This window comes from Curtobacterium flaccumfaciens (genome assembly GCF_018598405.1).
GTDB classification, from domain to species: Bacteria; Actinomycetota; Actinomycetes; order Actinomycetales; family Microbacteriaceae; genus Curtobacterium; species Curtobacterium aurantiacum.
The window spans coordinates 54,979-112,649 of record NZ_JAHEWS010000006.1; the positions used below are offsets into that span (position 1 = coordinate 54,979).

The window sequence follows — 57,671 nt, forward strand, 5'->3', positions numbered from 1 at the left end:
GCCCACCGTTCGCTTCGGCGATCGCGCGGTCCCGCGCACGCGGGACGGCGTCGGGCGACCGACCCGCGCGGCGATCTGCACTCCGTCGCCGGCTGCGCAGGACCAACCAGACCGCGGCGCCGATGACGACGGCCGCTCCGATCGCGATCCACTCGACGAGGTGGAAGAACCCGAAGACGAGCACCAGCACGAAGCCGACCGCGATGCCCACGAACATGTCCGTGGTCATCCGGTCGGTCCGGCCGTCGCCACTCGTGACGTAATCGGGGCGGCGTTCGTACGGATCGTGCTCGTCCACGGCCGGTCCGTCGGCCCGTTCGGTTCCCATGCTCCGAACGTACCGACGGCGCTCGTGACCCGTCCGGGTCAGCCGACCCGTTCCACCGGGGGCTCGGCCCGGACGCCGCGTGCCGGACGATGCTGCCGTACGATCGCCATCGCCTGGCGCAGCGACAACCCCGGCAGGTAGGTGCGGACGATCGCGACGCCGATCGTGGGCAGCGCCACCGGGTCCGGGTACGCCATCACGAGGGGGTGCAGGTCGGGGCCGAACTTCGCCTTGAAGCGCAGCAGGGAACGGAACCCGTAGACGGGTTCGAGCGCACCGCCGACGACGTCGAGGACCGATTCGACACCGCTCCGGCCGGCGCCCTGCGGTTCCGCCGAAGACGCGAGCGGGGCAGCGGACAGGCTGAGCCGTTCGGCACCGTCGGTGCGCATCCGGTCGACCGCACTCGCGACCAGGAACTCCATCACACCGTTCGGGGCGTCCGGCGCACGGCGCATCACGTCGAGCGTCCACCCGACCACCTGCCCGGCACGGTACGCGGGCAGCCAGCTGGTGACGGCGAGGACGGTGCCGTCCTCGCCCAGGGCCACGAGCGTCCGGACGGCGGGGTCGCGCATCTCGTCGATGCCGCCGAGGGTGAACCCCATCTCGGGCAGTTCGCGCTCGGCGACCCACTCCTCCGAGATCGCCTCGATCTGGCGGGTGACCGGTCCGGGCAGCGAGGCCCAGTCCGACCAGAGCGCGGTGGTGCCCGATCGTGCAGCCTTGTTGACTGCCGTGCGGACGTCCTGCTTGCGCTTGCCCGTCGTGGTCCAGGTACGCGGGTCGAGGTCGGCGTCCTCGGCCACGGGGAGCGTCGTCCATCCCAGTCGAGCGAGTGCAGCGCCGAGGGTGGCGTCGACGCCGTAGAAGACAGGCGTCCAGCCGTGGTCGTCCGCGGCCCGTGCGAAGCCCTCGAGTGCAGCGAGCCGTGCGTCCTCGTGCCCGAAGGGTCCGCCGGTCGTCACGGCGACGCTGCCGGTCCGGTGGTAGGCGACCCCGGCACGGCCGTCCTCGGTGAACCAGTACTCGTTGCCGGGCCAGGTCGTCATCCAGCCGAAGGTGTCACCGCCACCGGCGATCAGGAGTGCCCGAGCCGTTGCCCGGGCTGTGTCCTGGCCGTCGAGGTCGGTGTCCGAGCGTCCCGCCCCGGTCGGGCGGACCGCGGCGATCGCCACCGCGAGCCACAGGAGCGGGCCCGAGATGCCCACGACGAACCGCAACGCTGGCTCGGCTTGCGCCAGGTGCGTGGGCAGGGTCACGGGGGCGATCGGACCGAGCACGGCGAGCGCCAGGTGGAGGGGTTCGCGCACGCTGTCGCCCGAAGCCACGGCGACACCGACGACGACGACCGCGAGCGCCACGGCCGAGCCCGCGACCGTGACGGCGAAGCTCAGCAGACGGCGCCGGTCGGTCCGGACGGGGAAGTCCGCGCGGCGCAGGACGAGCACGACGGCGGTCGCGATCGGCACCAGCACCGAGGCGGCGATCGAGAGCGACACCGCGAGGTGGTCCGACGCCAGACGCTGCACGACGGCGTGGTGCCGCTCGGGCAGGACACCGAAGGAGACAGCGGTGGCGACACCGGTGACCAGGTCGACCGTCACGACGAGCCACAGCGCGAACCGGCTGCCGCGTCGGAGTCCCACCGCGCCGACGGCCAGGACCACGAGCGGCATCACCGCCAGCAGCGACTGGAGCGGGCCGTGCGGGTGCACCGCGGCGAGGGCCCGGACGCAACTGGCGGTCACCCCGGTCACCGAGCAGTGCGGCATCCGCCCGGTCGGGCCGGTGCCGAGCACGACGGCGAGCGGGGCGAGCAGCCCGAACCGTGCGCCGGTCAGCAGCGCCAGGACGGGGCCGACCGCCGACACCGTCACCGCGGCGACCAGCAGGACCCGGGTCTCGCGTGAGGAGCTCCGGGTCCAGCCGCTCCGCACCGGCGACCGCCGCAGCATGCGTCCGAGCACCAGGCCGACGAGCAGGGCGAGCGCCGCGTGCAGGTCGGACGCGTGCCCGGAGTAGAGCAGCAGCGCCGCGACGACCGCGATCGACACGACCCGGATCCGGCGTCGCCACAGGGCGCCGGCGAAGGCGCTCGCGGTCACGATGGTGCCGACGATCCAGGTCCACGGGCCGAGGTGCCCGAGGTGCACGAGGAAGCCGCGGCTCGCGGGGGCACCGTCGAACAGCTGCAGCACGGCGCCGAGACCGGTCCCCACGACGGTCGTGACGACCATCGCGAGCAGGGTGCGCCGCCAGCCGAGCAGCCGCTCGGACGCCCCGGTGCAGACCACGACGGCGACGGAGGTGACGAGGAACCCGATGACGCTGCTCGTCACCGCGACCACGCCGAGCGGCCCCATCGTCCCGCCCAGGGTGTCGGGTGTCCGGCCGTCGTGCGCGCCGATGCAGCGGAGCACCATGGCGGCGATGCCGGCGACGATCGTCAGGGCCGAGACGACGCTCGTCAGCGGGTATCGACGGGCTGCCGGCACGAGCCGTCTCGGGTGCGCCCACGCGAGGGCCGCGACCACCGCACTCACCGGAGGCCCAGGTGCGCGACGACGCCGGGCATCCCGACGCGCAGGGCGTACCGGACGGTGTTCCAGTCGTGGGCGGAGCCCTCGGACACGAACAGCTGTGTGCGCATGCCCGCCGCGTCAGCAGCCGTGCGGAGCATCGTGGTCGAGGCGACGTAGGGCCTGTCCTCGCTGCCGTACGCGAACACCGTGAGGTGCCCGGGGTAGCGCCCGTGCGCCCGCATGATCGCCCGTGGTGCGGCCGCGGCGTACCGGGAGGCCGAGCCGCCGAACCCGTACTGGATGCTGTGCTGCGCGTCGCCGTTCAGGGGTGCGAGTTCGCTCGAGATGGCGAAGGTCGTGCCGAACACGTCGGGGTGCGCGGCGGAGAACTGCATGGCGCACGTCGCCCCCTGCGAGAACCCGAGGATGCCCCACGCCGAGGGTGCCGGTCCGACGCGGAGGTGCTGCCGGATCCAGTTCGTGGTGTCGGTCATGACGTAGGTCGCGGAGTGCCCGAGGGGCGAGTCGACGCACATCGGGTTCCGGTCCGGTGCCCCGAGCTGGTCGGGCGCGACGACGATCGGGGCGAGTCCGTGGTGGGCCGCGGCGAACGCGTCCATCACCGCGCCGAGCCGACCGGCCTGGAACATGTCGCTCGGCTGCCCGGGTTGCCCGGCCAGGCTGATCAGGACGGGCAGGGTCGGCGGTCGCTCGGTCAGGGCGGCGGGCGGCAGGTACACGACCCCCGACCGTGCGTGGAAGTGGGAGACGGTCGACGGGATGGCGACGGAGAGCACCTTCCCGCGTCGCAGCATGTCGGCGGGGGCCCGCCAGGTGGCCGGGTCGACCACCGGACTGGAGGCGCGCCCCACCCCCGTCTCGTGTGCCAGCGGACCCGACGGGTACGGATCCCTCGTGACGGCCTGCGCGATCGTGCGGTACGCCCCGAAGTCGACGTTGACGCCGAGCACGGCGGCCAGGGCCACCGCCACCGCCGCCAGCACACCGAGCACGCGGCGGAGCCAGCCGCCCTGGACGACCGTGACGACGAGGAGCCCGGCGCCACCGAAGGCCACGGCCATCCACATCCGGGTGATCGGGGTGAACGACATCCCGTACAGGTCCTGCACGTCCCCGAACCACCACACCGCGACCAGGCCGACCACGACGGCGAGGGCCACGGCGGCGAGACGCCAGACGAGACCCCGGACCGGGTGCCGGGAGCGACGACCGAACGCCGGCAGCAGTGCGGCGACGGCGAGGAGCGCGGCGGCCACGTCGACGGGGACGAGCACGGCCGGTGCGACGACGACGACGTGGAGCAGCGGACGGAGCAGATCGTGGAACATGGGGCCTCCCGGCGGACGGTGCAATCGTGACGGCGGCCCGCTGCGAACGAGGCACCGGGGCGCTTCCGGTTCCCACAGTTCCCACCTGTGCGGCGCTCAGGTCGCACTCGAACAACACCAAGCAAGGCATCCGGTGCGACGGCGCCGCCGGACCGCTCGTGGGCGCGCACCTAGGGTGAACGGGTGACGCACGACGGATCGGTACGGGCTGCACTCGCGGCGGTCGCAGCGGACGGCTGGGGTGACGGTGGGCCGCTCGTCGAACCCGGCAGCACGGCCTCACCCCGACGGGCAGCGGTCCTGATGCTCTTCGGCGCGCTCGACCACACCCCGAGCGACCGACCGGCGGCAGCGCCCGGCGTCCCGCGGGACCTCGACGTCCTGCTCCTCGCCCGGGCCACGACCCTGCGCGCGCACGCCGGCGAGGTCGCGTTCCCCGGTGGACGCATCGACCCCGGTGACGCGGACGCCGTCGCCGCCGCACTCCGCGAGGCGCAGGAGGAGACCGGTCTCGACCCCGCCGGCGTCGAGGTGCTCGGCGCGCTGCCCGCCGTGCCCCTGGCGTTCTCGAACCACCTGGTCCGGCCCGTCATCGGCTGGTGGCGCGACCCCTCACCGATCCGTGTCGTCGACGAGCACGAGTCGGCGGCGGTGTTCCGGGTGCCCGTGGCCGACCTGCTCGACCCGGAGAACCGCGGCGTGACCGTGATCCGGCGCAGTGGTCAGGAGTGGCGCGGGCCGGCGTTCACCGTCGAGGCCGACGGCGACGAGCACCTGGTGTGGGGCTTCACCGCGATGCTGCTGGATGCATTGTTCGACCGGCTCGGCTGGACGGAACCGTGGGACCGGAGCCTCGAGGTGCCGCTGCCCGACTGAGCACCGGGAACGACAGCGGGTCGGCCCGCACCGCGTCGACCGCGTGGGCCACGGCCCCGATGACGACGACGTCGGCCCCGAGCGACGACGCGACGAGTTCGGGCACCGGGTCGAAGTGCCCCTTGGCGAGCAGGTCGCGCGCGCGGTCGATCACGGCGACCGCGGGCTGGGCGATCGCGCCGGCGACCACCACGCGGTCGATGTCGAGCAGGCTCGCGAGCAGGACGCAGACCCGGGCCAGGCGGTCCCCCAGACGGTCGACGATGGTGCGCGCGACCGGATCACCGCTCCGTGCGGCCGCGAACACCAGGGCGGCGTCCGCGGCGAGCGCGGCGTCCGTGGGGATGTGCCCCGCGACGACGGCGTCGGCCACGAAGGTGCGGGCGACCGCGCCGATGCCGTCGGAGGAGCCGACACCCTCGACGAGTTCGAGCACCCGCATCTCCCCGGCACCACCGTGGGCACCGCGCAGCAGGACCCCGTCGACGACGAGGCCCGCGCCGAAGCGTTCGCCGGACAGCAGCGCCGCGAACGAGGCGTCACCCGAGGACGGCCGCTCGGCGAGCGCGGCGAGGTTCGCGTCGTTCTCGACCAGCACACGCCCGTCCGGCACGGCGTCGGCGAACCCCGGGTTCATCCGGACCCAGAAGCCGCCGTCGTCGGGCGAGGCCCCGGCGGCGTCGACCGGCGCCGGGATGCCCACCACCGTGACCAGGACCCGGGTGCGGTCGACATCGGCCGAGGCGAGTGCGGCGGCCACGGTGTCGGCGAGGACCCCGAGCCGCACGGGCACGTCGAGGCCCGATTCTCCGAGCGCCCCTTCGGCGCGACCGAGCACCGTGCCACGCAGGTCGGCGACGAAGGCCGTGACCCGGTGCTGGCCGGCGTCCACACCGACGACGACCCCGGCGACCGTGTCGAGCTCGTAGCGGCGGGCCGGGCGTCCCATCCGGTACTCCCCCGCAGCCCGGGCGTCGTCGAGCTCGCGGAGCCAGCCGAGCCGCACGAGTTCCTCGGCCGCCCCCAGCACGGTCGACCGGGTCAGCCCGGTGGCGTCGATCGCCTCGGTCGCGGTGAACGCCGACGAGTCGAAGGCGTACGCGAGCAGCGTCTCTGCGCTCGTTCCACGGGGTGGCGGCATGTCGTGACCCTATCGCGCGACGAGTTCCTTGCGGAATTAGATTTTCTCGCTACATTTAGTTGCGCGGGTGGCATCGGAGCCACGCGCGGGACGGAACGGCAGGGACGCCGGGTCCGGACGGACGGAGACGACGTGCAAGCACACGCCACCGCCAGGAACACAGCTTCGGTCAGCCGACGCGGGTTCCTGCTCGGAGCGGGCGGTATCGGAGCGGGCCTCGCGCTCGCCGGGTGCGCCCCGATCGGGTCCTCGAGCGCCAAGCCGGAGACCATCACGTTCTACGTGTCGAAGCCCGAGGTCATCGGCTACTTCGACGACGTCATCGCGCAGTTCCACCAGACCCAGTCAAAGGTCCGGGTCGTCCGCGACTCGACCTCGAGCATGTCCGCGAACTTCGTGCGGAACCGGCCGCCGGACCTCGGCTGCTGGAACTACAACTTCTCGGTCGTGCCGTTCGTCGAGCACGGTTCGCTGACCGACCTGTCCGACCTGCCGCAGGCCGACACCATCAACCCCGACCTGTGGCCGCTCATGGAGCAGACCGCGGACTACCCCGGCCGGAAGAGCGCCCTGCCGTACTCGGTGACCGCCGCCTCGGTGATCTACAACCGGGCGCTCTTCGCGGAGCAGGGGCTCGAGATCCCGACGACGTGGAGCGAGTTCGCGGATGTGTGCGAGCGCCTGACCAAGGCCGGCATCGCGCCGATCTACGGCACGTTCAAGGACAACTGGACGATCGCGCAGGGCATGTTCGACTACTCGATCGGCGGCATGATCGACACCCCGGCGACCTTCGAGGCCCTGCGGCGCGAGGGCACGAACGTGGGCAAGGGATCGGCCGTGTCGTTCGAGCGCGACCTGCGGAAGCCGATGGAGCGCATGGTGCAGCTCCGGGCCTGGCACCAGGAAGGTGCCGCGAGCCGCGGGTACGGCGACGGCAACCTCGCCTTCGCCCAGGGCAAGGCCGGCATGTACCTGCAGGGACCGTGGGCGCTCGGCGAGATCGCCAAGACCACGAAGGACATGGACCTCGGCACCTTCCCGCTGCCCGTCACCGACGACCCGGCCGACCGCAAGGTGCGCGTGAACGTCGACCTGGCCCTCTGGATCCCGGAGGCGTCGCGCAAGCAGGAGGCCGCCCGCGAGTTCCTGTCGTTCCTGATGTCGAAGCGGGTCAACGACGAGTACAACGCGGACAACAACGGCTTCGGCGTCCGGAAGGACGCTCCCCCGGCGTCGAACCCCGCCCTCCGTGGCATGCAGTCGTACTACGACGACGCAGCCTTCTACCTCGGCGCCTCGCAGCTCATCCCCGCCGAGATCCCGGTCGCGAACTACGCGCAGTCGATCGCCTTCGGCGGCGACCCGCAGCGCCAGCTCCGCACCCTCGACGCCGACTGGGCGCGTCTCGCGCTCCGCACGGCCGCGTAAGGAGACGTCCGAATGGCAACCACGACCACCGAATCCATCACGACGGCGGACCGCTGCCGCCGTGGCGGAACCGCCCCGGGCCTCCAGGCCGGACGACGGAAGGGACTGCCGGGCGGACGCCGCAAGCCCCGCGTCGACCCGCTCTTCCTGGCGTTCCTGCTGCCCACCCTGGTGCTCTTCACGCTCGCCATCACGCTGCCGGCGGTGATGGGCATCGTGCTGAGCTTCACGAACTCCGTCGGCTTCGGCGAGTTCCGCTTCACCGGGCTCACCAACTACATCGCGGTGTTCTCCGACCCCGCGATCCTGCAGGCGTACCTGTTCACCCTCGGGTTCTCGCTCGTCACCGTGATCGTCGTGAACGCGATCGCGTTCCTGCTGGCCATCGCGCTCACGTCGAAGATCCGCGGCAAGATCGCGCTGCGTGCGGTGTTCGTGCTGCCGATGGTGATCTCGGGGATCGTCATCGCCTACGTGTTCTCGTTCCTGTTCGCGAACAGCCTGCCGGCCTTCGCCACCGCGATCGGCTTCGGGCCGCTCGAGCAGAGCATCCTGGCGAACCCCGACCTGGCCTGGCTGGCGATCGTGGTCGTCACCGCCTGGCAGGCGATCCCGTCGACGCTCCTCATCTACATCGCCGGCGTCCTCTCGATCCCCGGCGAGGTGTACGAGGCAGCCGCCCTCGACGGTGCCAGCGCCTGGCGGCAGCTCGTCTCGATCACCGCACCGCTGACGGCGGGCTACATCCTGATCAACCTGGTCATCGGGTTCAAGAACTTCCTGAACTCGTACGACATCATCGTCGGCCTGACCGACGGCGGCCCCGGCACCTCGACCACCAGTGTCGCGATGTCGATCTTCAAGGGCTTCAACGGCGGCGACTACGCCTACCAGATGGCGAACGCCACGATCTTCTTCGTCATCGCGGTCGTCATCGCCGTGATCCAGCTGCGGGCGACCCGCGGGAAGGCAGCGCTCTGATGTCCCTGCAAGCACCCCTGCGACCGGGGACCACCGCGACCGGCAGCATCCGTTCCGTCGACGCCGACCGGTCCTCCGGCTCGGGCAAGGCCGGCCGCGGTCGTTCGAACTGGCCCGTCACCGTCGTCCTCGTGCTCTGCGCACTGTCCGTCCTCGTGCCGCTGTACGTCACCCTGACGATGGCGTTCAAGACCACCGGGCAGGCGGTCGACGGCAACGCGTTCTCGTTGCCGGCACCGTTCAGCGTCGACGGGTTCGTGCAGGCATGGCAGCTGACCGACTTCCCGCGTGCCTTCGCGGTCTCGGTGTTCGTCGCGGCGATCACCGTCGTGGGCACGATCCTGCTCGCCTCGTTCACGGCCTACGCGATCGCCCGGAACTGGGACCGCCGACTGTTCCGCTGGTCGTTCTTCTACCTGCTCGCCGCGATGTTCCTGCCGTTCCCGGTGCTCGCGCTGTCGCAGGTGAAGCTCACCGGGCTCGCACACCTGGACAACCCGCTCGGCGTCGCGATCCTGCACGTCATGTTCCAGCTGTCCTTCAGCGTGCTGCTCTTCACGGCCTTCCTGCGCTCGATCCCGGCGGAGCTGGAGGAGAGTGCACGCATCGACGGTGCGAGCACGGGGCAGGTGTTCTGGCGACTCGTGTTCCCGCTGCTGGCACCGATGAGCGCCACCGTCGGCATCTTCGCGTTCCTCGCGTCCTGGAACGACTTCGTGATGCCGTCGCTGATCACCTCCGACCCGGCGCTGCAGACCCTGCCGGTGCTGCAGCAGATGTTCCAGACGCAGTTCAGCAACAACTACAACGTGTCGTTCGCCTCGTACCTGATGGCGATGGCCCCGGCGATCGTCGTCTACCTCGTCACCCAGCGGTGGGTGATGGCCGGCGTGACCCAGGGCGCCATCAAGTGACCGACACCGCCGGTGCAGGCCCGACCGAGATCGCCGGTGCAGGCCCGACCGACACCGGCGGTGCGGGCCGACCGACACACACCCCACGAACCCGACGAACCCCCCGACCCACGAAAGGCCCGACGTGACCGACACCCTCGCCCAGTCAGCCACCACCACGAACGACGAGACCTGGTGGCGCCAGGCCAGCGTCTACCAGATCTACCCCCGCTCGTTCGCCGACGCGAACGGCGACGGCATCGGCGACCTGCCCGGCATCACCGAGCGGGTGCCGTACCTGGCATCGCTCGGCATCGAGGCCGTCTGGCTCAGCCCCTTCTACCCGTCCGCCCTGGCCGACGGCGGCTACGACGTCGACGACTACCGCGACGTGGACCCGCGCCTCGGCACCCTCGACGACTTCGACCGGATGGTCGAGGCACTGCACGCCGCCGGCATCCGGGTGATCGTCGACGTCGTCCCGAACCACACGAGCGACCGGCACGAGTGGTTCCGCGAGGCGCTCGCAGCACCCAAGGGCTCCCCCGCCCGCGACCGCTACGTGTTCCGCGACGGCACGGGGCCGTCCGGCGAGGAAGCCCCCGCCGACTGGATCTCGATCTTCGGCGGCCCGGCCTGGACCGCCGTCGGCGACGGCCAGTGGTACCTGCACAGCTTCGCGAAGGAGCAGCCCGACCTGAACTGGGCGAACCGCGAGGTCCGCGACGACTTCCTGCACACCCTGCGTTTCTGGTCCGACCGCGGCGTCGACGGGTTCCGCATCGACGTCGCCCACGGCTTGGCGAAGGACCTGGGCGAGACCCTGCCCACCTGGGCCGAGCTCGCCGAGCTGCCGAAGGACGGCACGCACCCGCTCTGGGACCGCGACGACGTGCACGAGATCTACGCCGAGTGGCGGACGGTCTTCAACGAGTACACCCCGGCCCGCACCGCGGTCGCCGAGGCCTGGGTCCCCGCCCACCGCCGCGCCCGCTACGCCAGCGCCGAGGGGCTCGGTCAGGCGTTCAACTTCGACCTGCTCGAGGCCGACTTCGACGCCGCCCAGTTCCGCACGATCATCGAGTTCAACCTCGGGCTCGCCGAGCAGTCCGGCTCGTCGACCACGTGGGTGTTCTCGAACCACGACGTCGTCCGGCACGCGACCCGCTACGCCCTGCCGCCCCGCGCCGGCGGGACCGACAAGCAGGGCAGCGCCTGGCTGCTCGCCGGCGGTTCGCAGGACGCGCTCGACCGGTCGCTCGGCCTGCGTCGCGCGCAGGCCGCCACGCTGCTCGAGCTCGCCCTGCCCGGCTCCGCGTACCTGTACCAGGGCGAGGAGCTCGGCCTGCACGAGGTCGGCGACATCCCGGACGCCGACCGCCAGGACCCGGCGTTCTTCCGCAACCCGGGCGTCGACGTCGGTCGTGACGGCTGCCGCGTGCCGATCCCGTGGACCCGCTCCGGCCCGTCGTTCGGGTTCGGTCCGGACGGCTCGCACCTGCCGCAGCCTGCGTGGTTCGCGGACTCCAGCGTCGAGGCCGAGGACACCGACCCCGACTCCACCCTGAACCTGTACCGGAAGGCGCTCGGCCTGCGCGGCCAGTTGCAGTCGGAGGAGCAGCTCGAGTGGATCGAGACCGGCCGCGACGACGTGCTCGCGTTCCGTAGGCCGAACGGCTGGACGAGCGTGACCGTGTTCGGCGACGAGCCCCTCGCGCTGCCGGCCGGCGAGCTGCTGCTCGCCTCGGCCCCCGTGGTCGACGGCGCCCTGTCGGGCGTGGGGACGGCCTGGTTGCGTTCCTGACGCGACCCGCGCCCTCGGCGCGACCGGATGACGGTCTGGAGGCGCGGTGCCAGCTGGCACCGCGCCTCCAGACCGTCTGTCGGGGCGTACCTGGGCGAAACGGGCATACCCGGCGGAAGCGGGCGTACCTGCCGGAAGCGGGCGTACCGGGTCGAGAGTTCCGACCAGGTACGCCCGTTTCCGCAACCCATCGCGGCCGTTCTGGGAAGAAACCACCGGTAGGGTCGCCGCATGAGCGGGGCGAGCATCGGCGTGCAGGACTTCGTGATGCGGTTCGGGGACCGCAACGTGGTCGACGGACTGTCGTTCGACGTCGCTCCCGGTGAGACGTTCGGGCTGCTCGGCAGCAACGGCTCCGGCAAGACCACGACCATCCGGGCCCTGCTCGGCATCACCACGCCGACGTCGGGGACCCTGACGATCGACGGCCGCCCCTACCGGCCGGCCACCGGCGGCATCGGCTACCTGCCCGAAGAGCGCGGGCTGTACCGCAAGGAGTCGGTCATCGACGTGATGACCTACTTCGGGCGCCTGCGCGGGCTCCGCGGCGCCGAGGCGACCGCGTGGAGCATGGACTACCTGGCGCGCGTGGGCCTTGCCGACCGTGCGAAGCTGCGCGTCGACAAGCTCTCCGGCGGGCAGCAGCAGAAGGTGCAGCTCGGCATCACGATCATGGACCGGCCCCGGCTGCTCATCCTCGACGAACCGACGAAGGGGCTCGACCCGGTCAACCGGCGGCTCCTGCTCGACCTGGTCGACGAGCGGAAGACCGACGGCGCCACCGTGGTCCTCGTGACGCACCACATGGACGAGGTCGAGCGGCTCTGCGACCGCATCCTGCTGCTCAAGGACGGCCGGGCCGCCGCGTACGGCTCGGTGCCCGACGTGCAGGACGCCTTCGGCGGTGCCGTCGCCCGCGTGGGGCTCGACGGCCCCGTGCCGCGGTCACAGCTGTACCGGCTCGCCCGGCACGAGGGGCACGTCGCGTACCTCGTGCCGACCCAGGCCGCCGCTCCGGACGGCGCCGACATCCTGGCAGGACTCATCGCGGCCGGGGTGCACGTCACCGCGTTCGAGATGCGCCGGATCCCGCTCGACGAGATCTTCGTGCAGGTGTACGGGCACGACGCCCTGGCCGCTGCGTCCGCCGACGGAGCCGCCGCGTGAGCAACCTCGGCACCGTCGTGCGCTTCGAGTTCGTCCGGGCGGTGAAGAAGCCCGCGTTCTGGATCGGCACCCTCGCGCTGCCGGTGGTCATCGTGGTCGTGTCGCTGCTCGTCGGCATGGGTCAGGCGGCCGGCACGAACTCCGTGGTGTCCGGTTCGTCGGCCACGAAGACCCCGTTCCACTACGTCGACGAGTCCGGCCTGGTGTCCGAGTCCGTCGCCGCGAAGTGGGGCGGGACTCCGTCGACCGACGCCGCGGCCGACCGGGCCGCGGTGCGCTCCGGTGACCTCGACGCCTTCATCGTGTTCCCGTCGTCGCCGTCCACCACCGCGATCCGCGTCGACGCCGCGGACCGGGGGCTGTTCGCCAACGGGGTGTACCCGTCGCTCGCCGAGCGGGTGCTCGAGCAGAGCGTCGCCGCGTCGGTGGACGACCGCGAGACCGTCGAGCTGCTGCGCAGTCCGCCCGCCACCGACGTCACCACCTACGCGGACGGCCGGGTCGCGCCCGGCTGGTTGTCCGTCGTGCCGCCGTTCCTGTTCGTGGCGGCGTTCTTCGGGCTCGTGATCCTGCTCGCCGCGCGGATGGTCACCGTCGTGGTCGAGGAGAAGGAGAACCGGATCTCCGAGATGATCCTGACCACGGTCACCGCGGGCGACCTGATCCGCGGCAAGGTGATCGCGATGCTGCTCGTCGGCTTCGTGCAGGTCAGCGTGTTCGTCGTGCCCGGGTTGATCGGGCTGCTCGTCGCGCTGCCGCTGGTGTCGTCGCGGCTCGGCGGCCTGACCGTCGACCCGTGGCGGATGGTCACCGGGGCGCTGCTGCTCGTGGGCGGCGTACTGCTCGCTTCCGGGCTGTTCGTCGCCGTCGGGGCCGCTGTCCCGTCGATCAAGGACGCCTCGGCGCTGCAGTCGGCCGCGATCTTCGCGCTCATCATCCCGCTGTACGCGGCGTTCTTCGTGATGACGACACCGACCTCGCCCGTCGCGCAGTTCTTCACGTACTTCCCGACCTTCACGCCGATCACCGCGATGGTGCGGAACGCGGTCGGTGCCCTCACCGTGACGGAGTCGGTGGTCTGCATCGTCGAGGTGTTCGTCGTCGCCGGGCTGCTGCTGTGGTTCGCCGAGTACCTGTTCCGGCACTCGGTCGCGCAGTACGGGTCGAAGGTGACGGTGCGGCAGGTGCTGTCGTGGCGGCGGGGGCGGCGGGGCTGACGTCGGTCCGTCGCCGCCCAGGCGGGTCAGACGCGGACAGGTGCCTCGTCGAGGTCCCACGAGGGGACGGCGTGCCGCTTCCAGCCCTGGCGCAGGGTGTTCGCCGCCCGGTCGAACTCGACCAGGACGTCGATGTGCGGGCGGACGAGCATCTGGATCTGCAGCCCCTCGTACATCGCCAGCAGCTGGGTGGCGGCCTGGTAGGCCGGGATGCCCGCTTCTTCCGCGCCCTGGTCGAAGTCGCGCTGCAGGCCGACGGTCAGCTGCTCGGCGTACTCCTCGAAGCGCTTGCGGAACAGTTCGGCGAACCCGGAGTCCGAGCTCGCCACGGTGATGAGTCCCGCGAGCACCCGGACGAGGCCGGGATCGGCGACGTCCTCGGCGAGGGTCAGGCGGACGTGCGCGATCGTGCACGTCGGGGGGTTCCTGCGCCGCGTCCCCCGCAGCTGCGACCACCGGTCGTACGTAACGAGCAGCAGACCGTCCCAGGTCGGGAACAGCCGCTCGACGGTCTCGAGCGGGATGCCCGCGACCTCGGCGATGACCGCGGCGTCGACGGCGTCGAACGGGTGCAGTCGGTAGGCCCGGATGGCCGCGCGCACCGTGCGTTCGGCGAGGGACTCGTCGTCCTCGGCGCGTTCGGCATGCAGCGGTTCCATCAGACCATCACAGCGCATCGCGGCGGGTTTGTCTCGTCCCAGACCGGGGGCCGTGCTCCTGCTCGGGTCAGCCCGTGGCGCGATCGGTCGGCCCGGGCTGCGCCGGCCGGTCAGCCGACGGTGATCGGCGCCGCCGGCGGACGGACCCGCTGGCGCATCCACACGAAGAACCCGGTCAGGGTGAACACCCCGTAGAAGACGTACATCAGGCCAGACGCGTAGTACCCGGCCGAGAACAGCAGCGGGACACCGACCAGGTCGACCGCCACCCAGACGAGCCAGAACTCGACCCACCCCTTCGCCATGCCGTAGGTGGCGAGGAGTGAGCCGACGAAGATCCACGCGTCGCTCCACACCGGCTCGTAGGACCCGAGGGCTCGGAAGACGGGGGTCAGCAGGGCGGTGCCGCCGACCAGGCCGACGACGAGCAGCAGACGGGTCCGCCAGGAGGCCCAGTGCGGGTCGATCACGGTCGTCGCGTCCTCGGGGCGGTGCGTCCACCGGTACCAGCCGTAGATGCTCACGATGATGAACATCACCTGACGGCCGGCCTGTCCGAGCAGGTTGACCGGGTTCGGGGTGTCGAACAGCGCCCCCATGAAGACGGTGAACAGCAGCGCGTTGCCGATCAGTCCGACCGGCCAGGCCCACACCTTGCGGCGCATGCCACCGAGGGCGCTGAGCAGCCCGAAGACGTTGCCGATCACCTCGCGCCAGAGCACCGTCTGGTCGCCGATGACGATCTGCGCGTCGAACAACCAGCGCACGATGTCCATGGGCCCTCCTCGTTTCCGGACGGTGCAACGGCGAGCGGCGTACTCACATTCCTTGCGATTGCGCCATGTTTTCGTACAGTGCGCACCCAGAAACTGGGGTACAAAACGTGTCCTCCTTCTCGGGGACTCAAATACCCCCCGTTCTGGGGTCTTGGTGAACGATCGTTCTCGCTTGTCCGCACTTTGGGGGACGAGTACCGTCGTCACCAGAGCGAGTCCAGCCCGCCCGAGCAGCAGCACATGCGCTCCGAGGCCCGGCGACCGTTCTCGGCACCGGTCAGCCGCGACCCCCTCCAACCACTGGGTCGATGACAACCTCCCCACCGGAACGACGCCCGAATGTCACCGGTGGGCTTCAGCGTGCCCGGGCACGCAGGAACGGATCCACCCCTCATGCACAAGATCGTCACCGGGGCCATCGCCGGCGCAGCAGGCGTCGCCCTCCTCCTCGGCGGTGCCGGCACGTTCGCCCTCTGGAACGCCAGCGCCTCGAGCGCCGCGTCCTCCGTGAACGCCGGCACGCTGACGCTGAGCGCCAACAACGACGGTGCCTGGACGGACATCACGAACGGTCGTTCCACCGCGATCGACCCGACGAAGGCCCTGATGGTCCCGGGCAACACGTTCCAGTTCACGCAGACGCTGAACATCGGCGCGACCGGCCAGGACCTCAAGGCGAACCTGACCTACGCCAACCAGAGCATCACCGGCGACGCCGCGCTGCTCGCCGCCACGACGAAGACGCTGGCCGTGACCTCGTCGAGCGCCTCGGTCGTGCAGTCCTCGTCGAACGCGAACACCTTCGTGGTCTCGCCGTCCGCGTCGACCTCGACGGTCAAGGTCGTCTTCACCGTGACGCTCCCCGCCTCGGCGACCACCGGCCAGGGCGGCTCGATCAACCTGAGCGCGCTCGCCTTCACGCTCACCCAGACCGCGATCGGTTCCTGATCCCCCGATCGCACCCCACCGACCACGACGACCAGGAGCAGCCACATGACCGCCACACCACGGACGACGGGACGCCACCGCGCAGCCCGACGGCACCGCTGGGTGTGGCCGGTCGCGCTCGCCCTGGTCGTCGCGGTCGGCACGGCGCTCCTCGGCACCGGCGGCACGTACGCGCTGTGGAACGGGACCGCCAGCACCTCGGGCACCGCCGTGCACTCGGCCACGGCGACCATCACCGTCGGCAGCACGACGGCGATGAACACCGCGGTCCTCGGGCCCGGCACGAGCACCACCGGCACCTTCACGGTACGGAACACCGGATCGATCCCCCTGTCGATGCGCGTCGCGACGACGTCCGCGAAGTCGTCCGTCGCGGCGGCGACCGGTGAGCTGACGCTGCACCTCGCGATGGTGTCGTCGACCGCGAAGTGCGTCCCCGGGCTCACCGGCACGAGCGGTCGGCTCGCCGCCTTCGACACCGGCACCGGTTCGTTCACCCTGCCGGCGGGAACCAGCGGGATCGGGTGCCTCGAGATGGCACTCGACGCCGACGCCCCGCAGTCCGTCGCCGGCGCCACCACCGACCTCACCCTCACCGTCACCGGAACGCAGGTCTCCGCTTGAACCGCCGCCTCCGACTCCTCGTCGCCGCGCTCCTCACCGCCGTGCTCGTCGGTGGCACCTCGAGTGCCGCGTGGGCGGTGTGGAGCTCGGCCAGCACCACCGCCGCGAGCACCACGATCGGGAAGGTCGCCGCGTCGATCAGCGGCACGAGCGCACTCACCACGGCGTTCTCGGCGAGCGTCACCTCGACGACGAAGCCGATCACGCTGACCGACTCCGGCACCCTCGGCGGCAGCGCCACAACCACGGTCTCCGTCGTCTCCGGCAGCTCGGCCGCACTCGCGAAGGCCGTCACCGTCGTCGCCTGGCCGGTCACCTCGGCCGCTGCCTGCACCACGAGCACGGCCGTCGGCAGCGGGTCGGTCACCGGCAGCTGGGCGTCGTTGCCGAGCATGACCGCGAAGCTCGCCGCTGGCGCCTCCGCCGTCTGGTGCACCCGCAGCACCCTGCAGTCGTCCGCCCCGGCCGGTTCGACCGCCAAGGTGAACGTCAACCTCACGGTCACGAGCGGGACCTGGACCTCCGGTGTCGTGACGGGCGGCTTCACCCTGACCACCCCGGCGGCGACGGTCGACGCCACCCCGTCGCTCGTCTGCACGGACCACGGCGGCTGGTACGTCGAAGTGCGGTGGGACGCCGCGAACCGCCCGATGGACACCTGGTACGGGGCCTACGTCGGTTCGACCCCCGTCGGGCACAAGGCGCAGGACTACTCGGCGTTCATCACCATCGCGCCGCCGGACATCCCCACGAGCGCCGGCACCGCCGGCACGCTGACCGTCACCGTCAAGGTGCTCGACAGCGCCGGCAACCCCACGACCACCGTCGCGGGCACCGGCAAGGTGACGCTCTTCACCCAGGACAACGGGGCGGCGATCCGATGCGGCGTCTGAGCCCCAGGGCACCCAGGACCGGGTGGCGTGCGGTCGTCCACGCGATCGCGTTCGGGGTCAGCACCGGACTGCTGCTCATCGTCGCGGGCCTCGCCGTCGTGCTGATCGTCGTGCCGAAGGCCACGGGCTCGATGCCGCTCACGGTCCTGACGCGGTCGATGGAGCCGACGCTGCCCCCCGGCACCCTGCTCGTGGTCCGTCCGACCCCGGTCGAGGACATCCGGGTCGGCGACGTCGTGACCTACCAGATCGTGTCCGGGCAGCCCGCGGTCGTCAGTCACCGGGTGGTCTCGGTGGCCTCGTCGTCGGACGGCGAGCGGACCTTCGTGCTCAAGGGCGACAACAACGCCGAGGCCGACCCGGCACCGGTCACCGCCGTGCAGATCCGTGGCGTGGTCTGGTACTCCGTGCCGGAGATCGGCATCGTCAACCAGGTCGTCAACGGGTCGCGGAGCTGGCTCATCCCCGCGGTCGCCGGCGTTCTCCTGACGTACGGCGCGGTCATGATGACCGCCGGCTTCGTCAGCACGGCCCGTCGTCGCCGTGCCGGCACCGTCCGCGGACGCCGCAGCGCAGCGCACCACGTCGAACGGACCACCACCGAGACCACGACCACCACCCGGTCTAGGCTCGGTGGACGTGACGGACGGAGTGCAGCGGGCGCGGGAGCTCCTCGACGCAGCGGCCCGACGGCTCCGCGCCGCGGACGTCCCCGACGAAGCACTCGGCGAGTACGTGCAGCCGAAGGCCGTCCTCGGGATCCGTCGTGACCCGACGATGCGGCCGCTCGGCCGTGTGTGGCGGGTCGGCGCGCTCCTGATCGGGGCGTCCCCCGAGACAGCCGGCCGCGTCTGGGCCACCGGGTCGATCACCCGCGTCACCGAACCGGGGCGGTCGCAGTACCAGTCGGTCTCCGCCGAGGTCCGTCGCGCCTACCGTGCCGCCGCCGCGAAGGGCCACTTCACCGCCGGGGACACGGTCAACCACGGTGCCGTCGCCATCCCCGTCGACGACACCCTCGTCGGTGCCGAGGGTGTGCTCGTCGTCGCCGACGACGTGCCGCTCGTCCGCTGGTCCCCCGCCGCTGGCGCCGCAGTCCCCCTCGCCGACTACCTGGACGACCGCGTCGGACTGCTCGTGGAGCCCCCGCGCGGCGCGACCGACTGACGCGTCCACGCCCGTCGCACGGTGCGGGGTTCGTCGTGCGGTGCGGGGTTCGTCGTGCGGTGCCGGTTCGTCGCGCATGCGCACCGTGCAGTGCCGGAGGCTCCGTGCGCGTTCCCGCTCCCGGTGCGAGCTCGTGCCCAGAGCCACGGAACCGCACCGTGCCGGATCACCCGACCCGTGCGAACTTACCCGCCCCGTGCCCCGCCACGACCCCGCACCGAGCCACCTCCACCGCGCCGACCCACGAACCCCGCACCGTGCGGCTCCGGGCGAGCCCCCACTGACGCGGCCGCGAAGTCGCACGGTGCTGGGTTCGTCCGTGCGCTGCCGGTTCGTCGCGCATGTGCACCGTGCAGTGCCGGAGGCTCCGTGCGCGTTCCCGCTCCCGGTGCGAGCTCGTGCCCAGAGCCACACAACCGCACCGTGCCGGATCACCCGACCCGTGCGAGCTTGCCCGCCCCGTGCCCCGCCACAACCCCGCACCGAACCACCTCCACCGCGCCGACCCACGAACCCCGCGCCGTACGCCGTACGCCGTACGCCGTACGCCGTGCGACCCGACACCCAACTCCCGGCATGTGACGGACGCACCACAGCGTCTGTCGCGACGTCACCCGGCCCCGATAGTGTCGGAACGTGAGCAACGACGCATTCGACGACCGCTACGAGCTGCGCGAGTTCGCGCCCGGGACGGACGACAAGGGGGCACCGAACGCCGACACGGCTGCGTGGATGCAGGCCGTGGGGATGGGGTTCCACGAACCCTTCCCGGACGACGAGGGCGCAGCCCGCATGGCGTCCCACTTCATCGCCGACGAAGAGACGTTCCTCGGCGTCTACGTGCGCGAGCCGTTCCCGGGGTCCGTCGACGAGACGTGGCCGGCGGGCACCTTCACCTGGTTCCGCAAGGCGCTGAGCTGGGGTGACGGGTCCTCCGTCGACACGCAGGCGATCTCCGCGGTCACCGTCCGACCGACCGAGCGTCGCCGCGGCATCCTGCGGCGGATGATGACGCACGCGCTCGAGCGCGGCGTCGCCGAGGGCTACGCCGTCGCGTCGCTGACCGCGTCCGAGGGCACCATCTACCGTCGCTTCGGCTTCGGCTGCGCCGTCCGCGAGCGCGCCGTGCACGTCCGCCGTGAACGGGCGCTCCCCCTCCTCGTACCGACGTCCGGCACGGTGTCGGTCGTGACGCCGCAGTGGCTCGCCGACGGTCCCGGCAAGGCGGTCTTCGACCGCTTCCACGTCCGCACGCCCGGCTCCATGGTCCGCAACACCGGCACCTGGCCGATCGCGTTCGGGCTGCTCGGGCACGACGGACAGAAGGCGAAGGACGTCCGTGCCGCCGTGCACCGTCCCGACAGCTCCGACGAGCTCGACGGCTACGTCACCTGGCGCGTCAAGGAGGGGCAGGGTTCCGACACCTCGATCGAGGTCGTCGACCTGGTCTACGCGAACGATGCGGCCTACATCGCCCTGTGGGAGTTCCTGCTCTCGATCGACCTGAACGACGTCGTGAAGTACACCCGCTCGCGCCTCGACGACCCGATCGTCGCGGCGCTCGGGGACAACCGGGCGTACGACGTCGACCACGAAGAAGACCACGTCTGGCTGCGGGTGCTCGACGTCGCGGCGGTGCTGACCTCGCGGCCGTTCGCCGTCGACGGGTCGCTGACACTCGGGGTCACCGACGCGCTCGGCTTCACCACCGGGACGTACCGCCTCGACGTCCAGGAGGCCCGTAGCACCGTCACGCGCATCGCCGACGACGTCGACGTGGCCGGTTCCGACGTCCAGCTCGACGTCGCGGAGCTCGGTGCGCTGCTGATCGGGTCGGTCTCCCCCGTCACGCTGGCGGCGGCCGGGCTCGTCCGCGCCGCTGACCCGGCGTCGGTGGAGCTGCTCCGGGCGATGCTGCTGCCGCCGCGGACGCCGCACGGGATCACGTACTTCTGATCGACGTCGCCCGCGCAGGCTGAGGCGTGAGCTGAGGCGTGAGCCTCGCACCGTGCGAGGGGCGGGCGCCCTCTCGCACCGTGCGAGGGGCGGGCGCCCTGGTGCGAGGTTCCCGATTCCGTGGCATGCGGACGACCTCACACGGAGTACGGAACCTCGCACCACACGAGCGGGCAGCGGCCCTACGTCCGGCGCCGCACCCTCGGGTCGACGAACGCGTAGACCACGTCGACGATCACGTTCGCGGTGACGATCAGCAGCGCCGAGAACAGCGTGAAGCCGACGACGACCTGCAGGTCGAGCGTGTGCACCGCGTCGATGAGCAGCGCGCCGAGTCCCTGCATCGAGAACACCTTCTCGGTGATGACCGCACCGCCGAGCAGCGACCCGAGGTCGAGCCCGAACAGCGTCACCACGGGCAGGATCGCGGTCCGGAGTCCGTGCCGCACGACGACCTGACGCTCCCGCAGCCCCTTGGCCCGAGCGGTCCGCACGAAGTCTTGCGACATCGACTCGAGCATCTCGCCACGGGTCAACCGGGCGTAGATCGCGGCACTGATGAACGCGAGCACGCACCACGGCAGGACCAGGTGGGTGAACCAGCCGACGGGGTCGTCGCTGAACGCCACGTACCCGCTCGTCGGCAGGACGCCGAGCACGAACCCGAACAGCAGGATGCCGAGCAGCCCGACCAGGTACGTCGGCGCCGAGACCCCGGCGACCGCGACCGTCATCACGGCCCGGTCGACGAAGGTCCCCCGGCGCAGCGCCGAGACGGTTCCGCCCACGACCCCGGTGACGAGCCACAGCACGGCGGCGCCGACGGCGATCGAGGCGGTGACGGGCAGGCGCGACAGGATCAACTCGGTGACGCTCTCGTGCAGCTGGAACGAGTACCCGAAACACGGCGCCGCGCACTCGATCACGCTGTTGCCGCTGCCGAAGGTCCGGCCGGTGAAGATCCCGGCCAGGTAGGCGCCGAACTGCGCGAGCCAGGGCTTGTCCGTGCCGAGGAACGCCTGGACCTCGCGCAGCCGGTCCGGGGTGCACGGCTTGTCACAGATCGCCCGCGCCGGGTTGGTCGGCAGCAGCATGAACAGCGCGTAGGTGATGGCCGCGACGACGAGCAGCACGACCGCGGCACCGAGGACGCGGATCGCCAGGAACCGCAGGGTCGCGGCGTTCACCGGGTGCCCCCTCGCGGATCGAGGGCGTCGCGCAGAGCGTCGCCGAGCACGTTGAACGCGAGGGTGATGAGGAACAGGGCCACTCCGGGGAACACGAGGTACATGGGGTCGGTCTGCACCCAGCCGATGGCGTCGCCGATGCTGCGGCCCCACGACGGCGTCGGCGGGTTGACGCCGACGGCGAGGAACGACAGGGCAGCCTCGGCACCGATCATCGACGGGATCGAGATGGTGGCGTAGACGGTGATCGTCGCGGCGAGGTTCGGCAGCAGCTGCGTCCGGATGACGTGCCACCTCCCGGCGCCCATCGCGGTGGAGGCGACGACGTAGTTCCGGCTGACCAGCGACAGGGTCTGGCCCCGGACGACACGGGCGACGGCCGGCCAGCCGAAGAACCCGATGACGAGCACGACCAGGACCGGCTTGGGGAACGACGTCGGCACGATCGCGGTGAGGGCGATCATGAAGACGAGCGACGGGAACCCGAAGATCACGTCGACGACCCGCGAGAGCACCCGGTCGTACCAGCCGCCGAAGAACCCGGTCGTGACACCGACGAGCACGCCGATGACGATCGACACCAGCGTCGCCGCGAGCCCGATGCCGAGCGAGGTCCGGGCACCGTACGTGACGATCGAGAACAGGTCGCGCCCGGTCAGCGGCTCGACGCCGAACCAGTGCTCACCGCTGATGCCGCCACCCGGACCGCTGGGCGCACCGAACGAGTTGAGCGCGTCGATGTCGTAGGCGTACGGGTCCTGCCCGGAGAGCTTCGCGATGAGCGGTGCCGCCACGGCGACCACCAGGAACACCGCGATGACGATTGCCGAGGCCACCGCCCAGCGGTCCTGTCGGACCCGGCGCACGACGGCCCGGAAGCCGGTCGTGCGGCCCGACGGTGCGACCGGTCGGTCGACGACGTTGGCCGTCACGAGGCCACTCCTTCCCACGCGCGCCACGCCTCGCGGCGAGCGGCCTGTCGCACCGGATCGGCGACGGGCGCTGCGGCGAGGAGCATGCGCGTGTAGTCCTGTTGCGGGTCGTCGAGCACCGCGTCGGTGCTCCCCCGCTCGACGACCCGGCCGTCGCGCAGCACGATCACCTGGTCGGCGAGCTGGCGGACGACGGCGAGGTCGTGGCTGATGAGCAGCATGCCGAACCCGAACTCCTGCTGCAGTGCGGCGAGCAGGTCGAGCACGGCGGCCTGCACCGTCACGTCGAGTGCCGAGGTCGGTTCGTCGGCGATGACGAGTGCGGGCCGCAGCGCGAGCGCTCGTGCGACGGCGACGCGCTGCCGCTGGCCGCCGGACAGCTGGTGCGGGAACCGCTCGGCCCACGAGGGGTCGAGCTGCACCGCGGTCAGCAGCTCGCGCACCCGCTCCGCGCGCTCGGCGGCGGAGTCGGTACCGTGCACGAGCAGCGGTTCCGCGATGCTCCACCCGATGGTCTGCCGCGGGTTCAGCGACGACGCCGGGTCCTGGAACACGATGCCGACGCGGCTGCGCAACTCGCGCAGTCGTCGCCCACGAGCGGTGCGCAGGTCGCTGCCGTCCACCTCGACCGAGCCGGCGACGACGGGTACCAGGCCCGCGAGCGCCCGGCCGATCGTGGACTTCCCGGAACCGGACTCACCCACCAGGCCGACGGTCTCGCCGGCGTGCAGGTCGAGGTCGATCCCGGAAACGGTCGGTCCGCCTCGGCGCGAGTACCGCACGGCGACGTCACGCAGGCGCGCCACGGACTGTCTGGAGGCACGGCTCGCGTCCGCCTCGTCGCGCACCGCAGCGGTCTTCGCGCTGGGCGACACCTCACGCGCGCCCGGAGCCGTGACCTGTCGCTGGGCGCGTGAGCCGGGCTCGCCGGCCCTGGCGTCCGGCGCCTCCAGACTGGGGACGGCCGCGAGGAGCTCGCGCGTGTAGTCGGCGGTCGGGTTTGCGAAGACCTCGGCGACCGTCCCGTGCTCGACCGGGTCGCCGCCGCGCAGCACCAGCAGGTCGTCCGCGACGTCCGCCACCACACCCATGTCGTGGGTGATGAGCAGCACCGCGAGGGAACGCTCGCGGCCGAGTCGCCGCAGCAGGTCGAGGATGCCGGCCTGCACGGTCACGTCGAGCGCGGTCGTGGGCTCGTCGGCGAAGAGCGCGACCGGGTCACCGGCCAGGGCCATCGCGATCATCGCGCGCTGGAGCTGGCCACCGGACAGTTCGTGCGGGTAGGCCTTCCGGATGCGCTGCGGGTCGGTGAGCCCGGCGTCCCGCAGCAGTTCGTCGACGCGCGCCGTGACCCCCGCGCGGTCGAGCCCGGTCGGGTGTGCCCGGACCGCCTCGGCGATCTGCGTGCCGATCGACAGGACCGGCGTGAACGAGTTCATCGGCTCCTGGAACACCACGCCGATGCCCGCACCCCGGACGGCACGGAGCGTCTCGACGGGGGCACCGATGAGCTCCTCGCCCCGGAACCGGGCGCTGCCGGACACCGAGGCCTGCGGCGGCAGGAGCCCGAGCACGCTCATGGCGCTGACGGACTTGCCCGAGCCGGACTCCCCCACCAGGGCGAGGACCCGGCCGGGCGTCAGGTCGAAGGAGACGTCACGGACGACGGGCTCCGCGTCGCCGAACGCGACGCGGAGCCCCTCGACCTGCAGGATCGGTTCGGTCACTGCTTGAGCGAGACCTTGAGGTAGTTCGGGTACGCGGGGAAGTCCGCGATCTGGAAGTTCTGCACGTTCGAACCGGCGAGGAACGACTGCTTCGCGTAGATCAGCGGCACGACCGGTGCGTCGGCCATGATCTCCTGGTCCGCTTCGGCCCAGAGCTTCTGCGCGTCGTCCTGGTCGACCGTGGAGCTGGCCTTCGCGATGAGCGCGTCGACCTCGGGGTTGCTGTACTTCGAGACGTTGTAGCCGCCGCCACCGATCTGCGACGAGGCGTAGAGGGGCTGCAGGTTGGCGTTCGCGCTCGGGAAGTCCGGCTGCCAGCTCGACAGCGACAGGTCGAAGTCGGTGCCGTTGGTGGTCGCCTGCGTGAAGGAGTCGTAGTCCAGCGGCTTGAGCGTCACGGCGATGCCGGCACGCTTCAGCCCGGACTGCAGCGCCTGCGCCTGGGCCAGGTAGGTGGGGTCGTTCTGCGTGACGAGGGTCAGCTTGAGGTCCTTGACACCGGCCTCCTCGAGCAGCTGCTTCGCCTTGTCGACGTCGCCCGTGGCCTTCGTCTCGTACAGGTCGTAGTCCTCGCGGCCGGCGATGCCCGGGGTGATGAGCGTGGACGCGTAAGTGCCGGCGATCGCGCCGCCGGCGGCGATCCGGAAGGACTTGCGGTCGACCGCGTACTGCAGCGCCTGGCGGACCTTGAGGTCCTTGAGCTCACCGCGCTGCGTGTTGATCGCCATGTAGGTGATCGGGCCGGCCTTCGACGTGGCCAGGCGGTCCTGCGCAGCCGGGTTGCTGCGCACCTGGTTCAGCTCGGCGGCGCCGAGGTAGATGGCCCCGAAGGAGTTCTTGGCGTCGCCGTTGTCCGCGATCAGCGTCTGAGTGGCCGTGGACTGGTCCTGGCTCTCCTTGAAGACGATCTTCGACGGGCCGGCCGTGCGGACCTCGTCGGTCTTCGCGCTCCAGTTCTTGTTCCGGACGAGCGTGACCTGCGAGCCCTGGGTGTTCGACTGCACCTGGTACGGACCGGAGGCGACCGGCTTCAGGTCGTAGGCACCGGTGTCCTTCCCCTCACCCTCGGGCACCGGGGTGAACGCCGGCATCGACGCGAGCCACGGCCAGTCGCCGTACGCGTCGTTCAGCTTGAAGACGATGGTCTTGTCGTCCGGGGTCTCGATGCTGTCGAGCGACTTCCCCTCGAACGGGCCCTTGTAGTCGTCGCCGCCCACCAGGAGCGACTTGTGGTAGCTCAGACCACCGCTGAGGGTCGGCGCGAACGAGCGCTCGATGCCCCACTTGATGTCCTTCGTCGTGATCGGCGTGCCGTCCTGGAACTCGACGCCGTCCTTCAGCGTGTAGGTCCAGGTCTTGCCGTCGTCGCTCGAGACCCCGGTGTTGGTCGCCAGGTCCGGGACGACCTTCGCCGTCTTCCCCGGCTCGACGTCCCACGTGGTGAGCCGTCGGGCGACGAGACCGAGCGACGTGATGCCGAGGCTCTGGCTGGTCGCCGGGTCGAGGTGGAACGAGGTCTGCGGCGTCAGGATGTTCAGCGTGCCGCCCTTGGCCGTGCCCTCGGCACCGTCGTCGGACGAACCCCCACCCGAGCAGCCGGTCAGGACCAGGGCTGCTGCTGCGGCGACGGCCGCGGTGATCGTCAGGCGGTTGGGGCGTCTCATGACGGTGCTGCTCCTCGGGGAAGGGGGTCGCGACCACGGTGGCGGTCGCTGCGACGGCGGAACGGTTCACCCGCCGGGCGGCGTCCATCCTGACACCGCGACGGTGGCCCGTCCGAATCTCGCGCGCCTCGGACGACGCACGACGAAACATTGCAAGCGCCGTCCGCCGTCCCGCTATTCCCGATGCGTTCGCACCCGAGTGCGTCAGCGGTCGAAGAGCCCACCGAGGAAGTCGTTGCCGAGGTTCGACGCCTGCTCGCCGAGGCCGGACGCCTGCTCACCGAAGCCTGCGGCCTGCTCACCGAACCCGCCGAGCAGCTGCTCGCCCTCGCCGACGATCCCCTCGACGCCACCGCCGAGGTCACCGAGCCCGAGGTCACCCATGCCCGAGGCGATCCCCTCGAAGTCGACGCCCAGGTCAGCGGCACCCGCCAGGACCGGGCCGGCGGCGGCGCTCAGCACCGCTCCCCCGGCGACCGCTGCGGCGAGGCCACCGAACGCCATCGCGCCGGCACCGACCGCTGCACCACCGGCGAAGGCGCCGCCGCGGCCCCGCCCGTTGCCCGAACGGCCCGAACCGCCGAGGACCCGTCGGACCAGACCCGGACGCGACATCTCACCGCGGGTCATCGCACGGGCCATGCCGCCCGCCGAGTCGTCGCGCAGGTGCTCGTGGGGCGGGAGCTCGGAGTTCAGGCGGTCGCGCACCTGCTGGCGCTGCGCGGGGGTGAGCCGCGCGAAGGCGTCGTGGTGGACCTGTTCGAGCTGCTCCGGCGACGAGGTGCGGAGCAGGTAGTCGTACTTCGCCAGAGCGACCTTGTCGGCGTCGGACCCGTGCTGCGGCTGCGGCTGCGGCTGCTGGCCGTACTGCTGCTGCTGGCCGTACTGCGGCTGCTGCGGCTGCGGCTGCTGCGGCTGCTGGCCGTACTGCTGTGGCTGGCCGTACTGCTGCGACGGCTGCTGGCCGTACTGCTGCGGCGGCTGCTGCTGGTTCCGGTCGTCGCCGGTCAGCTTGTCGGCGGCGCTGCGCACGATGCCACGCCAGTCGGTTCCGCCCTGCTGTGATCCGGCGCCGGGCGCGGTTCCCCCCTGCCCACGCTTCTGGAGCTGCTTGTCGATGGCCTTGGAGGCCATGCCGATGATGCGGTTGAGGTTCGCCATGCCCCGACCTTTGCGTCCTCACATGTGAACGCCCGGCGCTGCTCCGGTGCGACACCCGGACAACGCATCCCGATCCGCTGGGAAACGGCGCGGCTCAGGACAGGATGCGGGCCAGGAACGCGTTGCGGAACCGCCCCGTGGGGTCGAGGTCACGGGCGAGCGCAGCGAAGTCGGACAACCGCGGGTACGCCTCGTGCAGCCGCTCTGCACTCGCGGCCGAGACCTTGCCCCAGTGCGGCCGCGGGTCGAACGGGGCGAGCACGTCCTCGATCCGGGCGACCGCCGCGGCCACAGCGACGGCGTCCCGGCGGAACGTGAAGTGCAGGCCGACCGACTGCCGACCGGACGACGGCGCGAGCCAGGCGGTGTCGGCCGCGACGGTGCGGACCTCCGCGGCGATGAGGATCGGGGCGAACAGCGACGCCAGCGGTCGGAGCGCCTCGAGTGCGGCCACCGCTGAGCCCGCGGAGATGAGGTACTCCGCCTGGATCTCGGCCCCGGTGGACGGGGTGAACGAGGACCGGAAGTGCGGCAGCCGCTCGGACCACGGCCCCGGTACGCCGCCCTGCTCGGTGACCCCGGCCGGGTCGTTCTCCCCCGGGTGCACCGGTCCCGAGGCGGCACGGGCACCGAGCGCCACCAGGTCGACGGTCGGAGCGGCCTCGTCGACGCGGTGCTTGACCCAGACCTGCCGTGCGCCGCGGTCGTCGAACGACGTGAACATCGACACCGAGTACGCGTCGGACATGACCTGGTCGAACTGCTCGGCGACGGCGTCCCACGGCAGGTCGAGGTGGACCGTCGTGGCGACCTGGAACGTCGGCTCGATCGCGAGCTCCACCGCGGTGACGACGCCGAGCGCGCCGATCCCCACCCGGTGGGCGTCGAGCAGCCCGTCCGGCGACGAGGCGTCGACGTGCGCGAGCTCACCGGAGGCGCGCACCACGTCGAGGCCGACGACCGCCTGCGCGAGCGACGGGTTCCGCACACCGGAGCCGTGCGTTCCCGTGGCGACGGCCCCGGCCGTGGAGATGTGCGGCAGGGACGCGAGGTTCCCGAGTGCCCAGCCACGGGCCTCCAGACCGGCCGCGACCCGACTGTGCGTCATGCCGGCGGCGACCCGCACGACGCGACGCGACGTGTCGATGTCGAGCACGGGCGGCAGGTCCGACAACGACACCTGGACGGCGTCGGTGTCGGCGATGGTGTTGAACGAGTGTCGCGAGCCGAGCGCCGTCAGGCGCGGCGTCGCCGCGACGAGCTGCTGGAGCTCGTCCACCGACGTCGGGCTGGCCAGCACCGACGCGCGGTACGTGACGTTGCCCGCCCAGTTCGTGCGGGTGCGCTCGGCCGCGATCACGTCGCTCATCTCGGGGTCCTGACTCCTCTAGAAGCCGCGGTCGAGGCGGTGCCACGTCTGCTGGAGACGCAGCTCGTCGCGGAACCCGCGGGCGGTGGTGTGCTCGTCGATGACCAGGAACTCGGTGCCGACCATGGTCGCGAAGTCCTCGACGACCTGCAGGCCGACCGCCGTCGTCATCACGGTGTGGTGCGCGGCGCCGGCGGTGAGCCAGGCCTCGGCGGCGACGGGGAACGACGGCCGGGGCTCCCAGACCGCGCGGCCGACGGGCAGCTTCGGCAGGGCCTCGGTCGGGGGCACGACGTCGACGACGTTCGCGGTGAGGCGGAAGCCGTCGCGGGTGTCGGACAGCGCGACGACGACGGCCTCGCCGGAGTCGGCGGTGAAGACCAGGCGGACCGGGTCGTCCTTGCCGCCGATGCCGAGGGGGTGGATCTCGAGCGTCGGCTTCGTGGTGGTGAGTGCCGGCGAGACCTCGAGCATGTGGGCACCGAGGATCTTCTCGGCACCCGGGGTGAGGTCGTAGGTGTAGTCCTCCATCAGGGAGGCACCACCGGGCAGGCCGGCGCCGGCGACGTTCATCGCGCGGACGAGGACGGCTGTCTTCCAGTCGCCCTCGGCACCGAAACCGTAGCCGTCGGCCATCAGACGCTGCACGGCCAGGCCCGGCAGCTGCTTGAGCGAGCCGAGGTCCTCGAAGTTCGTGGTGAACGCGGCGCTGCCGTTCTGCGCGAGCAGGGTGCGGAGACCGATCTCGATGGCGGCGCCGTCGCGGAGCGCGGCGTGCCGTTCGCCGCCGGCGCTGCGGAGTGACGGGTCCACGTCGTAGTCGCGCTCGTACGTCGCCACGAGTGCGTCGACCGCTGCCGTGTCCGCTTCTGCGGCCTCCACTGCTGCCGCGAGCTCGTTGACGGCCCACGTGTTGACCTGCACGCCGAGCTCGATCTCGGCCTCGGTCTTGTCGCCCTCGGTGACGGCGACGTAGCGCATGTTGTCGCCGAAGCGCGTCAACTTCAGCGACCGGACGGCTGCCGCACCGGCCGCGGCACGGGTCCAGTTCGCGACGCGCTGCTGGACGCGGGGGTCCGAGACATGGCCGACGGCCGTGGCATGCCGGACGCCCAGGCGGGCCAGGGCGTAACCGAACTCACGGTCGCCGTGCGCGGCCTGGTTGAGGTTCATGAAGTCGAAGTCGATGTCCGCCCAGGGCAGCGTGACGTTCGCCTGCGTGTGCAGGTGCAGCAGCGGCTTGGTCAGGGCCTGCAGGCCGCCGATCCACATCTTGGCCGGGCTGAACGTGTGCATCCACGTGGTGACACCGATGACCCTGTCGTCGGCGCTCGCCTCGATGAGCGCCCGGCGGATGCCGTCGGCGTCCTTGAGCACGGGCTTCCAGACGAGCTTGACCGGCAGGTGACCGGCGAGTTCCGCGTGGACGGCCTTGCTCTGCTCCTCGACCTGACGCAGGGTCTCCTCGCCGTAGAGCCCCTGGGAGCCGGTGAGGAACCAGACCTCGTAGCTGTCGAGCGTGGCCTGGGGGGCGACGGTGGTGTCCTGCGTCATCGCATGGCTCCTTCGGGGTTCTGTCCGTAGACGTTCTGGTAGCGATCGAAGAGTCGATCGATGTCTGCTTCGGGGATCGGGACCGCGTCGCCGAGCTGCCGCGAGATGTGGACGGTCCGTGCCACGTCCTCGCACATCACGGCCGCCTTGACGGCGTCCTTCGCGTCCTTGCCGATCGTGAAGACGCCGTGGTTCTGCATCAGGACCGCACGGCTGCGGTGGCCGCTGAGGGTGTCGACGATGCCGTGGCCGATCGAGTCGTCACCGATGATCGCGAACGGGCCGACCGGGATCGGTCCGCCGAACTCGTCCGCCATCGCCGTGATGACGCACGGGATCGCCTCGGCACGCGCAGCCCAGGCGGTCGCGTACGTCGAGTGGGTGTGCACGACGCCGCCGACCTCGGGCATGTTCCGGTAGACGTAGGCGTGCGCGGCGGTGTCGCTGGACGGACCGTGCTCGTTCCCCCAGCCCTCGGCCGGCACGCCGTCGAGGGTGCAGACGACCTGGTTGGCCGGGGTCAGGTCGTCGCTCGACACACCGCTCGGCTTGATGACGAACAGGTCGGTGCCGGGCACGCGCTCGGAGACGTTGCCGCCGGTCCAGATCACCAGGCCGTAGCGGACGAGCTCGCCGTGCAGGCGCGCGACGCGTTCCCGCGTCGTCGCCACCGCCTGGCGTGTGGTCTCGTCGATCGCGTCCGTCATCGGGTCACTTCCTTCTGGGTCGTCTGGCTCGTCCGGGCCGTCTCGGTCGTGTCGGCCTGGAGGCGCGGGTCGGCGCCGTCGGTCTGCTCGGTCGGTCCTGTGGTCGCGCCGGGGCGGGTCGCCGCCGCGGCGACGTCCTGCACGGGCAGCGCGCCCCGGTAGCGCTCCAGGTACGTCTGGAACCCGGCGACGTCCGCTGGCTCGGGTTCGGCCACGTGCACAGCGTCCCCACCGAACACGGTGTCGGACAGGTAGTCGGCGAGCTGCTGGTCGGTGTGCTCGAGGTAGGCGGCCAGCACGGCGATCCCCCACGCGCCGCCTTCGCCCGCGGTCTCCTCGAGCGCGATCGGCACGCGCAACGCCGCCGCGAGGAGCCGCTGCGGGCTGCCGGGCGTGCGGAACAGCCCGCCGTGCGCGGTCATCCGGTCGACCTGCACCTGTTCGCCGTGCAGGACGTCCATGCCGATGGCCAGGGTCGCGAAGGCACCGTGCACCTCGGAGCGCACCAGGTTGCCGAGCGTGAAGCGTGCGCCAGGGGTGCGGAGCAGCAGGGGCCGACCGTCCTCGACGTGGGTGACGGGTTCGCCTGCCAGGTAGTTGAAGGAGAGCAGGCCGCCCGCGTCGGGGTCGGTGTCGTCGGCGACGGCCTCGGCGAGCAGGGTGGCGTAGACGTCGTCGATGCCGATCGGGGTCGCGCCGGTCCGCTCGCTCGAGGCCTCGGCGAAGCGCCCGAACACCCGGGCCCAGCTCGCGATCTCGCTCGCGCCGTTGTTGCAGTGCACCATCGCCACGGCGTCCCCGGCCGGGGTGGTGACGACGTCGAGTTCCTCGTGCGCGGTGGTCAGCGGCTGCTCGAGCACGACCATCGCGAAGATGCTCGTGCCGACGCTGACGTTGCCGGTGCGCGGGGCGACGGCGTTCGTCGCGACCATGCCGGTGCCGGCGTCGCCCTCCGGCGGGCAGAGCGGCGCGCCGGGTTCGAGCGTGCCGGTCGGGTCGAGCCAGGCCGCACCCGCGGGGGTCAGTTCACCGGCCTCGGCACCGGCGACGAGGACCTCGGGCAGCAGGGACCGCAGGTCCGGCACGCCGATGAGGTCCTGCGCGGTGGCGAGCATGGCGTGGTCGAAGTCCTTCGCGCCCGGGTCACCGGGGCCGCTGTCGACGGGGCCGCCCTCGATCGGGAACATGCCGCTCGCGTCACCGACACCCAGGACGTCCCGACCGGTCAGACGGCGGTGCACGTAGCCGGCCAGGGTCGTGACGCCCGCGATCTGTGCCACGTGCGGCTCGTCGTCGAGGACCGCCTGGTAGAGGTGCGCGATCGACCAGCGCAGCGGGATGTTGAACCCGAGGGCGTCGCTGAGCCGTTCGGCCGCGGGACCCGTCGAGGTGTTGCGCCAGGTGCGGAACGGCACGAGCAGTTCACCCGCGGCGTCGAAGGCGAGGTAGCCGTGCATCATCGCGCTGACGCCCACCGCGCGGTAGGTCGTCGGTCGGACGCCGTACTGCGACTCGACGTCGGCGGCCAGGGCTGCGTACGCGGCACGGAGGCCGGTCTCGACGGCCTCGAGTGAGTAGGTCCAGCGGCCGTCGACGTACTCGTTCTCCCACTCGTGGGAACCAGCTGCGATGGGGACGAGGTCCTCGTCCACCAGGCAGGCCTTGATGCGGGTGGAGCCGAGCTCGATCCCGAGTGTGGTGCGGCCGTCCACGATCCGCTGTCGGCGGTCGTCGCCCATGCGTTCCTCCAGAACCTCGTCGTCCTCAGTGAGCGCTCACATCCTGGCACGTGAGCGCTCACACACGCAACGCCGCGGCGCGCCGCCGGTCCGCCCGGTCCCGACCGAGCGCCGAGGTCGCACGACACGCCGCCGACTCTGCGCGGAGGTTCCACGAACGGCCGCTCGGATCGCCGAGCTGCGCAGATCGTGGAACCTCGGCGTCCGCGACCCGGGGGCACCGGCGGACCGGCGCCCTACGCGCCGACGGTGCTCTCGCGGATGACGAGCGACGGGGTCACGGCCGCCGACGACGCCGTCCCCCCGTCGATCAGGGCGAGGAGCGCCTGCCCGGCGACGCGCCCGAGCTCCTCGAGCCGCAGGTCCACGGTTGTGAGCGGCGGCCTGGAGGCGAGCGCCATCACGTCCCAGTCGTCGAACCCGGTGACCGCGACGTCTCCGGGCACCGAACGCCCGAGCTCCCGCAGCCGGTCGCACACGCCCCGGGCGATCTGGTCGCTGCCGCAGACGATCGCGTCGACCTCGGGCGACTCGCGAGCCAGCACGTCCACCGCCTGCCGCCCCCAGCGCTCCGACCACTCGCCGTACAGCGGGTCAGTGACCAGGTGCGACCCGAGCACCGACGTCGCCCCTGCCACCCGACGCACCGCGGAACGGTGCCGCGCCGGTCCGGTCACGATGGCGACCCGCTGCCGTCCGAGCGAGCGCACGTGCGAGGCGACGAGTGCCGACCCGGCGGCGTCGTCGAGGGTGACCGACACGTCGGCGTCGTCGGTCGAGGGCGTGAAGGCGTAGACGACGGGGATCGAGACGTCGATCGGCGGCCGGGCGTCGGCGGAGCGACCGGTCACGATGATGCCGTCGACGCCGCGGGCCGCCAGGGAGCGCAGGTAGTGGGCCTCCCGCACGTGGTCGTCGCGGGTGTCGCACAGCAGCACGGCCATCTGTCCGGCGGACAGGGCGTCCTCGGCACCGAGCAGCACCGGGATCGAGAACCGGCCGAACGAGTCGGTGGTGATCATGCCGACGGTGTAGGTCCGCCCCGACGACAGCGCACGGGCTCGGGCATCGCCGACGAACCCGAGCTTCTCGGCGGCGTCCTTCACCCGCAGCCGGGTGGCGTCCCGCAGCTGCCCGGTGCCGTTCAGCGCCTTCGACGCGGTGCCGATCGACACCCCGGCGAGCGCCGCCACGTCGGTGATCCGGATCGGCTGTCCGGTGCGTTCGAGCGTCACGGCAACCACCTTTCCGACGATCGGGACGTGCCGACGACCCTACACAAATCCGCTGGAACGCCCTTGCGCGGCGTGCACCCCGTGTCGTAACGTCCACCGCAGAAACCGTTTTCCGGGTAGCTCGAACCACCCGGACGGTGCCAGTCACATCGCAAGGAGGCGACATGACCACCACGCTCGCGACCGATCGCGGCGCGCACACCGCGACCCCGGTCCTCCCGACCGCCGACGCGCACCTCACGCTCCGGCCGCTGCCGACGGGCGACGCCCGGATCACCGGCGGCTTCTGGGCGCTCCGCCAGGAGCGCAACGGCCGCGACGCCGTGCGGAGCGGCTACCAGCAGCTCGAGACGGCCGGCAACTTCCGCAACCTCCGCATCGCCGCGGGGCTCGAGGAGGGCGAGGCCGTCGGCCCGATCTTCATGGACTCCGACGTGACGAAGTGGCTCGAGGCCGTGGCGTGGGAGTACGGCCGCGCCCCCGCCGAGGACCTGCTCGACCTGCAGCGCGAGGTCACCGCCCTGTACGCCCGGGCACAGGCGGACGACGGGTACCTGGACTCCGTCCAGCAGGTCCGTGGGAAGGGCGAGCGGTACACGGACCTCAAGTGGAGCCACGAGATGTACTGCGCCGGGCACCTCTACCAGGCAGCCGTGGCCCAGCACCGTGCGACGGGCGACACCGGGCTGCTCGAGGTCGCGATCAAGAACGCCGACCACCTGGTCCGCACGTTCGGCGACGGCACCGCACCGGACGGCACGCCGAAGACCCGCGACGTCGACGGTCACCCCGTCGTCGAGATGGGCCTGGTCGAGCTGTACCGCGAGACCGGCAACCGCGACTACCTCGACCTGGCGCACTGGTTCGTCGACGCCCGCGGGCACGGCATCATCGAGCGCGCCGGCGGTGAGCCGACCTACTTCTCCGACCGGGTGCCGAGCCGGCAGGCCACGACCGTCGAGGGGCACGCCGTCCGCGCCGTGTACCTGGCTGCGGGTGCCGTGGACGTCGCGATCGAGACCGGCGACACCGAGCTCCTCGCCGCGAGCGAGCGCCAGTTCGCCGACATGATGGCGACGAAGGCGTTCATCACGGGCGGCCTCGGGGCCCGCTGGGACTGGGAGGCGTTCGGCGACCCGTACGAACTGCCGACCGACCGCGGCTACGCCGAGACCTGCGCGGCCATCGGCGGGGTGCAGTGGGCCTGGCGACTGCTGCTCGCCACCGGCAAGCCCGGCTACGCCGACGCGATCGAGCGCCTGCTCTACAACGCGTTCCTCGCCGGGGTGAGCCTGGCCGGCACCGAGTACTTCTACGTGAACCCGCTGCAGCAGCGCGACCACGCCCACCAGGACGAGAACCGCTCCCCCGCACACGGACGCCGCGGTTGGTTCGACTGCGCCTGCTGCCCCCCGAACATCATGCGCACGTTCGCGAGCCTCGACGGCTACCTGGCGACCGCGACCGACGGCGGGCTGCAGATCCACCAGTACGCCACGGCCGACCTCGGTCCGGTGCGCGTCGAGACCGACTACCCGCACGACGGCCGCGTGGTCGTCACGGTCACCGAGGACGGACCGCTCGCCCTGGGGCTGCGTATCCCGGCCTGGTCGGACACCACGACCGTCACGGGCGCCGGCGGAGACGCGAGTCCCGCAGCGGGCACGCTCCACGTCATCGACCGCGAGTGGACCGCCGGCGACACCGTCGAGCTCGTCTTCGACACCACGCCGCACCGCTACGTCGCCGACGCCCGCATCGACGCCGCCCGCGGGCAGGTCGCGATCGAGCGCGGCCCGCTCGTGTACGCGGTCGAGCAGGCGGACCAGCAGGGCTTCACGGTCGACGACCTGACGGTCGACGCGGACGCGCCGATCACCGAGGAGCGCCGCGACGACCTGCTCGACGGGGTCGTCACGCTGCGGATCCCGGGGCACGCCCCGGCCGAGCACGCGCAGCCGGCCTGGCCGTACCAACGGCTGGACGGGCCGGGAGGCGCGACCACGGCCCGCGACGCGACCAGCGTCGACGACGTGGCCGGTCCGCAGGGCGCGACCACGGGCCTCCAGGCCGGTCACGACGGTCGCGACGTCACCGCGACCGCGGTCCCGTACTACGCGTGGGCCAACCGGGGAGCCGCGCCGATGCGCGTCTGGCTCCCGCTGGCGCGGTGACCGGCGTGGACCGCCGAGCGTTCCTCGTCGGCGGCGTCGCCGGCGGGGCCGCCCTCGCCCTGGCCGGGTGCTCCGGCACGCTGCCGAAGGTCGACGCGGAGCCCGCGAGCTTCGGGAAGGACGCGACCGGCACCGTGCAGGTGTGGTGCCGATCGGCGACCCAGGCCGGCCTGACGTCGGCCGTCGCCGGGTTCAACAAGGCGAACCCGGAACTGCAGGTCCAGCTGACGCCCGTGCCGGACGCGCAGTACGTGACCAAGCTCGCGACCGCGATCCGCGGGGGTGAGCCGCCGGACGTCGTGGACATCGACGACATCAACTCGCAGCTGTTCATCTTCCGCGAGGCGTTCGCCGACCTGACCGACGTGGTGAAGGGCCTCGACTACTTCGACGCGATCTCGCCGGGGCACCTGCGGCTGCTCGAGTACCGCGACCGGTACTACGGACTGCCCTACCTGGCGGACAACTCGCAGCTGTTCGTGAACACCGAGCTGTTCGAGCGGGCGGGCCTCGACGTCGAGGAGTCGACGAAGGACCTGTCGACGCTGCTCGACGCGGCGAAGGCCATCCGGAAGCTCGACGACGACGTGTACGGCTGGTCGATCTCCGGCAACGCCGCCGGCATCATCGGCTTCGTCACCCAGCCGCACGTGTGGGCGACCGGGGTCGACATGATGACCGGCGAGGTGGGATCCCAGCGGGCGAACATCACCGGCAACGAGGCCCTCGAACGCATGCTCGAGTTCTACCGGCAGCTGTGGCAGGACGGCGTGCTGTCGAAGGCGACGTACTCCGACGCCGGCACCACGTGGGGCGCCGACTTCCGGGCCGGCAAGGTGGGGATCTTCCCGACCTCGTACGGGGCGACCGTGCCCGCGGCCACGAAGGCGATGCGGGCGAAGATGCAGACGGTGCTCATCCCGTCGTGGGACGGCCAGCGGTCGTTCTTCGACGGTGGTGACAACATGTGCATCCCGAACGGGGCGGCGAACCCGTCCGGCGGATGGGCGTTCATGCAGTACGCGAACAGCCTGCAGCAACAGCAGGCGCTGCCGGACGGCGGGTACTTCCCGACGCGGTCGGACGCCGCCACCCCCGAGTACCGCAAGCGGTTCCCGCTGGCGTACGGGCCGCTCGACGCCATCGAGGAGGGCTACGCACCGCAGACGCTGGCGTACAACCTGCTCAACAACCAGCCGTCGTCGCCGTACTTCGCGATGTTCCGCGAGGCCGTGTTCGGGTCGGGGAGCGCTGCCGCCATGCGGACGGCGCAGTCCGACTACCAGCGGATCCTCGACCAGGTGCAGGCCTGAGCCTGCATGCCTGTCTTCTCCGCTCGTCTCGCTCGTCTCGCTCGTCTCGCTCGTCTCGCTCGTCTCGCTCGTCTCGCTCTTGTTGATGCACAGAGAGGTGCACGCATGTCGACCATCTCCACCCGGCGCCCCGCCGGCCGGACCGGCGCGGGCCGTCCCACGGTGGGCCGCGGCCCGGGGCGTGGCGGCCCCGTCCGGACCCGCAACTCGCTCACCCACCCGCCGCGCACCGGCGCGGTCCTCGTCGCCCCGGCGATCCTGTTCGTCGCCGTCTTCGTGCTCGTCCCGCTCGTGTTCGCGCTGTACATCTCGTTCACGAACTGGCCCCTGATCGGCCCGTACCGGTTCATCGGGCTGCAGAACTACCTGACGCTGTTCCAGGACCCGACGTTCGTGCACGCGATCGGCTACACGCTGCTGTACACGGCGATCGTGACCCTGCCGATCCTGGCGCTCGGGTACTTCCTCGCCGTGCTCGTCCGGGCCCGCCGCCGTGGCAGCACGGTCCTGCGCACGGTGTTCTTCCTGCCGTACGTGGTCGGGCTGACGACGCTCTCGTTCATGCTCGTGCTCGAGGCACAGCCGAACTCCGGGGCCGTCAACATGGTGCTCCGCTGGCTCGGGATCAGCGACGGCAGCACCGCGTGGCTCGTGAACGGTCCGCTGGCGACGCTGCTCATCTGCGTCCTCGTGGTCTGGGCGGTGTCCGGGCTGACCATGGTGCTGCTCATGTCGGCCATGCAGGGCGTCCCCGACGAGGTCTACGAGTCGGCGCAGCTCGAGGGGGCGTCGTGGTGGCAGACCGAGCGCCTCATCACGTTCCCGATGATCCGCTCGACCGTCGCCCTGAGCGTCATCATCTCGGTGATCGGGTCGCTGCTCGCCTTCAACCAGTTCTACATCCTGACCCAGGGCGGGCCGGGCACCGAGACCACCACGATCGTGAACGCGATCTACAACCGCGGGTTCGTGAACCTGCAGCTCGGGGCCGCGACCGCCCAGTCGATCGCCCTCGTCGTGGTGATCGCCGCCGTGACGGTGTTCCAGTTCTGGGCACTGCGAGAGAAGGACTGACGCCATGAGCACCACGACCTCCCGTGCGGCCCTCGCGGCGCCGGACCTGTCCACCCGGGCCCTCACCACCTCGGGCGACGGCCGACGTCGGCGCCACCACCAGGGCAGCGTCCAGCACCCGCGCGACACCACCGTCAAGCGCACCCTGTACGCGATCGCCGGCATCGGTTCCGCGCTCGTGTTCGGCGTCCCGCTCATCTGGTCGATCCTGCGGGCGTTCCAGTCCGAGGCCGTCATCACGCAGGCCCCGGACCCGGCGACGTTCTTCCAGCTCGGCTGGCAGAACTTCGCCGCCGTGTTCGCCTCGTCGTCGCACCTGCTCACCGGCGTGGTGAACTCGCTCATCGTGTCGATCGCCACGGCGGTGCTGACCGCGGTCATCGCGACGATGGCCGGCTACGGCTTCGCGCGCTTCCGGTTCCGGGGCGCGGGACTCGTGTTCGGCCTGGTGCTGCTGACGATGATGGTGCCGTTCCAGGCCATCCTCACGCCGCTGTACCTCGAGATGAACGCGATGGGGCTGACGAACTCGCTGCTCGGGCTCGTGCTGTTCTACACGACGGTGAACCTGCCGTTCGGGGTCTTCGTGATGCGCAACGCGTTCGAGTCGATCCCCACCGAACTCGAGGACTCGGCCTTCGTCGACGGGGCCTCGCGCTTCCGGGTCGTCGTGTCGGTGCTCCGCCCACTGCTCCTGCCCGGGGCGGCGACCGCGGCGCTGTACGCGTTCCTGGCGTCGTGGACGGAGTTCCTCGGAGCCCTGACGTTCCTGACGAAGGACTCGCTGTACACGCTGCCGGTCGCGCTGCTCAACCTGCAGACCGGGGCGTACGGGCAGGTGTCGTACGGCAACCTCGTCGCCGGGTCGGTCGTGGCGATGATCCCGTGCATCGCGCTGTACGTCGGGTTGCAGCGGTTCTACGTCGCCGGGCTGTCGTCCGGGGCGTTGAAGGGCTGACGGTCGGGTCAGCTCGGGGTCGTGCGCGGCCTCGCACCGTGCGCAGTTACCCGGCCGGTGCGGGGCCGGCACGACCCCGCACCGTGCGCGGCCCCGCGGCCGGTGCGGGGTAGCCCGCTCGGTGCGGGACTGTAGCGCCGCACCGCGCGATCAGCCTCGCACCGGCCGTACAACACCGCACCGTGCGCCGCGGCCCCGCGCACGGAAGAACCCCGCACAACCCGGACAACACCGCACCGTGCGCGCCTACGTGCTGCGCCGCACCACCAACTCGGGCGCGAGCAGCGTCTCGTCGCGGGGCTCCCCCTCGACCAGGGCCCGCACCGTGTCGAGCACCCGCTCCCCCATCGCCCGGAAGTCCTGCCGCACGGTGGTCAGCGGCGGCGTGAAGTGCGCGGCCTCGGGGACGTCGTCGAACCCCACGACCGCGATGTCGTCGGGAACCCGCAGTCCCTCGTCGGCGAAGGCGTGCAGGACCCCGAGGGCCATCTGGTCGTTGCCCGCGAAGACCGCGTCCACCGTCGTCACGTCGATGTGCCGCGCAGCCGCGAAGCCGCTCGCCGGGGTCCAGTCGCCCTCGAGCACGACCGGTTCGAGCCCGGCGTCCTGCATGATCCGCAGGTACGTCGCCCGGCGCACCTCGGACTCCTGGGACACGTGCGGCCCGGCGATGTGCACGATCCGGCGGTGCCCGCGGTCGAACAGGTGCTGCATGACGAGCGAGGTGCCGGCAGCCTGGTCGATCGCGACGGCGGCGACGCTCGGCGCGACCGGGGTCCGGACAGCGTCGCGCTGCACCGCGTTCGACACCACGACGGGGACCGTGACCGGCACGGTGAGCGAGGCGAGGGCGTCGAGCACCCGGTTGTCGGCGGCGACCAGGACGATCGCGGCGACGTCCTGCGCCAGCAGTGTGGTGAGCGCACCGGACAGGTCGGACGGCCGCGGTTCCTCGGGCAGGGTCGACAGCAGCACGTGGTACCCGGCCGAACGGGCGGCCCGTTCGAAGCCGATCGAGGTGCTCGACGGGCCGTACAGCGCGTCGCCGGCGGTGATGATGCCGAGCGCCTTGCTCCGTCCCCCGGCGAGCGCCCGGGCGGCCGCGCGGGGCCGGTACCCGAGCGCGGTGACGGCGTCGGTGACCTGCGTCCGGTACTGCTCCCGCACCGTCGGGTCGCCGTTGATCACGCGCGAGACGGTCTGGTGGGACACGCCGGCGCGTTCGGCGACGTCGAAGATCGTCGGGGCCTTCCGGCGCTTGCCGCCCTTGCCCTCGGGGGCGGTCGTGGTGCTCACGTCGCCAACCGTACCGCTCGGTCCGGGCACCGCGGCAAGATCACGAAACGGCGGTGTTGAGTTGACACCCCGTCACGGAACCCACAAGATGTGAGCGCTCACACGAGCGCATCCCACGGGGCACAGCAGCCCCGGCACCCGAGGCGTCGAGGACGACGCGAAGGAACAGAGGTACTTCGATGATGAAGCGCAGGATCATCGCGGGCGTCGCAGCCGTCGGCATCGCGATCTCGCTGGCAGCCTGCTCGGCCGGCGGCCGTGCATCCACCGAGGGCGGCGACAGCGGCGACTCGAACAAGGGCGCCCTGGTCGGCGTCGCGATGCCCACCAAGGTCTCCGAGCGGTGGATCAAGGACGGCGACGCCGTCAAGAGCGACCTCGAGAAGGCCGGCTACAAGGTCGACCTCGAGTACGCGGACAACAAGATCCCGCAGCAGGTCCAGCAGGTCAGCAACATGATCACCAAGGGCGCGAAGGTCCTGATCGTCGCGTCGATCGACGGCGGTTCGCTGTCCGACCAGCTCGACGCCGCCGCCAAGGCCGGCATCAAGGTGATCTCCTACGACCGCCTGCTCACCGGCAACAAGAACGTCGACTACTACGTGTCGTTCGACAACGAGAAGGTCGGTGTCGACCAGGCGAACAGCCTGCTCACCGGCCTCGGCGTGCTCGACGAGGACGGCAAGGAGACGGACGAGAAGGGTCCGTTCAACATCGAGGTGTTCGCCGGCTCGCCCGACGACAACAACGCCACGTTCTTCTTCAACGGCGCGATGAAGACCCTCAAGCCGTACATCGAGGACGGCACCATCACCATCGGCTCCGGCCAGGACGGCTTCACGCAGGCCGCCACGCAGCAGTGGGACCCGGCGACCGCCAAGTCCCGCATGCAGAACCTCGTCGCGAAGTCGTACTCCGGCGGCACGAAGCTCGACGGCGTCCTCTCGCCGTACGACGGCATGTCGATCGGCATCATCTCCGCGCTGCAGGGCGCCGGCTACGGCACCGACAGCCGCCCCCTGCCGATCATCACCGGTCAGGACGCCGAGGCCGCCAGCGTGAAGTCGATCGTCGAGGGCCAGCAGTACTCGACCATCTACAAGGACACCCGCCAGCTCGCCGAGAAGTCGGCGTCGATGGCCGAGGACCTGCTCGCCGGCAAGGAGCCGGAGGTGAACGACACGAAGACCTACGACAACAAGGTCAAGGTCGTCCCGACGTTCCTCTTCCAGCCCACGGTCGTCACGAAGGACAACTACCAGAAGGTCCTCATCGACTCGGGCTACTACACCGACGCCGACCTGAAGTAGGTCGCAACCCATCTGTCGGACCGGAGGCGCGGGTCGACCCCGCCCCGCGCCTCCAGTCCGTCTCCACCTGCGCGCCGCGAGCGCGCACTACGGAAGGCGGTCGACGTGACGGACACCATCCTCGAGATGCGTGACATCACCAAGACGTTCCCCGGCGTCAAGGCGCTCCAGGGGGTCTCCATCGAGGTCGAGCGTGGCCAGGTCCACGCGATCTGCGGTGAGAACGGCGCCGGCAAGTCGACGCTCATGAAGGTGCTGTCGGGCGTGTACCCGGCCGGTTCCTTCGACGGCGAGATCCTGCTCGACGGCGAACCCGTGCGGTTCGCGAACATCAACGACTCCGAGGCAGCCGGCGTCGTCATCATCCACCAGGAGCTGGCGCTCAGCCCGTTCCTGTCGATCGCGGAGAACATCTTCCTCGGCAACGAGCGCTCCAAGGGCGGCTTCATCGACTGGAACAAGACGAACCTGGCGGCGGCCGAGCTCCTGCAGCGCGTCGGCCTCAAGGACAACCCGGTCACGAAGATCGTGGACATCGGTGTCGGCAAGCAGCAGCTCGTCGAGATCGCGAAGGCGCTGTCGAAGCAGGTGAAGCTCCTCATCCTCGACGAGCCCACGGCAGCCCTGAACGACGACGACTCCGCGCACCTGCTCGAGCTCATCCGCTCGCTGCAGGCCGAGGGCATGACGGCGATCATCATCAGCCACAAGCTCAACGAGATCAAGGCGATCGCGGACAAGGTCACGATCATCCGCGACGGCAAGACGATCGAGACGCTCGACATGCACGCCGACGAGGTCTCCGAGGACCGGATCATCCGCGGCATGGTCGGCCGCGACCTGTCCACCCGCTACCCCGTCCGGGAGCCCCGCATCGGCGAGGAGCTCCTGCGGATCGAGGACTGGACCGTCCACCACCCGCTCGACGGCTCACGCGAGATCATCCACCAGGCCAACCTCACGGTCCGCGCCGGTGAGATCGTCGGCATCGCGGGCCTGATGGGTGCCGGACGCACCGAGCTCGCGATGAGCGTCTTCGGGCAGTCGTACGGCACCGGGATCAGCGGCACCGTCTACAAGCGGGGCACCCCGATCAAGACGCACACGGTGACGCAGGCCATCGACAACGGCATCGCCTACGTCACCGAGGACCGCAAGCGCTACGGCCTGAACCTGATCGACGACATCAAGCGGAACGTCTCCGGGTCGGCGCTCGGCAAGCTCGCCAACTGGGGCTTCGTCAACGCGTCCCACGAGACGACCGTCGCCGGCAAGTTCCTCAAGGACCTGAACATCAAGGCGCCGAACGTCGACGTGCTGACCGGCAAGCTCTCCGGCGGCAACCAGCAGAAGGTCGTGCTGTCGAAGTGGATGTACGCCGACCCCGACGTGCTCATCCTCGACGAACCCACGCGCGGCATCGACGTCGGCGCGAAGTACGAGATCTACACGATCATCAACCAGCTCGCCGACCAGGGGAAGGCGATCATCGTGATCTCCTCCGAACTCCCCGAACTGCTCGGCATCTGTGACCGCATCTACACGCTCTCCGAGGGCACCATCACGGCTGATGTGCCCCGCTCCGAGGCCACACCCGAGGTCCTCATGCAGTACATGACCCAGGAACGGGAGACCCCTGTCAATGAACGCGCTTAAGTCCGCCGCCGGCTACCTCACCGGGCAGCTCCGACAGATCGGCCTGTTCATCGCGCTGATCGTCATCGTCATCTTCTTCCAGGTGACGACGAACGGCATCACGCTGGCCCCGATCAACGTCTCGAACCTGATCGTCCAGAACAGCTACATCCTCATCCTCGCGATCGGCATGGTGATGGTCATCATCGCCGGGCACATCGACCTGTCCGTCGGGTCGGTCGTCGCCTTCACCGGTGCCATGGCCGGCGTGATGATCACGCAGTGGGGCCTCCCCTGGCCCGTCGCCGTGGTCCTCTGCCTCGTCATCGGCGCCCTGGTCGGCGCCTGGCAGGGCTTCTGGATCGCCTACTTCGGGATCCCGGCGTTCATCGTGACCTTGGCGGGCATGCTCGCCTTCCGCGGTGCCGCCCAGATCGCCCTGCAGAACCAGCAGATCTCGCCGTTCCCGTCGGGCTTCCGCTCGCTCGGATCCGGCTTCCTGCCGGCCTTCGGCACGAGCGGCTACGAGCCCCTCACGATGATCCTCGGCGTCGCCGCGGCCGCCGTCATGGTCGTCGTCGCGTTCCGTGGGCGCGCCACCCGTCGCAAGTACCAGCTCGAGGCCGAGCCGTTCCTGTGGTTCATCGTGAAGCTCGTCTTCGGTGTCGCGCTCGTCATGTACATCGCGCTGCTGCTCGCCAGCTACAACGGCACCCCGATCGTGCTCGTCATCCTCGGTGTGCTCGTGGTCGTGTACTCGCTGATCATGCGGAGCGCCGTCTTCGGCCGCCACATCTACGCGATCGGTGGCAACGCCCTCGCCGCGCAGCTGTCCGGTGTGAAGACGAAGCGGGTCACGTTCCTGCTGTTCGTCAACATGGGTGTCATCTCGGCCCTGGCCGGCGTGGTCTTCACCGGCCAGCTCAACCTCGCCTCGCCGAGCGCGGGCAACGGCTTCGAGCTCGACGCCATCGCCGCGGTGTTCATCGGTGGCGCGGCCGTCACCGGTGGCATCGGCACCGTGCCGGGAGCCATCATCGGTGGTCTCATCATCGGCATCCTGAACAACGGCATGTCGATCCTCGGTGTCGGCACCGAGTTCCAGTCCCTCATCAAGGGCCTGGTGCTGCTCGCCGCCGTCGCGTTCGACGTGTTCAACAAGCGCCGGGCGGCGTCCGCGCGCAAGTAGCGCGTTCGCGCTTGTTCGCTTGGTGAGCAGAAACGGTCGGGTCCTCGATGGGGACCCGACCGTTTCTGCTCACGATCGGGACAGGACGGCCCAACCCCCGGCCGGGAGGCGCAGGGTCCCGTCCCCGAGATCGGCGCCGCCCGCCTCGACCTGCGTCGCGTCGGCCACGGGCACCTCGACGGGGTCGTCCGACAGGTTCAGGGCGGTCACCACGGCGGCGTCCGCCGTCGCGGTCCGCAGCACCACGGCGGTGTTGGTCAGGTGCACGACGTCGGTGTGCGCCCGGTGCAGCCACGGGTTCCGGCGGCGCAGGGCGATGAGGGCCTCGTACGCGTGGGTCAGGGCGGTAGGCTCCGGCACCTCGGCCGGGAACTCCGGTCGGACCGCGTCGTCGCCGCCCTCGCGTTCCTCCTTGACCGCGGTCCAGCCGTACTCGTCGCCGGCGTAGACCACGGGGGTCCCCGCCACGGTGAAGAGCACGGCGGCGGCGTGCCCGGCGAACCGCTCCCCCACCGCGCTGGCGATGCGGGTGACGTCGTGGTTGCCGACGAAGGTGGTCGGAGCGAAGGTGGCGAGCAGGGCGTCGTGCCGCTCGATCGCGTGCGCGAGTTCGTGGCCGTTGCGGTCGGCGATCCCGTGCCAGATGCCCTGCCAGAGCTCGTACTGCGTCAGCGAGTCCATCGTCGACTCCTGCGCGATCACCGCAGCGTCCCCGTGGATCACCTCGCCGCTGAACCAGGCGTCCGGGAACCGCTCCCGCACACGCGGCAGCACCCGCGCCCAGAACGCCGGCGGCACCGCGTAGGCCGCGTCGAGCCGCCATCCGTCGACCCCGCGCGCCAGCCAGTGCGTCATCACCTCGACGACGAGGTCCTCGGTCGCGCGGCTCCCGTGGTCCAGTGCGACGAGGATGTCGTGGCCCTCGAACAGTCCGACGGGCACGGGCTGCCCCGGCTGCCACCCGGACCAGTCGATCGCGAACAGGTCGGCGGTCGGCGCCTCCGGCCCCTGCTCGGCCAAGGCCCGGAAGGCCGGGTGCTCACGCCCCACGTGGTTGAAGACGCCGTCGAGCAGCACCCGCACGCCCCGCTCGTGCGCCGCGGCCACGAGGGCGTCGAAGTCGCTGTCGTCACCGAGCCGGGGGTCGATGCGGAAGTGGTCCACGGTGTCGTAGCCGTGCGTCGAGGCCGCGAACACCGGACCGAGCAGCAGGCCGTTCAGACCGAGGTCGACGACGTGGTCGAGCCACCCGGTCAGGCGGTCGAGGCGGTGTTCGAGCGGACGCTCCCCCACCGGTGACGCGGGGCGGACCTCGGCGCCGACGAAGCCGAGCGGGTAGACGTGCCACCACATCACGTGCTCCACCCAGGCCGGTTCGGACGGTCGGGCGGGCGCGGTGTCGGGGTTCACTGCTCCGATGCTGCCAGCCGCACCTGGGCTGCGCGCGTGGGACCTGGGTACGGAGGTGCACGGCAGGACGAGGATGGGGCCATGGGACGGGCGATCAGGACGGAAGCCGATGCCTCGGCATCGGGGGCGGCACACGCCGAACGGACGTGTGCCTCGTGCGGTCGTCGGATGCCGTCCTCCGCGGCGCCGGAGACGAAGTGGTGCTCGGGAGCCTGCCGTCGGCACGGTCTCGACGACACCGATCGTGCCCTCGAGCAGCGCATCGACGAACTGCTCGCGGCACGGGCACGGACCTCGAGCATCTGCCCGTCCGAGGTCGCACGCTCGCTCGACCCGGACGACTGGCGGCCGCTGATGGAGCCGGCTCGGCGGGCGGCACGACGGATGGTCGCCCGGGGCGAGGTCGAGATCACCCAGGGCGGTTCCGTCGTCGACCCGTCCACCGCGAAGGGCCCGATCCGCATCCGCCGTCCGCGTTGAGGGAACACGTGTCGCCCAACGTGGGTTGCATCGAGGGATGACTGCAACCGGATCGACCGAACCGACCCCTGCCCGCCGCGAAGCCCTGGTCGTCGGAGCCAGTGGCATCACCGGTTCCGCCCTGGTGCGCCACCTGCTCGATCTGGGCTGGGACCTGACGGCGCTCTCCCGCCGACCGCTCGCTGAACAGGGTGTCAGGACCGTCGCAGCCGACCTGCGCGACCCCGAGAGCCTGGCGGCCGCACTCGCCGACGAACACCCGACCCACGTCTTCTTCACCGCCTGGCAGCGGCAGGACACCGAGGCGGAGAACATCCGCGTGAACGGCGGCATGGTCCGCGACCTGCTCGTGGCACTGTCGCACGCTCCGCTCGAGCACGTCGCCCTGGTCACCGGCCTGAAGCACTACCTCGGCCCGTTCGAGGCGTACGCCGCCGGCGAGATGCCCGACACCCCCTTCCACGAAGAGGAACCGCGCCTCGACACCCCGAACTTCTACTACGCGCAAGAGGACGAGCTCTTCGCAGCCGCCGAACGCCAGGGGTTCACCTGGTCCGTGCACCGCTCGCACACGGTGATCGGGCACGCGGTCGGCAACGCCATGAACATGGGCCTCACACTCGCCGTGCAGGCCACGCTGGCGAAGGAACTCGACCTGGACTTCGTGTTCCCGGGAAGCGAGGCCCAGTGGAACGGCCTGACCGACATGACCGACGCCGGCATCCTCGCCGAGCACATGGTGTGGGCATCGACGTCACCCGAGGGTGCAGACGAGCCGTTCAACATCGTCAACGGTGACGTCTTCCGGTGGCGCTGGATGTGGCCGCGCCTGGCCGCGCACCTCGGTGTCGACCCCGCGCGCGTCGTGGGCTACCAGGACGCTCCGCGACCGCTCGAGGAGCAGATGGCGCCGTACGAGTCCGAGTGGGCCGGCATCGCCGAGCGCCACGGTCTCGCCGAGGCCGACATCACCCGGCTCGCCTCGTGGTGGCACACCGACGCCGACCTCGGTCGTGCGATGGAGGTCGTCACCGACATGGGCAAGAGCCGTGAGGCCGGGTTCACGGCGTTCCGGCGGACCGAGCAGGCCTTCGCGGACCTGTTCGCCCGGTACCGGACCGACCGCCTCATCCCCTGATCGGTCGGGGCTGGTCAGAAGGCGTACCGGATCCGGCAGGACGGCAGGTGCTCGGCCACGAGTTCGCGGAAGCGCTCGACGAGCTGCCCCTTCATGCCGGACCGGTAGCGCACGTTCACGGCCCCGTTCTGGGACACCTTCTGCTCCTGCAGGTCCGGACGCCACAGCAGGTCCTCGGCCTTGGGGTGCCATCCGAGGTTGACCTCGTGCAGGGGTTGGTTGTGCGTCAGGAAGATCACCTCGGCCGCGAGCTGCGCCTTGGCGGGCGGGGACAGCACGTCGTCGACCTGCCGGAGCAGCTCGGCCCAGTCCGACTCCCACGTCGGCGTGAGGATGACCGGCGAGAAGTTCAGGTGGACCTCGTACCCGGCGTCGACGAAGTCGTTCACCGCGGCGATCCGCTCGGCGATCGGGCTGGTGCGGATGTCGGTGACCTTCGCGGTCTCGTGCGGCATCAGCGAGAAACGGATCCGGGTCCGGCCCATCGGGTCCCAGTCGAGCAGGTCGCGGTTGACGTACTTCGTGGCGAACGAGGCCTTGGCCGTCGGCGTCATCCGGAACAAGTCGCAGAGGTCGCGGACGTTGTCGCTGATCATCGCGTCGACCGAGCAGTCGCTGTTCTCGCCGATGTCGTAGACCCAGGACTCCGGGTCGCACTGGTTCGGTTCGGTCTTCGGCCCCTGCTTGGCGATGTTCCGAGCCACGTGCTTGGTGATCTGGTCGATGTTCGCGAACACCGTGACCGGGTTGCTGTAGCCCTTGCGCCGCGGCACGTAGCAGTAGGCACACGCCATCGCGCAGCCGTTCGCGGTGGACGGTGCGATGAAGTCGGCGGAGCGACCGTTCGGCCGGGTCACCAGCGACTTCTTCACGCCGAGCACGAGCGCCTCGGTCTTGATCCGCACCCAGCGCTGGACGTTCCGTTCGTCACCGTGCACCTCGGGGATGTTCCAGTGCGACTCGACCGGGACGATCTCGGCATCCGGCCAGCGCCCGACGATCTCCTGCCCGCGCTGCAGTTCGAGCGCGGCCGGCTCGGCGTAGATGCGTCGGACGTCGAGCATCGGGCGGACGCGTTCGTGGCTCATCGGCTCCTGTCTACCCGGCACCACCGACGGTGCAGACTCGGACCATGACCGCCGAACCCGACGACCACTTCTTCGTCGTGGACGGCCGACGCTGGCACCGCACCGATCCGGCCCTGCCCGAGGAACTCGCCGCCGCACTCCGCTCCCACCTGGGGCGCGGGCGCAACGCCGTGAAGACCGCGAAGCGCGGGGGCGACGACGAGGCCCTGGCGGCGGCACGGCACCGGAACGGCCTGGCGAAGCACGGACTGGGCGAACGCGGCCCCGAGTGGTGGACGCGCCCCGAGGCCGACCGGATCGCCGACGCCGAGCAGGCCCTCGCCGACCTGGACGCCCTGCCGTGACCACGATCCGTCCACCTCGCCTGGACCGCATTCTGACCGCCGTCGTCTTCGGCCCGGTGATCATCGGGACCGGAGTCACACTCGCGAGCGTGGCCTTCGTGCCCGGAGCATCGGCAAGGGTGTTCGTCTTCATCCTCGGTGCCGCCTTCATCGCCGGTGGGATCTGGGCGACGGCCAGGACCCGGTACGTCGCCGTGCACCTGTCCGACGACAGCCTCCGGTACTCGGGCTTCTTCGTGTCGTGGACGGCACCACGTGCGGAGATCACGACGGTGCTCGACGACGCGTTCGTCGAGTGGCGCGACGATCACGGGGCCGAACACCGACGGCAGATCTGGCTGCTGACCCGAGCGCGGGAGGACGACGGCACGAAGTTCGCTCCGCTCTGGCGGTGGCGACGCGAGGCACTCCTCGAAGTTCGAGCGTGGGCGGCGGCTCGCGAGGTCCGAAACGTCCCATGACGCCCGCGATGGGAAGCAGAACCGGGCGTACCTGGTCGAAACTTCCGACCAGGTACGCCCGATTCGACCAGGTACGCCCGATTCGACCAGGCCGCGCGCCCGCGACTAGGCCTCGGTGTGACCCAGGTCCGGCTCGACGAGCAGGCATGCCGTGCGTGACGCGGCGGCGTGCAGTTCGAGGACCACGAGCTCGTTCCGGCCGCGGCGGAGCACCGGACCCGGGATCGCCAGGGTCTGCTGCGGGCCTCGCGACCAGTACCGACCGAGGCAGAACCCGTTGACCCAGGCGACACCCTTCCGGAATCCGTCGAGCGACAGGTACCGGTCGTCGACGGTGTCGAGCTCGAACGAACCAGCGGCGAACGTCGGCCCGGCGAGCACGTTGCCACCGGTCGGAGCGACCTCGGACAGCGCCGACAGCGCGGCCGGGGCGATCGGGTCGAGTGCGAGCGGCGACACGGTCCACCGGGCCACCGGCACCCCGTCGATCGAGACACCCCCGATCAGGCCCTTCGGCTCCCCGATGCGGACGCCGTAGTCCACGCGGCCCTGGTCCTCGACGAGGAGCTCGAGCGTGCCGGTCACCGGCGGCAGGGTGACGGCACGGTCGTGGTGTTCGCGCTCCAGGACCCCGACGACGACACCGTCGACCGACACGATCGCGCGGTCGCGCACCTCGGTACCGACGGTCAGCACCCCTCCGGCGGGCAGGTCGACCTCGGCGCGGTAGGCGACGAAGCCGCTCGCGGCCCCGAGGGCGTCGAAGGTCGGCGGCTCGTCGTGCGCGGACCACGTCGTGAGCGTGGGCAGCAGGGAGCGGAGCGACGCGACCCGGTCCAGGCGGACGGCGAGGTCCGTGGCGGGGGTGATCCGGGCCTCCAGACCGACTCCGTCCGACGCGCCGGACGTGAGCCGACCCGACCCACCCGGCTCCATCGTTGCGGGCAGCGGCGGGACGGGCGCGTAGCGCGCGATCACCGCGCGGAAGGCGTGGAACTTCTCCGTCGGCCGACCGGCCTCGTCGAGCGGGGCGTCGTAGTCGTACGACGTCGCGATCGGGCGGTAGACGCCCTTGTCGTTCGCGCCGTTGGTGAAGCCGAAGTTCGTCCCGCCGTGGAACATGTAGATGTTGACCGAGCCGCCGGCGGCGAGCAGGACGTCGAGGTCCTCGGCGCTGGCGGACGCCGGCGTGGTGTGGTGGTGCTCGCCCCAGCTGTCGAACCAGCCGTCCCAGAACTCCGAGCACATCAGGGGCCCGGTCGGCTGGGCCTGCCGCAGGCGCTCGAGCCGGGCGGCGGAGCGTGAGCCGAACGATCCGGTCTTGTGCAGCGACGGCAGCGAGCCGTCCTCGAGCATCGTGCCCATCGGCTGGTCGACGCTCGTGAAGGGGACGGTGAGCCCGATGTCGCGGTGCATCTGCTCGAGTGCGCGCAGGTACTCGGGGTCGGAGCCGTAGGCGCCGTACTCGTTCTCGACCTGCACCAGGACGACGGGCCCGCCCTGGTCGATCTGTCGCGGGACCAGCACGGGGGCCAGCTGCTGTAGGTACGTCTGGACCGCTGCGAGGAACCCGGGCTCGTTGCGTCGGACGCCCACGGAGCCGTCGGCGAAGAGCCAGTACGGCAGACCGCCGTTCGTCCACTCGGCACAGATGTAGGGGCCCGGGCGGACGATGGCGTGCATGCCCTCGTCGGCGATCAGGTCGAGGAAGCGGCCGAGGTCCAGGCCACCCGACAGGTCGAACACCCCGGGCGACGGCGCGTGCGCGTTCCAGGCGACGTAGGTCTCGATGGTGTTGAGGCCCATCAGCTTCGCCTTGCGGATCCGGTCGGCCCACAGGTCGGGGTGCACGCGGAAGTAGTGGATCGCGCCGGACAGGACCCGGTGCGGCTCGCCGTCGAGCAGGAAGTCGGTGTCGCCGATGGCGAAGCGCATGGTGTCATTCTTTCGTTGCTGGCCAGGCCGGGCGTGGAGCCGGGCCAGGCGTGGAGCCGGGCCGGGCGTGGAGCCGGGCCGGGCGTGGAGCCGGGCCGGGCGTGGAGCGGGGCCGTGCGGACGTGTCCGCACGGCCCCGCGGGGATGCCGTGGACTACTTCGACGAGACCGTGAAGCCCTGGTCCTCGCCGTACTTGACGAGGGCCTTCTGCCACGCCTCGAGACCGGCGTCGAGCGAGGTGCCGTTCTCGTACGCCTGACCGACGGTGTCGGCGTAGACGCTGTTCGCGTACACCTGGTACGGCAGGTAGGTGAAGTCGTTGTCCGAGGACTTCGACGCGTCGACGAGCACCTTGTTGATCTGCTGGCCGCCGAAGTACTCCGGCTTCTCGTCGAGGAAGGCCGCCGAGTCGAGGTCAGCGGTGGTCGACGGGAAGCCGCCGGACTCCATGAAGACCTTCGTCGACTCCTTCGAGGAGTTCAGCCACTTGAGGAAGCCCGCGGCGAGTGCCGGGTTCTTCGACTGCTTCATGACGACCTGGGCGCTGCCGCCGTTGTTCGCGGTCTGGGCGGCGCCACCGTCGTAGGTCGGCATGGGGGCGACGCGCCAGTCACCGGAGGCCTGGGCGACGCCGGACTCCAGGTTGCCGGGCATCCAGGCGCCGGTGATCATCGTGGCGATCTCGCCGTTGCCGAGCTGCTTGTACCAGTCGTCGGTCCAGCCGACCGTCTTCGACAGCAGGCCCTGCTCGACGAGCTCGTTCCAGGTGCTCGTCCACTTCTTGGTGCCCTCGTCCTGCAGGTTGATGGTCACCTTGTCACCGTCGGTGGTGAAGGGGGTGCCACCGGCCTGGGCGATCATGCTCGTGGTGAAGCCGGCGTCGCCGGAGTCCGCCGCGATGTACGCCTTCGGGTCCGCCTCGTGCAGCTTCTTGGCCGCGGTGACGTACTCGTCCCACGTCTTCGGCACGGTGATGCCGTGCTCGTCGAAGACCTTCTTGTTGTAGAACAGCGCCATGGGGCCGGAGTCCTGCGGCAGGCCGTAGACCTTGCCGTCGATCGACACCGAGCTCCAGGTGCTCTTCGCGAAGTCCTTCTCGAGCGAGTCGAAGCCGTAGCTCGACAGGTCGAGCAGCGACTCGGACAGGGCGAACTGCGGCAGGGCGTAGTACTCGACCTGGGCGACGTCGGGGGCGCCCGAGCCGGCCTTGATCGTGTTCTGCAGCTTCGTGTACTGGTCGGCACCGGTGCCGGCGTTGACGAGCTTGACCTTCACCTTGGGGTACTGCTTCTCGAACGCGGCGACCTGGGCCTTCGCCGACGGGGTCCACGACCAGTAGGTCAGGGTGCCACCGTCCTGCAGGGCCTTGTCGATGTCGTCGGCCGATCCGCCGGAGCCGGAGCCGCCGGAGGCGCACGCGGCGAGGGCGATCGCGGCGGTGACGCCGATGGCGAGGGCGCTGAGCCCGCGCCGGAGACGCTTGTTCATGGGAGTGCCTTTCACTTCTTCGTGGAGGGGGTGGTGCTGCTGTGTGCCGGACCGGTCGGCGCGTGGCGGGGTCGCCGTGCGCCTGGTGTCCGAGGGGTCAGGCCTTGACCGACCCGGCCGCGAGGCCGGACTGCCAGAAGCGCTGGAGGAAGAGGAACGCGACCACGATCGGGATGATCGTGAGGAGCGATCCCGTGACGACGAGGTTGTAGATCGGCTGCGCGCCGGACCCGGTGGCCTGCGCGTTCCACTGGTTCAGGCCGACCGTCAGCGGGTACCACTTCGGGTCACTCAGCATGATGAGCGGCAAGAAGTAGTTGTTCCAGGTGGCGACGACCGCGAACAGCAGGACGGTGACGACACCGGGCGCGAGCAGGCGGAGCGCGATCGTGAAGAAGATCCGGAACTCACCGGCGCCGTCCATGCGGGCGGCCTCGAGCAGTTCGGCGGGGATGGCGTCGACCGCGTAGGTCCAGATCAGGTACATGCCGAACGGGCTGATCAGCGAGGGCAGGATGATCGCCCACGGGGTGTTGGTCAGGCCGACCTGCGAGAAGAGCAGGAACGTCGGGACCGCCAGGGCCGTGCCGGGGACCGCGATGGCTCCGAGGACGACGGCGAACACCGCGCGCCGACCGGGGAACTGGAACTTCGCCATGCCGTAGCCCGCGACGGTGGCGAGCAGGGTCGCCCCGCCGGCACCGACGACCACGTAGAGCAGCGTGTTGCCGAACCACTGCAGGAAGATGCCGTCGTTGTACGTCACCGTGTCGACGATGTTCTGCCAGAGGTTGAAGTCCCCACCGAACCACAGACCGAAGGTGGAGAGCAGCGACGCCTGCGTCTTCGTGCTGTTGACGAGCAGGTAGAACAGCGGCGCGAACGAGTACACGACGAAGACGACCATGACCGCTGTGAGCAGGCCGGAACGCTTCGGCTTGCGTCCGCCTTCCGCGGTGCGGAGCTGCCGGGAGGCGCGGATCGAGCGGGTGCGCGGTGCACGTTGCGTCGTGGTCGCCTCGGTGACCGTGGCGGCCGCGGGCCCGGTGGGGTGCTGGATGGTGCTCATCGGTTCTCCTCGCGGGTGCCGCGGACCTGGACGACGTAGGCGATCACCGCGGTGATCACGCCCATCACGATCGCGACGGTGGCGGAGTAGTTGAACTGCTGGCCGCTGAAGGACAGCGAGTAGGCGTACATGTTCGGGGTGAAGGCGCTGCCGATGACGTTCGGGGCGAGCGTCTTGAGCAGGTTCGGCTCGTTGAAGAGCTGGAAGCTACCGATGATCGAGAAGATCGTGGCGATGACCATCGGGCCGCGGAGCGCCGGGAGCTTGATCGAGAACACCGTGCGCATCGGGCCGGCACCGTCGAGCTCGGCCGCCTCGTACAGCTCACCGGGGACGGTGCGGAGTGCGGCGTAGAAGATCAGCATGTTGTAGCCGAGGAACTCCCACGTGACCACGTTGCCGATCGACGTCAGGACCCAGCTCGGGCTGAACGGCTGCAGCAGGTCGATGCCGAGGGCGTCGTTCGCGGCGCCCGTCAGACCGAACTGGTTGCCGTAGATGAAGCCCCAGATCAGGGCGGCGACGACACCGGGGACGGCGTAGGGCAGGAACACCGCGATGCGGAAGAAGCTCGTCCCCCACAGTCGGGCGCTGTCGAGTGCCAGGGCGGCGACGAGCGCGAGACCGAGCATGATCGGCACCTGGACGACCAGGAAGATCGCGACCCGACCGAAGCCGGACCAGAACTTGGCGTCCTGGAAGAGCTGCACGTAGTTGGCGAACCAGACGAACTGGTTGCCGCCGATGAGCTGGTCGCGGAACAGGCTGAGCCAGAGCGCGTAGCCGATCGGCACGATGAGCATGAGGACCAGGACGACGACGAACGGGCCGACGAACAGCCAGCCGGTGAACCGACCCCGCGGCTTGGGGCGCCGGCCGGCGGGGCGCTCGGCGGTGGGGCGCGGTGCTGCCTCACCGGGGCGCGCTGCGAGCGTGCTCATGTGACTCCTTCGTCTGCTGCGTTCGGGCGGTCGATGTCGGCAGCTCGGCCCGGGCCGGATCAGGGCGTCCGGGCGGTCACCGATGTTGACGTCAACATCGAACGACGCGACGATAGCATGGCAACGTCAACATGCGCTAGCGTCCGGGGAGGCCGACCGCACGGCCCCTCGATCCGGAAGGAGCGCCAGCGTGACGATGGAGTCCCCCGCCGGCACCCGCCGCGCCCCCTCGATGGCCGCCGTCGCCGACGCGGCCGGGGTGTCGATGCAGACGGTCTCGCGCGTGGCCCGGGGCTTCGACAACGTCAGCCCGGAGACCCGCGACCGCGTCCAGCGCGCGATGGACTCCCTCGGCTACCGCCCGAACCGGGCGGCCCGGGCTCTGCGCTCCGGCCGCTTCCGCACCATCGGCGTGATCATGTTCACGCTCGCGTCCTTCGGCAACATGCGCACGCTCGAGGCGATCGCCGACGCCGCCGGGGTCGCCGACTTCACGATCACCCTGCTGCCGATGGCCTCCCGCACCGAGGCGGGCGTCCGCTCCGCGTTCTCACGCCTGCACGAACAGGCCGTCGACGGCGTCGTGATCATCATCGAGTCGCACATCATCGACACCGCCGAGGTCGTCCTGCCCGACGGCGTGCCCATGGTGATCGTGGACTCCACCGGCAGCACCGACCACCCCGCGATCGACACCGACCAGGCCGACGGCGCCCGGCAGGCCACGCAGCACCTGCTCGACCTGGGGCACGAGACGGTCTGGCACGTGGCCGGTCCGGAGTCGTCGTACTCGGCGGCCCGTCGACTCGCCGCGTGGCAGGACACCCTGTCGCGTGCCGGCCGCCCCGTCCCGCCGGTGTTCCGCGGCGGCTGGACCACCGAGCACGGGTACGAGGCCGGGCTCGAGATCGCCGCACGCCCGGAGATCACCGCGGTGTTCGCCGCCAACGACCAGACCGCGCTCGGGGTCCTGCGCGCCGCACACGAGTCCGGTCGCCCGGTACCGTCGTCGCTCAGCGTGGTGGGGTTCGACGATTCCCCCGAGTCCGACTCGTTCTGGCCGCCGCTGACCACCGTCCACCAGTCCTTCGACGAGGTCGGCCGCCGAGCGGTCGCGAACCTGCTCGCCCAGATCGACGGTGAGCCGGTCAGTGTCGCGGCCGACCTGGTGCCGGTGCGGCTCGTCGAGCGCGCGAGCACGGCGGCGCCGCCCGCGCGCTGACCGCGCCGCGGCGCGCGGCGCGCGTTTCGCGCTCACCGACACCTCACGCGTGCACGACCCCGTGAACTGTCGCCCAGCCCGTGAACTCGCGCACGCCCCGGACGGGAGGCGCGGTGCCGGGCCGCCACGGGCCTCCCGGCCGCCGCGCGGGCCGCGTCACGGGCCCAGCGACAGTCCACGCGCCCGTCACCCCGTGAGGTGTCGGCCACCCCGTGCACTCGCGCCCGTCCCGCCCGCCGCAACGAGCAGGGGACGTCGGGCGCGAGCGCCCGACGTCCCCTGTGCTCACTCGACGCCCGCCGTGGCGTGCGCCGAGGCGTCTTCTAGCCGATCGAGACGGCGGTCCAGGAGACCGGCGGGAGCTCGATCGTGACGGTGTCGCCCTCGCGACGGACCGACTCGTTCGTGCGGAGCCCCACCCGCGAGGTGTTCGCCAGGTCGTTCACGGCGTGCAGGTCGTCGTCCCAGACGCCCTCGGCGTGGACATCGCCCGACGCACCGATGCCGGCGAGGTCGATCGTCACCGTCGTCGGCTCGGACGGGTGGCGGTTCACCAGGAACACCGCGGCCTTGCCGTCCTCGGACACGGTGGCGGCGGAGTCCACGACCGGGACCTCACCGTACTTGCCACCGTCGACCGTGTCACCGGAGGCCTTGACCTGCAGCGACGTGCCCTGCGCCAGGCGCGAGGTGACCGAGAACGGGAAGAACGTCGTCTGGCGCCAGGCCGGGCCGCCGGGCTCGGTCATGATCGGGCCGATCACGTTGACGAGCTGGGCGAGCGAGGCCGAGGCGACGCGGTCGGCGTGCCGGAGCAGCGAGATGAGCAGGCCACCCACGACGACGGCGTCGGCGACGGTGTAGACGTCCTCGAGCAGACGCGGGGCGACGGGCCACTCGTCGAGCGTGAAGGTCTTGGCCTTCGCCTCCCACTTCTTGATCGACCAGACGTTCCACTCGTCGAACGAGATGTCGATGCGCTTGTCGGACTTCTTCTGCGCCTGGACGTGGTCGGCGGCCGTGGTGACCGTCTTGATGAAGTGGTCCATGTTGGCGCCCGAGGCGAGGAACGACGGCAGGTCGTCGTCCTCCTCGTAGTAGGCGTGCGCGGAGATGTAGTCGACGTCGTCGTAGG

At 70.9% G+C, this 57,671-nt stretch carries 49 protein-coding genes (2 of these 49 only partly in view); 25 read left to right on the top strand and 24 right to left on the bottom strand.

Annotated elements, in window-relative coordinates; translation table 11 throughout:
- The 3 genes in view from KK097_RS05425 to KK097_RS05435 are tightly spaced (at most 38 nt apart) and all read right to left on the bottom strand, a layout consistent with a single transcriptional unit that may run on beyond the window.
- A protein-coding gene (locus KK097_RS05425; protein WP_214543964.1) for a hypothetical protein crosses the window boundary here: on the bottom strand, nt 1-328 show its 5' portion. 206 nt of this gene lie to the left of the window's left edge; the window shows 328 of its 534 coding nt (coding positions 1-328); it begins with the start codon at nt 326-328; its stop codon lies beyond the left edge, outside the window.
- Between the two features lie 38 nt (nt 329-366).
- Complete coding sequence (locus tag KK097_RS18360; RefSeq protein WP_214543965.1) at nt 367-2,865, bottom strand: MprF family protein; 2,499 nt, start codon at nt 2,863-2,865, stop codon at nt 367-369.
- A gap of 5 nt (nt 2,866-2,870) precedes the next feature.
- Nucleotides 2,871-4,202, bottom strand: coding sequence for an alpha/beta hydrolase (locus tag KK097_RS05435; RefSeq protein ID WP_214543966.1), 1,332 nt, complete (start codon nt 4,200-4,202; stop codon nt 2,871-2,873).
- Nucleotides 4,203-4,385: 183 nt separating this feature from the next.
- Here KK097_RS05435 and KK097_RS05440 point away from each other — a divergent pair, with 183 nt between their 5' ends.
- On the top strand, nt 4,386-5,078 hold the full coding sequence (locus tag KK097_RS05440; protein ID WP_307858336.1) for an NUDIX hydrolase: 693 nt from the start codon (nt 4,386-4,388) through the stop codon (nt 5,076-5,078).
- Here KK097_RS05440 and KK097_RS05445 read toward each other — a convergent pair.
- Complete coding sequence (locus tag KK097_RS05445; RefSeq protein ID WP_214543967.1) at nt 4,990-6,219, bottom strand: ROK family protein; 1,230 nt, start codon at nt 6,217-6,219, stop codon at nt 4,990-4,992. The two genes, KK097_RS05440 and KK097_RS05445, sit on opposite strands and share 89 nt — an antisense overlap.
- A gap of 132 nt (nt 6,220-6,351) precedes the next feature.
- On the opposite strand from KK097_RS05445, the gene KK097_RS05450 reads away from it, so the two are divergent.
- The 6 genes from KK097_RS05450 to KK097_RS05475 all read left to right on the top strand — a co-directional run bounded on the left by KK097_RS05450 (nt 6,352) and on the right by KK097_RS05475 (nt 13,712).
- Complete coding sequence (locus KK097_RS05450) at nt 6,352-7,650, top strand: extracellular solute-binding protein (protein WP_214543968.1); 1,299 nt, start codon at nt 6,352-6,354, stop codon at nt 7,648-7,650.
- A gap of 12 nt (nt 7,651-7,662) precedes the next feature.
- Nucleotides 7,663-8,631, top strand: a complete 969-nt coding sequence (locus KK097_RS05455; RefSeq protein ID WP_250896472.1) for a carbohydrate ABC transporter permease — start codon at nt 7,663-7,665, stop codon at nt 8,629-8,631.
- On the top strand, nt 8,631-9,545 hold the full coding sequence (locus KK097_RS05460; protein ID WP_214543969.1) for a carbohydrate ABC transporter permease: 915 nt from the start codon (nt 8,631-8,633) through the stop codon (nt 9,543-9,545). Before KK097_RS05455 ends, KK097_RS05460 begins: the two co-directional genes overlap by 1 nt.
- Nucleotides 9,546-9,669: 124 nt before the next feature.
- A complete protein-coding gene (locus KK097_RS05465) occupies nt 9,670-11,328 on the top strand; it encodes a glycoside hydrolase family 13 protein (protein WP_214543970.1) in 1,659 nt (552 codons plus the stop codon).
- A 231-nt stretch (nt 11,329-11,559) separates the two neighbouring features.
- Nucleotides 11,560-12,495: an ABC transporter ATP-binding protein gene (locus tag KK097_RS05470; RefSeq protein ID WP_214530951.1), complete on the top strand. Its 936-nt coding sequence runs from the start codon at nt 11,560-11,562 to the stop codon at nt 12,493-12,495.
- Nucleotides 12,492-13,712: an ABC transporter permease gene (locus tag KK097_RS05475; protein ID WP_214543971.1), complete on the top strand. Its 1,221-nt coding sequence runs from the start codon at nt 12,492-12,494 to the stop codon at nt 13,710-13,712. Before KK097_RS05470 ends, KK097_RS05475 begins: the two co-directional genes overlap by 4 nt.
- 26 nt (nt 13,713-13,738) lie before the next feature.
- On the opposite strand, the gene KK097_RS05480 is transcribed toward KK097_RS05475, so the two are convergent.
- Both KK097_RS05480 and pnuC read right to left on the bottom strand, forming a co-directional pair.
- On the bottom strand, nt 13,739-14,371 hold the full coding sequence (locus tag KK097_RS05480; RefSeq protein WP_214530948.1) for a TetR/AcrR family transcriptional regulator: 633 nt from the start codon (nt 14,369-14,371) through the stop codon (nt 13,739-13,741).
- A gap of 110 nt (nt 14,372-14,481) precedes the next feature.
- Entirely contained in the window at nt 14,482-15,147 is a 666-nt protein-coding gene (gene pnuC / locus KK097_RS05485) for a nicotinamide riboside transporter PnuC (RefSeq protein ID WP_214530946.1), read from the bottom strand.
- A 393-nt stretch (nt 15,148-15,540) separates the two neighbouring features.
- Between pnuC and KK097_RS05490 the strand changes: the two genes are divergently transcribed.
- The 6 genes from KK097_RS05490 (at nt 15,541) to KK097_RS05515 (ending at nt 20,735) form a co-directional block, all read left to right on the top strand.
- Nucleotides 15,541-16,095, top strand: coding sequence for an alternate-type signal peptide domain-containing protein (locus KK097_RS05490; RefSeq protein ID WP_214530944.1), 555 nt, complete (start codon nt 15,541-15,543; stop codon nt 16,093-16,095).
- A gap of 45 nt (nt 16,096-16,140) precedes the next feature.
- Complete coding sequence (locus KK097_RS05495; protein WP_214543972.1) at nt 16,141-16,719, top strand: TasA family protein; 579 nt, start codon at nt 16,141-16,143, stop codon at nt 16,717-16,719.
- Nucleotides 16,716-17,612: a hypothetical protein gene (locus KK097_RS05500; protein ID WP_214530940.1), complete on the top strand. Its 897-nt coding sequence runs from the start codon at nt 16,716-16,718 to the stop codon at nt 17,610-17,612. The genes KK097_RS05495 and KK097_RS05500 overlap by 4 nt, the downstream gene beginning before the upstream one ends.
- Entirely contained in the window at nt 17,600-18,382 is a 783-nt protein-coding gene (locus KK097_RS05505) for a signal peptidase I (protein WP_214530938.1), read from the top strand. The genes KK097_RS05500 and KK097_RS05505 overlap by 13 nt, the downstream gene beginning before the upstream one ends.
- Nucleotides 18,348-18,779 carry a hypothetical protein gene (locus KK097_RS05510; RefSeq protein ID WP_214543973.1) on the top strand — a complete coding sequence of 144 codons (432 nt, stop codon included), beginning with the start codon at nt 18,348-18,350 and terminating at the stop codon, nt 18,777-18,779. The genes KK097_RS05505 and KK097_RS05510 overlap by 35 nt, the downstream gene beginning before the upstream one ends.
- A gap of 636 nt (nt 18,780-19,415) precedes the next feature.
- A complete protein-coding gene (locus KK097_RS05515; protein WP_214543974.1) occupies nt 19,416-20,735 on the top strand; it encodes a GNAT family N-acetyltransferase in 1,320 nt (439 codons plus the stop codon).
- 182 nt (nt 20,736-20,917) lie between these two features.
- On the opposite strand, the gene KK097_RS05520 is transcribed toward KK097_RS05515, so the two are convergent.
- The 10 genes from KK097_RS05520 to KK097_RS05565 all read right to left on the bottom strand — a co-directional run bounded on the left by KK097_RS05520 (nt 20,918) and on the right by KK097_RS05565 (nt 34,010).
- On the bottom strand, nt 20,918-21,922 hold the full coding sequence (locus KK097_RS05520; RefSeq protein ID WP_214531127.1) for an ABC transporter permease: 1,005 nt from the start codon (nt 21,920-21,922) through the stop codon (nt 20,918-20,920).
- Nucleotides 21,919-22,854 (bottom strand): ABC transporter permease, encoded by a 936-nt coding sequence (locus KK097_RS18605; protein WP_214543975.1) that lies wholly within the window; start codon nt 22,852-22,854, stop codon nt 21,919-21,921. Before KK097_RS18605 ends, KK097_RS05520 begins: the two co-directional genes overlap by 4 nt.
- A complete protein-coding gene (locus KK097_RS05530; RefSeq protein ID WP_214543976.1) occupies nt 22,851-24,581 on the bottom strand; it encodes a dipeptide ABC transporter ATP-binding protein in 1,731 nt (576 codons plus the stop codon). Before KK097_RS05530 ends, KK097_RS18605 begins: the two co-directional genes overlap by 4 nt.
- Nucleotides 24,578-26,245, bottom strand: a complete 1,668-nt coding sequence (locus KK097_RS05535) for an ABC transporter substrate-binding protein (protein WP_214543977.1) — start codon at nt 26,243-26,245, stop codon at nt 24,578-24,580. The genes KK097_RS05530 and KK097_RS05535 overlap by 4 nt, the downstream gene beginning before the upstream one ends.
- 204 nt (nt 26,246-26,449) lie before the next feature.
- On the bottom strand, nt 26,450-27,406 hold the full coding sequence (locus tag KK097_RS05540) for a cation-transporting ATPase (protein ID WP_250896473.1): 957 nt from the start codon (nt 27,404-27,406) through the stop codon (nt 26,450-26,452).
- A 94-nt stretch (nt 27,407-27,500) separates the two neighbouring features.
- Nucleotides 27,501-28,775: an FAD-binding protein gene (locus tag KK097_RS05545; protein ID WP_214543978.1), complete on the bottom strand. Its 1,275-nt coding sequence runs from the start codon at nt 28,773-28,775 to the stop codon at nt 27,501-27,503.
- 18 nt (nt 28,776-28,793) lie between these two features.
- Entirely contained in the window at nt 28,794-30,329 is a 1,536-nt protein-coding gene (gene araA, locus KK097_RS05550) for an L-arabinose isomerase (protein WP_214543979.1), read from the bottom strand.
- Entirely contained in the window at nt 30,326-31,036 is a 711-nt protein-coding gene (locus tag KK097_RS05555; RefSeq protein ID WP_214531116.1) for an L-ribulose-5-phosphate 4-epimerase, read from the bottom strand. Before KK097_RS05555 ends, araA begins: the two co-directional genes overlap by 4 nt.
- Nucleotides 31,033-32,775: a xylulokinase gene (locus KK097_RS05560; protein ID WP_214543980.1), complete on the bottom strand. Its 1,743-nt coding sequence runs from the start codon at nt 32,773-32,775 to the stop codon at nt 31,033-31,035. The genes KK097_RS05555 and KK097_RS05560 overlap by 4 nt, the downstream gene beginning before the upstream one ends.
- Nucleotides 32,776-33,011: 236 nt before the next feature.
- Nucleotides 33,012-34,010 (bottom strand): LacI family DNA-binding transcriptional regulator, encoded by a 999-nt coding sequence (locus KK097_RS05565; protein WP_214543981.1) that lies wholly within the window; start codon nt 34,008-34,010, stop codon nt 33,012-33,014.
- Between the two features lie 164 nt (nt 34,011-34,174).
- Between KK097_RS05565 and KK097_RS05570 the strand changes: the two genes are divergently transcribed.
- The 4 genes from KK097_RS05570 (at nt 34,175) to KK097_RS05585 (ending at nt 39,529) form a co-directional block, all read left to right on the top strand.
- Nucleotides 34,175-36,184, top strand: a complete 2,010-nt coding sequence (locus tag KK097_RS05570) for a glycoside hydrolase family 127 protein (RefSeq protein ID WP_214531110.1) — start codon at nt 34,175-34,177, stop codon at nt 36,182-36,184.
- Nucleotides 36,181-37,497 carry an ABC transporter substrate-binding protein gene (locus tag KK097_RS05575; RefSeq protein ID WP_307858337.1) on the top strand — a complete coding sequence of 439 codons (1,317 nt, stop codon included), beginning with the start codon at nt 36,181-36,183 and terminating at the stop codon, nt 37,495-37,497. Before KK097_RS05570 ends, KK097_RS05575 begins: the two co-directional genes overlap by 4 nt.
- A 105-nt stretch (nt 37,498-37,602) precedes the next feature.
- Complete coding sequence (locus tag KK097_RS05580; protein WP_214543983.1) at nt 37,603-38,571, top strand: carbohydrate ABC transporter permease; 969 nt, start codon at nt 37,603-37,605, stop codon at nt 38,569-38,571.
- A gap of 4 nt (nt 38,572-38,575) precedes the next feature.
- Complete coding sequence (locus KK097_RS05585) at nt 38,576-39,529, top strand: carbohydrate ABC transporter permease (protein ID WP_214543984.1); 954 nt, start codon at nt 38,576-38,578, stop codon at nt 39,527-39,529.
- Nucleotides 39,530-39,775: 246 nt separating this feature from the next.
- Here the strand turns inward: KK097_RS05585 and KK097_RS05590 are convergent, their stop codons facing one another.
- Nucleotides 39,776-40,825 carry a LacI family DNA-binding transcriptional regulator gene (locus KK097_RS05590; RefSeq protein WP_214531103.1) on the bottom strand — a complete coding sequence of 350 codons (1,050 nt, stop codon included), beginning with the start codon at nt 40,823-40,825 and terminating at the stop codon, nt 39,776-39,778.
- Between the two features lie 179 nt (nt 40,826-41,004).
- Between KK097_RS05590 and chvE the strand changes: the two genes are divergently transcribed.
- From chvE to mmsB, 3 genes are all read left to right on the top strand, one after another.
- The gene (chvE, locus tag KK097_RS05595; RefSeq protein WP_214531101.1) at nt 41,005-42,135 is read left to right on the top strand and encodes a multiple monosaccharide ABC transporter substrate-binding protein; all 1,131 of its coding nucleotides are present in this window, start codon (nt 41,005-41,007) and stop codon (nt 42,133-42,135) included.
- 105 nt (nt 42,136-42,240) lie between these two features.
- Complete coding sequence (gene mmsA / locus KK097_RS05600; RefSeq protein ID WP_214531099.1) at nt 42,241-43,791, top strand: multiple monosaccharide ABC transporter ATP-binding protein; 1,551 nt, start codon at nt 42,241-42,243, stop codon at nt 43,789-43,791.
- Nucleotides 43,778-44,959, top strand: coding sequence for a multiple monosaccharide ABC transporter permease (gene mmsB, locus KK097_RS05605; RefSeq protein WP_214531097.1), 1,182 nt, complete (start codon nt 43,778-43,780; stop codon nt 44,957-44,959). Before mmsA ends, mmsB begins: the two co-directional genes overlap by 14 nt.
- Before the next feature lie 69 nt (nt 44,960-45,028).
- Here mmsB and KK097_RS05610 read toward each other — a convergent pair whose 3' ends face one another.
- A complete protein-coding gene (locus KK097_RS05610) occupies nt 45,029-46,369 on the bottom strand; it encodes an alpha-amylase family glycosyl hydrolase (RefSeq protein ID WP_307858338.1) in 1,341 nt (446 codons plus the stop codon).
- 168 nt (nt 46,370-46,537) lie between these two features.
- Here KK097_RS05610 and KK097_RS05615 point away from each other — a divergent pair, with 168 nt between their 5' ends.
- Together KK097_RS05615 and KK097_RS05620 are read left to right on the top strand one after the other, a co-directional pair.
- Nucleotides 46,538-46,849, top strand: a complete 312-nt coding sequence (locus KK097_RS05615) for a DUF3253 domain-containing protein (protein ID WP_250893350.1) — start codon at nt 46,538-46,540, stop codon at nt 46,847-46,849.
- 37 nt (nt 46,850-46,886) lie between these two features.
- Nucleotides 46,887-47,987: an SDR family oxidoreductase gene (locus KK097_RS05620; protein ID WP_214543985.1), complete on the top strand. Its 1,101-nt coding sequence runs from the start codon at nt 46,887-46,889 to the stop codon at nt 47,985-47,987.
- Between the two features lie 14 nt (nt 47,988-48,001).
- On the opposite strand, the gene KK097_RS05625 is transcribed toward KK097_RS05620, so the two are convergent.
- Complete coding sequence (locus tag KK097_RS05625) at nt 48,002-49,075, bottom strand: spore photoproduct lyase family protein (RefSeq protein WP_214543986.1); 1,074 nt, start codon at nt 49,073-49,075, stop codon at nt 48,002-48,004.
- 44 nt (nt 49,076-49,119) lie between these two features.
- Between KK097_RS05625 and KK097_RS05630 the strand changes: the two genes are divergently transcribed.
- Both KK097_RS05630 and KK097_RS05635 read left to right on the top strand, forming a co-directional pair.
- Nucleotides 49,120-49,419, top strand: a complete 300-nt coding sequence (locus tag KK097_RS05630; protein ID WP_214543987.1) for a biopolymer transporter Tol — start codon at nt 49,120-49,122, stop codon at nt 49,417-49,419.
- Nucleotides 49,416-49,880, top strand: coding sequence for a hypothetical protein (locus KK097_RS05635; RefSeq protein WP_214531088.1), 465 nt, complete (start codon nt 49,416-49,418; stop codon nt 49,878-49,880). Before KK097_RS05630 ends, KK097_RS05635 begins: the two co-directional genes overlap by 4 nt.
- A 105-nt stretch (nt 49,881-49,985) precedes the next feature.
- Here KK097_RS05635 and KK097_RS05640 read toward each other — a convergent pair whose 3' ends face one another.
- The 4 genes from KK097_RS05640 to KK097_RS05655 all read right to left on the bottom strand — a co-directional run bounded on the left by KK097_RS05640 (nt 49,986) and on the right by KK097_RS05655 (nt 55,314).
- Nucleotides 49,986-51,815, bottom strand: a complete 1,830-nt coding sequence (locus KK097_RS05640) for a glycoside hydrolase family 35 protein (protein ID WP_214543988.1) — start codon at nt 51,813-51,815, stop codon at nt 49,986-49,988.
- 154 nt (nt 51,816-51,969) lie between these two features.
- Nucleotides 51,970-53,304 carry an ABC transporter substrate-binding protein gene (locus KK097_RS05645; protein ID WP_214543989.1) on the bottom strand — a complete coding sequence of 445 codons (1,335 nt, stop codon included), beginning with the start codon at nt 53,302-53,304 and terminating at the stop codon, nt 51,970-51,972.
- A gap of 97 nt (nt 53,305-53,401) precedes the next feature.
- The gene (locus KK097_RS05650) at nt 53,402-54,373 is read right to left on the bottom strand and encodes a carbohydrate ABC transporter permease (RefSeq protein ID WP_214543990.1); all 972 of its coding nucleotides are present in this window, start codon (nt 54,371-54,373) and stop codon (nt 53,402-53,404) included.
- Nucleotides 54,370-55,314 carry a carbohydrate ABC transporter permease gene (locus KK097_RS05655; protein ID WP_027466150.1) on the bottom strand — a complete coding sequence of 315 codons (945 nt, stop codon included), beginning with the start codon at nt 55,312-55,314 and terminating at the stop codon, nt 54,370-54,372. Before KK097_RS05655 ends, KK097_RS05650 begins: the two co-directional genes overlap by 4 nt.
- 196 nt (nt 55,315-55,510) lie before the next feature.
- Here KK097_RS05655 and KK097_RS05660 point away from each other — a divergent pair, with 196 nt between their 5' ends.
- A complete protein-coding gene (locus tag KK097_RS05660; RefSeq protein WP_214531131.1) occupies nt 55,511-56,536 on the top strand; it encodes a LacI family DNA-binding transcriptional regulator in 1,026 nt (341 codons plus the stop codon).
- Nucleotides 56,537-56,859: 323 nt separating this feature from the next.
- Here the strand turns inward: KK097_RS05660 and arfA are convergent, their stop codons facing one another.
- Nucleotides 56,860-57,671, bottom strand: the 3' portion of a protein-coding gene (arfA, locus tag KK097_RS05665) for an arabinosylfuranosidase ArfA (RefSeq protein ID WP_214543991.1). Its footprint extends 694 nt past the window's final position; the window shows 812 of its 1,506 coding nt (coding positions 695-1,506); its start codon lies beyond the right edge, outside the window; its stop codon occupies nt 56,860-56,862.

What these genes read in the sequence shown, in the direction of transcription:
- KK097_RS05435 (WP_214543966.1), bottom strand. Translation starts at nt 4,202, where the DNA reads ATGTTCCACGATCTGCTCCGTCCGCTGCTCCACGTCGTCGTCGTCGCA.
- KK097_RS05445 (WP_214543967.1), bottom strand. Translation starts at nt 6,219, where the DNA reads ATGCCGCCACCCCGTGGAACGAGCGCAGAGACGCTGCTCGCGTACGCC.
- KK097_RS05455 (WP_250896472.1), top strand. Translation starts at nt 7,663, where the DNA reads ATGGCAACCACGACCACCGAATCCATCACGACGGCGGACCGCTGCCGC.
- KK097_RS05460 (WP_214543969.1), top strand. Translation starts at nt 8,631, where the DNA reads ATGTCCCTGCAAGCACCCCTGCGACCGGGGACCACCGCGACCGGCAGC.
- KK097_RS05470 (WP_214530951.1), top strand. Translation starts at nt 11,560, where the DNA reads ATGAGCGGGGCGAGCATCGGCGTGCAGGACTTCGTGATGCGGTTCGGG.
- KK097_RS05480 (WP_214530948.1), bottom strand. Translation starts at nt 14,371, where the DNA reads ATGGAACCGCTGCATGCCGAACGCGCCGAGGACGACGAGTCCCTCGCC.
- pnuC (WP_214530946.1), bottom strand. Translation starts at nt 15,147, where the DNA reads ATGGACATCGTGCGCTGGTTGTTCGACGCGCAGATCGTCATCGGCGAC.
- KK097_RS05490 (WP_214530944.1), top strand. Translation starts at nt 15,541, where the DNA reads ATGCACAAGATCGTCACCGGGGCCATCGCCGGCGCAGCAGGCGTCGCC.
- KK097_RS05495 (WP_214543972.1), top strand. Translation starts at nt 16,141, where the DNA reads ATGACCGCCACACCACGGACGACGGGACGCCACCGCGCAGCCCGACGG.
- KK097_RS05505 (WP_214530938.1), top strand. Translation starts at nt 17,600, where the DNA reads ATGCGGCGTCTGAGCCCCAGGGCACCCAGGACCGGGTGGCGTGCGGTC.
- KK097_RS05535 (WP_214543977.1), bottom strand. Translation starts at nt 26,245, where the DNA reads ATGAGACGCCCCAACCGCCTGACGATCACCGCGGCCGTCGCCGCAGCA.
- KK097_RS05540 (WP_250896473.1), bottom strand. Translation starts at nt 27,406, where the DNA reads ATGGCGAACCTCAACCGCATCATCGGCATGGCCTCCAAGGCCATCGAC.
- KK097_RS05545 (WP_214543978.1), bottom strand. Translation starts at nt 28,775, where the DNA reads ATGAGCGACGTGATCGCGGCCGAGCGCACCCGCACGAACTGGGCGGGC.
- araA (WP_214543979.1), bottom strand. Translation starts at nt 30,329, where the DNA reads ATGACGCAGGACACCACCGTCGCCCCCCAGGCCACGCTCGACAGCTAC.
- KK097_RS05555 (WP_214531116.1), bottom strand. Translation starts at nt 31,036, where the DNA reads ATGACGGACGCGATCGACGAGACCACACGCCAGGCGGTGGCGACGACG.
- KK097_RS05560 (WP_214543980.1), bottom strand. Translation starts at nt 32,775, where the DNA reads ATGGGCGACGACCGCCGACAGCGGATCGTGGACGGCCGCACCACACTC.
- KK097_RS05570 (WP_214531110.1), top strand. Translation starts at nt 34,175, where the DNA reads ATGACCACCACGCTCGCGACCGATCGCGGCGCGCACACCGCGACCCCG.
- KK097_RS05580 (WP_214543983.1), top strand. Translation starts at nt 37,603, where the DNA reads ATGTCGACCATCTCCACCCGGCGCCCCGCCGGCCGGACCGGCGCGGGC.
- KK097_RS05585 (WP_214543984.1), top strand. Translation starts at nt 38,576, where the DNA reads ATGAGCACCACGACCTCCCGTGCGGCCCTCGCGGCGCCGGACCTGTCC.
- chvE (WP_214531101.1), top strand. Translation starts at nt 41,005, where the DNA reads ATGATGAAGCGCAGGATCATCGCGGGCGTCGCAGCCGTCGGCATCGCG.
- mmsB (WP_214531097.1), top strand. Translation starts at nt 43,778, where the DNA reads ATGAACGCGCTTAAGTCCGCCGCCGGCTACCTCACCGGGCAGCTCCGA.
- KK097_RS05615 (WP_250893350.1), top strand. Translation starts at nt 46,538, where the DNA reads ATGCCGTCCTCCGCGGCGCCGGAGACGAAGTGGTGCTCGGGAGCCTGC.
- KK097_RS05620 (WP_214543985.1), top strand. Translation starts at nt 46,887, where the DNA reads ATGACTGCAACCGGATCGACCGAACCGACCCCTGCCCGCCGCGAAGCC.
- KK097_RS05625 (WP_214543986.1), bottom strand. Translation starts at nt 49,075, where the DNA reads ATGAGCCACGAACGCGTCCGCCCGATGCTCGACGTCCGACGCATCTAC.
- KK097_RS05630 (WP_214543987.1), top strand. Translation starts at nt 49,120, where the DNA reads ATGACCGCCGAACCCGACGACCACTTCTTCGTCGTGGACGGCCGACGC.
- KK097_RS05640 (WP_214543988.1), bottom strand. Translation starts at nt 51,815, where the DNA reads ATGCGCTTCGCCATCGGCGACACCGACTTCCTGCTCGACGGCGAGCCG.
- KK097_RS05645 (WP_214543989.1), bottom strand. Translation starts at nt 53,304, where the DNA reads ATGAACAAGCGTCTCCGGCGCGGGCTCAGCGCCCTCGCCATCGGCGTC.
- KK097_RS05650 (WP_214543990.1), bottom strand. Translation starts at nt 54,373, where the DNA reads ATGAGCACCATCCAGCACCCCACCGGGCCCGCGGCCGCCACGGTCACC.
- KK097_RS05655 (WP_027466150.1), bottom strand. Translation starts at nt 55,314, where the DNA reads ATGAGCACGCTCGCAGCGCGCCCCGGTGAGGCAGCACCGCGCCCCACC.
- KK097_RS05660 (WP_214531131.1), top strand. Translation starts at nt 55,511, where the DNA reads ATGGAGTCCCCCGCCGGCACCCGCCGCGCCCCCTCGATGGCCGCCGTC.